We start from the raw sequence: 57,671 nt of genomic DNA, 5'->3' as shown, positions 1-57,671 counted from the left end.
TTCTATAATCCGCCGGTCGTCCATCCGACTTTCGGTATTCGGAGAAGTGCGGTGCTTGAAGTTCGTGACATCGCTGCGCTTTTATATCGAGAAGGGATCCAAACGATTATCTTTGCAAAAAGCCGGGTACGAGTCGAGATGCTCGTTACGTATATGAAAGCGTTAACGAAGAAAAAACTGTTTGATGAAACAGTTATGGGGTATAGAGGAGGCTATCTGCCTTCTGAACGGCGGAAAATTGAAAAGGGGCTTCGAGATGGAGATATTCGTACGGTTGTCAGTACGAATGCACTCGAATTGGGCATTGATATTGGCCAACTGCAAGCGTGCATTATGACGGGTTACCCGGGAAATATTGCAAGTGCATTTCAACAGGCCGGTCGTGCTGGAAGACGACAGGATGAGGCCCTCATCATTTACGTTGCGCAGTCCTTAGCACTCGATCAATACATTATTGAACATCCTGAGTATCTTCTTGGTCAATCGGCTGAAGAAGCGCGGATTCATCCGGATAATATGTTTATCCTGATGGATCATCTCAAATGTGCATCCTTTGAGCTGCCGTTTTCTTCGACGGAAACGTACGGCGAATTCGAAGTGCAAGAGCTGCTCGCCTTCCTTGAAAGTGAAGGTGTTTTGATTAAGACAACAGACAAGTGGCATTGGATGACAGATAGTTTTCCGGCGAGTGAAGTGAGCCTTCGCTCCGCATCACAGGAGAATGTAATCATTATTGATAAAACCTATCCGAAAGAGACAAAGGTAATCGGGGAAATGGACCGCTTCAGCGCGATGACGCTTCTCCATGAAGAAGCGATCTATATTCATCAAGGGACGCAATTCCAAGTCGAAGAACTTGATTGGGATGAAAAGAAGGCTTATGTCAGAGAAGTCGATGTCGATTACTTCACTGATGCCAATCTTGCAGTGGAACTGAAAGTAATGAATGAAGATAACGCAGAATCGTATGGAGATAACAAAGCAGCTTATGGAGATATCGCTGTTCTTGCCATCCCGACGATTTTCAAGAAAATCAGATTCGATACGCATGACAATATCGGTTCTGGTCCGATTTCATTGCCCGCGGAAGAATTACATACTTCTTCTACCTGGTACGCATTTGACATACCGGAAGGATGGACGGGTGCAGGTTTGACCGATGCAATGACGGGAGCTGCGTATGCCATTCAGTCATTCATCCCATTATTCGTTCGCTGTGATAAGACAGATATCCATGTCGTGCCACAAGTCAAAGCCGTCCATACAGGAAAGCCGACTATTTTTATTTATGACAGTTATCCAGGAGGGATAGGTCTGAGTGAAAAAATCTTTGATCGGTGGGGCAACTTGCTGCGGCAAGCCGCTGACCATGTATCTGCCTGCCGCTGCGAGTCGGGTTGTCCGGTCTGCATTGGAGCGCAAGAAGCTGGAATGGGCATGAAGCGTGATGTCGGTTCCCTTCTTCATACACTGGCAGGAGGAGAACGCGATGTCATATGAACAGAAACTGATGCAAATGAAGAAAATGCTCAAGAAGACAGATAATAAAGCGATACCTGAAACTGTGGCAGAAAGTGTGAAGATTGTTGTGAAACCTCCTTTTTACGAACAACAGTGGCTGGATGCCGGTCTGACGAAAGCTGTGAATAAACACGGCATTGTTTACAAACGTATTGTTGAATACGACGCGAACTATCATCACGGAAACATCCCCCTTTCCGGATTGAAGTCAACGATCGATAAATGGAGGAAATCCGGTGAAGTGCATCCGCTTTCGCCGGATTTTTCTAAACAGCTACTGTTCTTCGATACAGAAACGACAGGTTTGAAAGGTGCGGGCACGTTGATATTCCTTATGGGGTTCATTGAACAGACGGCATCCTCTTTTAAAATGACGCAATATGTCCTTCCGGGTCCGGACCATGAAGCCGCCTTCTTATATGCAACGGGATTATGGGAAAAGCCATCGACACTCGTTACATACAATGGCAAAAGTTTTGATATCCCGATGGTAGAAACGCGTTGGACGATGAATCGCAGAGAATTACCGCCGCTGCTTGACCATACGCAAATTGATTTGCTGCATGGCTCCAGACGCATCTGGAAAGGTGAAATGGCAACGTTTAGATTGCCTGCCATTGAAGAAGAACAACTCGGGTTTCATAGGGAGGGAGATATCCCGGGACATATGGCGCCAATCATCTACCAAGATGCTGTGAAAAATGGACGGGCGGAACTTCTTATGAAAGTTCTCGTCCATAATGAATGGGATATCCTTTCACTGGTCGCACTTTATATACGGTCAACTGATCTGCTATTGAAAACAGATAGCCCGGAATCAGCGAGTACCCATACCAATATCGGAAAATGGTTTGCTGATCTAAAGTCGCATGACCGTAGTAAACTAATTTTTGAAAGCGTAATTGCTGAGTATGGAATCGATCATCCTGCCACACATTTTCACTTCGGGTTCATCTTGAAAAAGGAACAGGCTTACGAAGACGCAGTCTCTTCATTCGCAATAGCGGCCGACGGTCTTATCGGACGTGAACGAATTATCGCATTGGAGGAATTAGCGAAGCTTTATGAGCATAAGCTGAAAGAGTTAAACAGGGCATTAAACTCTACCAAAGAGGCGATTAGGCTATTGAAGGCGGATATCTACTTGACGGACAGTTTTCGGAAACGTATGGGGAATGACTTTTTGAAGAGGGAAATAAGAATAAATAGAAAATTATTTCCCAGGCAAGCGCATGAACCGACAGAAAACGGTTGAAAATCCGCTTTAATAAGACAATGTCGGTCAATATATGTTATAATCAACCGTATGTAAACAGAGACGGAAGGGCGATTTTCATGGACACTAAATTAGATACTAAAACGATTCTTGAGAAAGAATTCAAAACCGGCCTTCGCGGCTATAATCAGGAAGAAGTAGACCTTTTTCTTGATGATATTATTCATGACTATGAAGCTTTTAAAAAGACGATTGCGGAATTACGTACTGAAAATGAACGCATGCACAGAGAACTTGACTCTGCACAAAAACGTCCTGCAGCAGGAAGTGCCGGAACGACGAACTTTGATATATTGAAGCGTATTTCTAATCTGGAAAAGCATGTATTTGGAAGTAAGCTCTTTGATCAGGAATAATATATTGTAAATGAAACATAAGTACGGTATACTGAAAATATCATAGTGTGAATTCAGGTAATCGCTGCAACGTCCTATGTTGTAGAGGAAAGTCCATGCTCACACGGTTCTGAGATGACCGTAGTGTTCGTGCTCGGCGAAAGAATAAGCCGTGGCAACGCGCAACGCGCGTTGACGGCGGGAATAAATCCTAAGTCTTCGGATATGGATGAGGTTCCCTGAACAGTGCCACAGTGACGTAGCTGGCTCGGAAACGGGTCAGATGGAACGCGGTAAACCCCACGAGTGAGAAACCCAAACTATGGTAGGGGCACTCTTCCGAAGGAAATGAACTTAGGAAGGGACAGGTGTATACCTGTAGATAGATGATTACCACCCTAAGTACGAGGCGCAAGCCGTTTGAGTACGCGGGAACAAAACATGGCTTATCGAATTACCTATGGTATTATTTTTAAATTGATTGCTCTCCAATAAGATGGGGAGCTTTTCTTTTGGAGAATTAAGAGTTATATGTGGAACCAATGAATATGTATATAAACTGAGCGAAGGCGCCTTAACAGGGGGAGCCGAAGCGAATTCAATGAAATTTTTTATTTCAATATATATAGCTTAGTTAATAGAATGAAAATTCATTGGCAAAGATGGAACTATAATAAGTTGAAGTATTGAATAAGGTGTATATACCGAGTGAAGGCGAGTACACCAAATTGCTATAGTGTATTTGTAGGAAATCTTTACTTCAACGTATATAATGAAAACCGCACAAAATTCATTGAAATGATTGATGGTATAGGATTGGAGTTGGAAGTGCATGACTGAATTTAAACTAGTGGCAACATCGGCAATGGGGCTCGAATCAATCGTAGCAGATGAAGTAAAAGCACTGGGATTTAAAACGACTTCGGAAAATGGGAAGATCTATTTTCAAGGCGACGAATTGGCAATTGCAAAAACGAATCTATGGCTCCGAGTAGCGGACCGTGTTCGTATTGTTGCAGGAGAATTCGAAGCTACGACATTTGATGATTTATTCGAACAGACTAAAGCGATTCCATGGGAACGTTTTTTGCCAGTTGACGCAGCGTTTCCGGTTGCAGGTAAATCTGTGAAATCGACTTTGTACAGTGTGCCTGATTGTCAGGCCATCGTAAAAAAAGCGATTGTTGAACGCTTGAAAATCGCTTATAAAAGAATTGGATTTCTTGACGAATCGGGCCCTTTATTTAAATTAGAAGTTTCGATTTTAAAAGATAAAGTGACATTGACGATCGATTCAAGTGGTACTGGGCTGCATAAACGCGGATACCGGCTTGCGCAAGGGGATGCACCTTTGAAAGAAACACTTGCGGCGGCACTTGTAAAAGTATCACGCTGGAATCCGAATCGTCCTTTCGTTGACCCTTTTTGCGGTTCGGGGACGATTGCAATTGAAGCCGCAATGATTGGGCAAAACATTGCACCTGGATACAACCGTGAATTTCTAAGTGAAGAGTGGCCGTGGATTAACAAAAATATTTGGGATCAAGTCCGCGAAGAAGCGGAAGATCTTGCAAAATACGACCAGCCGCTTGATATTACAGGTTTCGATTATGACCCGAGAATGATAAAAGTAGCACAGGAAAATGCTGCAGGAGCCGGATTCGTGGATTTAATCAAGTTCCAAACAGGTGATGTACGCGACTTAGCTGTCGAAGGCTTGAATGGTGTTATGATCGGGAATCCGCCATACGGCGAACGGCTCGGTGAAATTGAAGAGGCTGAAGAAATTACGCATGAACTTGGAAGGGTAATGAAAGACTATCCTTCATGGTCTGTTTACATGTTATCCTCATTAGAAAATTTCGAAAAATTGTACGGTCACAAAGCGACGAAAAAGAGAAAACTGTTTAACGGATTCATCAGAACAGATTTGTATCAGTTCTGGGGACAACGTCAATAATTGATAGAATGCGGAAGAGGGAAACTCCTCTTCCTTTTGCATGTAAATAGGAAGGGGTAAATGATGAAAAGCAAGATGCCATTCCCATTATCAAAAGAAAAATCGTTCTATGAGTCATTGAACGACTGGATAGGGGATACGTTGTACGATGACTTGACTGAAAAGGGATTTGAATGCCGCGATGAACAGATTTTTATGGCGTTCCAAATCGAACAAGCGCTAAAAGAAAAGAAAGTCCTTTTCGCAGAAGCAGGTGTGGGGACAGGAAAAACAATTGCTTACCTTCTTCCTGCAATTGCCTACGCTCGCTATACTGGCAAACCGGCGCTCATTTCATGTGCAGATGAGACGCTCATTGACCAACTTGTAAAAGAGGATGGCGATATTCGGAAGATTAGTGAAGCGCTTGGACTTAACATCGATGTACGCTTAGCTAAATCACGTGACCAATACCTTTGTCTGAAACGTTTGGAAGAGGCCGGTAATACAATTGATGAAGATTATGTCGATGTAGTAGCAGATGAGCTTCCAGATTTCGTCTATGGCACTGCCTCTTTGCAATCTATAAGCCCTTACGGGGAACGTTCGGACTATCCAGATTTAAGCGACGAAGAGTGGAAGACTGTGAACTTCCATCCAATCCAGCAATGCGCTGCATGTGATCTTCGCAACCGATGCGGGCAGACAATCCACCGCAACCATTACCGGGAATCTGTCGAACTTGTTATTTGTTCGCATGATTTCTATATGGAGCATATTTGGACAAAAGATTCCCGTAAAAGACAAGGGCAATTACCGTTATTACCGGAACCATCGATGATTGTCTTTGACGAAGGCCATCTTCTTGAGTATTCGGCTCAGCGTGCATTGACATATGAAGTACAGAACAGTACCTTGTTGAATCTGCTGGAACGAATCATGGTCGATGGTATAAGAGAAACGACGCTGCAACTTATGGAACGTTTAATTGATTCGCATGAAGCATTTTTCGCACTGCTTGAAGTGCTTGCGGATACAACGGAAAACGACCGGAAAGCGATTGAAAAAACACCTGAACTTCTGGAAGTCGGAAAAGAGGTTGTAAAAATCTCGAATGCGCTTCTTGAAGAATTCGTATTTGAAGGTGAACTATACATCATTCCCGCATATGATCTGAGAATGGTTGAGGAATATCTCGATCAATATATTTATTCAATGGACCTTTTCACATCTCAAAATGATGCAGTAGATTGGCTTGAAAGCCGTGAAGGTGAATCTACACTGGTTATTATGCCGCGACTTGTAACCGATATTTTAAGAGAAAAACTGTTTTCATCCAACACCCCAATCGTTTTCTCATCTGCTACATTATCTGTCGGAGAAACATTTACCTATTTGGCAGATGGTCTTGGCATTCAAGATTACCTGTCATTTTCGGTGGAGTCTCCGTTTGATTATGATGCTGTGATGAAAGTGTTTGCGACGGATGTAAAGGCTGGTGGTAAAGCGGAACGAGCGATTGAACTACTGGAGGACGGTGAGCAAACGCTGATTCTTTTCAAGTCAGAACGGGCAATGAATCATTTCAAAGAACATGTTCCCGCCGTGTGGCAAGATCGAATCGCTTTTGAAGGTGAAAGAGAATTGTCTTCTATTGTGCGTGACTTCCAACAGAAGAAAGTGCCTGTCTTGTGTTCCTATCATTTATGGGAAGGGCTAGATATTCCCCAAGATGCATTGACACGTGTTATTATTTACGACTTGCCATTACCGCCTTCGGATCCATTGTTTGACGCAAGACGAGAGCATGCCAAGGATTCTTTCCGTGAGGTGGATTTACCTTTCATGCTGCTAAGGTTACGTCAAGGCGCAGGCCGTCTTATACGGACATCTGCCGATTCTGGGACAGTTCATCTCTTGCTAGAAGGAGAAGAACAGAGAATGAAGGCTGAAATTGAAGGTATTTTCCCTGTTCAAATGAAGATGAGTGAGTAAAACTATTTCGAAGACCCTTCCAGTGATGGAGGGGTCTTTTCATAGGTTCTTTGTCAAATGACGTTGGCGAAGGATAGTAGCCAACCATAATTTAGTTATTGTAGGGCTATCCAAGAAGTCAGTAAAGCTGATTTTTTAGGATAGTCCTTTTTCATATAGTCCTCCATGTATCCCGTTGTTTTCCGTTCCAGATGGACGCTTTCCGCGGGCACGGCTTCAGCCTCCTCGTCGCGAAAAGCACGCTCCTGTGGGGTCTTCAGCTCGCGCTGTTCCCGCTGGAGTCGCCATCTTGCACTCCAAACAACTAGTATTGCACTTGGAAATTAAATAAAAATAGACAAAAGATTTTCAAGCCTATTAAATCCTCATAAATGTTACGCAGCGTCAAAATGGAATTGTCCTTGTTCCTGCTGTTTAACCGATGGTTTTAACCTGAAGTGTAACAGAATTCGTTTTCTATAGTTCTGGAAGTTTCTATATCCATAGGCGACACGATTCAATACCTTGATCTTATTGTTGTTCCCTTCAATTCTTCCGTTATTGTAGGTGTAAATAAAACTGTTTTCTATAAATGGAAGATGTTTTCTCAACGTTTTCAAGCTTGTTCTCATATAATTTGAAATTGCAGATGGAACAGGATTTGTTAAACAAGACGATAGTGCTCCGAAGTCCTTATTTGATATGGATTCCATTAATTCTTGATAAAGTTCATAGTTCTCTTTTAGTGCAGGATCATATTCTAACATCTCATCTACAATACTTTGCCCTGTACGTTGTCCAAACAATGAATAATACTTATATTCTACGCTGGATAAATCTGAATGTTTTTTTAATAATAGCTTCCAGTAGCGCTTAAGGCGACGATATTTCTTCATATCATCTCCACTAGACGTTTTAAGTTGATTCATAACCTGGATACGACACTTATTCATGGAACGATTAATCAACTGAACCAAATGGAAGCGGTCTATGATAATCTTCGCATTTGGAAATAATTCTTTAATCACACTTACATAACCTGCATTCATATCAATCGTTACGGTTTCCACACGTTTACGATCCGTTAAACTGTAGTTCACAATAAAGTGATTCTTAATCGTGAAATTGTCACGTCGATCTAGGATATCCAATATGTTGCCTGATTCCGCATTTATATATTCGAAGGCAATTGCATCTTTTGCATATTTGAACTCATCAAAAGAAAGGTGCTTGAGTAGCGCCTTGTAGTGCGGGATAAATTGTTTTGCGGCCTCGTTGATTTGACGTTGAACAGTTGTTGGTGATACAGAACAATCCCTTGCGATAGACGTAAGTGACTGTGCTTCAGCGGATTTAAGTGTGACTTGTGCTTTCACATTTTGTGAAATAAAACAATTCATTTGAACAATAGGCGTTTTAGCAGTAAAACTGCTTTGACAGGCTTGGCACATGAAACGTTGTTTCTGTAGTAGTAGGTAGGTCGGATTTACGCCTGTAATGGGCAATGTAAATCTAGATAATTGTGTGCCATTTTTATAGACTGTAAAGTTGGTGTTTTTCACACCACATTGTCCACAATGTGTGGGGGTATATGATAACTTTCCAGAAATATATTTACACCTTTTCCCTTTATAAGTTCCTTCCTTTACACAATCTTCATCAAAAGTAATGTTTGGGTCTTGAATATCAAGTAAAGATTTAATACAATTAGAATGAGACAAGTGAGTTCCCTCTTGGATGATGGTTTTAGTCGACTTCTATTCTATAGGGAATCTCACTTGTTTTCTATTTATATAAAGGGAATTTATCTTACCTAGACTCTCCAGCTGATTGAAGTGGAAAGCGGCGACTCCAGCGGGAACAGCGCGAGCTGAAGACCCTGGACTGAGCGCAGCGAGGGAAGCGGCTGAGGCCGTGCCCGCGGAAAGCGTCCGCTTGGAACGGAAATCAGCGGGTAGTAGGATTACCTTATCCAATATATTTATAAAAAAATGACGTTAGTGAAGATCCTCCTCATCTCCTTTTAAAGGGATGGGGATTTTCTTTCACCAACGTCATTTATTGTACAACCTTTTCATATCTTAATGCTAGAGGCTTCCCTAAGCGCAATAGCAAATTCGATGGAATTCTTTATTTCAACAACTATATATGAGTTGACCGAATTATGTTAATATAAAGGTCTAAGCATTAAGTAAGGGGGAAAAGATTTGTCAACAGAAGAGAAATTTGTGGCTTTGCTTAAAAAAATGAGCGCATACTCGGAAGCCGTTTCGATAATGTATTGGGATATGCGCACGGGGGCACCGAAAAAGGGAATTCCGGCAAGATCGGAAGCGGTCGGTACTTTGTCGACAGAGTTATTTAAAATGAGTGTTTCAGAGGAAATGGGTGGCTACCTCGAAGAATTAGGCAATAGGAGAGACACACTTAACCCGATTTTGTTGAAAACTGTTGAAGAAGTGAAAAAAGAGTACGACCTAAGCAAAAAAATTCCCGCAGAGGAATACCGCGAATTTGTCGTTCTGACTTCTCAATCGGAATCCGCATGGGAAGAAGCAAAAGAACAAGCAGATTTTGACATGTACCTTCCATATCTTGAAAAAATTATTGCTACGACAAAAAAGTTCATTGGCTATTGGGGCGAGAAAGATGGCAACCCATATAATACATTGCTTGACCAGTATGAACCGGGGATGACAACGGATATCATTGATGAGGTATTCGGCCAATTAAAAGAAACAATCGTGCCTCTTGTGAAGAGAATCTCCGAATCAGGCAACCAACCTGATACGTCATTTTTATTCAAACAATTTCCGAAAGAAGCTCAGAAAACATTCAGTCATGCAATATTGAAGCAACTTGGTTATGATTTCGAAGCGGGCCGTTTGGACGAGACTGTGCATCCTTTTGCAACAGGCATCAATATAGGCGATGTCCGAATTACAACGAAATACGATGAAAATGATTTCCGTTCTGCTGTCTTTGGCACCATTCATGAATGTGGACATGCTCTTTACGAGCAAAACATCGATCTAGAACTTGAAGGACTGCCAGTTGCAGATGGAACTTCGATGGGAATCCATGAATCCCAGTCATTGTTCTATGAACAATTCGTCGGGCATAATGAAAACTTCTGGAAGTATAACTTTGATTTATTAAAGAGCCACTCACCTGAACAGTTTGAAGGTGTAACACTGGAGGACTTCCTGCGTGCGATCAATGTCTCAAAACCATCCCTCATACGAATTGAAGCAGACGAACTGACGTATCCACTTCACATCATGATTCGTTATGAAATTGAAAAAGGGATCTTCAACGGCGATTTCGAAGTGAAAGATCTTCCTCAAATCTGGAATGATAAATATGAGGACTATCTGGGTATCCGACCGGAAAATAACGGTGAAGGGATTCTTCAAGACGTCCACTGGGCTGGAGGATCATTCGGTTATTTCCCTTCCTACGCGCTCGGCTATATGTATGCTGCCCAGTTGAAAGTTGCCATGCTGAAAGATTTGCCTAACTTCGATGAACTATGTAAAACCGGTGATTTTAACCCGATTTTAGAGTGGTTAACGGAACATGTCCATAAATTTGGTAAAATGAAACAACCGCTTGAAATTATTAAAGACACGACAGGTGAAGGATTGAATGCCAAATACTTAGCTGATTATTTGTCTGACAAGTATACAAATTTATATAATTTATAAAAATAAAAACAGTTCCTTTAGCCGGGCATAATCCGGGAAAGGGACTGTTTTAGGTTAATTTTCATCAATTGTTAGAAGGATAGTTAACATTCCACCGCCGTCAATTTTGACGGGCAACTTAAATGCCTGCTTAAAGCCGTAAAATTTCGTTGTCCCTGTCATGACAGTCGGAGGGGAGATATCAAGGATAAGCCCATCTTTTTCTAATAGAGTACATAGATTTCCAGCAACCATATTACCGAGTTCACCTGTGAATGATTCAATCATTTCACCTTCAATAGACATGCCGAACATCGCTTGTCCAATCGTGTTGATGTCTTCTATCGATGTATCAATAATAAGTCTTCCTTTTATACCGCCGACTAGTCCTATTAAGACGCTAATCTCTTTTTGTTCATATGGTTGGACGGTAATCGACGGAGCAAGGACGTCCAATTTTACCGGAATAACATTTGTCAGTGAAGAAATTGTACCATTTAAAATCATTTGTATATTTTTAGAAGTGCTCATTTAAGCTTCCGCCTTTCTGAAATGATATCGTGGGTCGATTATACCATGGAGAAAGATATAGTAAAACAAGAATCGACAAATTTTGCGTTAAAAAACTTTGTTAATAATACGAGGTCCGAAAAATGGTATGATGTAAAGAGCAATTGATGAAGGGATCGAAAGATAAATGCCAGAATTAGAGAAGTTATTAGAACAAGCCGCGACCTACAGTTTACTTTTTAAAACAAATGAAGATGAAAACCGCTTTGAGAAGACGGCGCTATTCGCCAAAAAACTAATAGACAAAGAATATACGATTGGATTTGCGGGACATTTTTCTGCCGGTAAATCATCTATGATTAATGCGCTAACTGGTCAAGATTTACTGCCCTCAAGCCCTATACCGACGAGCGCCAATATTGTAAAAGTACGAAAAACCGCGACGGATTTTGCTATTATCCACCACACGGACGGAACAGCAGTAAAATACGGAGGTCATGGATTCCCGGCTGCTGTCAAGTCGTTCAGCAAGGACGGCGTGGCTGTTTCGCTCGTTGAAATTGGGCATACGGAATCGAATTTACCGGAAGGGATTACTGTTATGGATACGCCTGGTGTTGACTCAACAGACGATGCGCACCGGCTTTCAACAGAATCAGCACTTCATCTCGCAGATTTAGTCTTTTATACGATGGATTACAATCATGTGCAATCGGAGTTGAATTTCCGTTTCACAAAAGAATTAATGCGCTACAATGATAACGTCTATTTAATCATTAACCAAATCGATAAACACCGCGATAGTGAATTATCATTTGCCGATTTTAAAAAATCGGTTGAGGATTCATTTAAAATGTGGGGTGTCATACCAAAAGGCATTTTTTATACATCGTTGAAAGATCTTGCACATCCAAACAGTGATTTTAGCAGTGTAAAAGCGATTATTGATGGATCTATGGAAAACTGGCAAGATCGATTCGTCGACAATGCTAAGCAAACGTTATTAAAATTAAAAGATGAGCATGCTCAATTTTTATCTGACGAAATTGAAGAACGCAAAAACACGTTTGCCGAGATTGTTTCAGAAGATGAATGGACTAAGCAAGCTGAGCTTAAAGAAGAGGCAGCAGAATCAAAAAAAATGCTGAAGCTTCTCTCCGGGGATGCATTTTCCTCAACATTTGAAAAGGCAAGAAACAGCTTATTAGAAAGTGCAGCGATAACTCCATATGAAACACGCGAATTATTGAAAGATTACTTGGAATCTTTGTCTTCCCGATTTAAAGTTGGTATTTTGTTCGGTGCGAAAAAGACGATAGAAGAAAAGGAAAGGCGAAAAAATGCGCTTGCCGATAATATGGGAAAACTTGTGCATGCACAGATTGAAGTTCATCTGAAAACACTTATGAAAAAGTCGTTGAAAGAAGCGGGCATATTGACGGATGAAAGATCCCTTGCGATTGACGAAATCAATATGACAATTCCGTTTACTGATATAGAAAAAGAATTCAATGTTTCAGACGTTATTACCGGTGACACTGTCCTCAATTATTCTGAACGTATGAAAACAACGATACTAAACGCTTTCCGGAGGATGACCGAGGAGTGGAAACACAAGATGGCCCAAACAGCGTTAATAGCTGGTAATGACAATGTGGGCATTCTCGAGCAAAAAGTATACCGACTGAGTGAGAAGTTAAATGCGATTCAACAAGTGCGTGACGTAGAAACTCAATTGGATAGTCTTGGAAACGAAATCGTCGGCTCGTCAATAGAGGTCAGAGAACTCCTTCAACAATGGAAAACACAGAAAACGCTCAAAATCGTCGAATTCAATGAGGAAGTGATTAGCCTTGAGACACCACTTGGACGGGAGGAGGAAACCAAGCAACTTGAACCGGAAGCAAATGCTTCTGACTCGGAATATGTGATTCGCCATGCCATCCATATCGCAAATTCGGTTGAAAAAATCCCGGGTTTTCTTGAGACAGCCGATTACCTACGGAAAAAAGCGGACCGACTTGATGGACAAGAGTTTACTGTTGCGTTATTCGGTGCTTTCAGTGCTGGAAAATCATCCTTTTCTAATGCTTTAATTGGTGAAAATGTTTTGCCGGTTTCCCCTAATCCGACAACAGCGGCCATCAATCGAATACGTCCAGTCTCTACAGATAAAGAAAATAGAACAGCTGATATTCTATTAAAAACGGAAGAGCGGATGACAGAGGATGTTTTACGCTCATTCGATGTGCTTGGTGTTGCTGCCACATCATTGGTAGAAGCGTTTAACAAAGCTGATGATGCACTGAATACTGAATTGACGGATGAAAATCTTCATATTCATAAAGCTTTTATAGCCGCATTCAAAAAAGGATATCCGATTTATAGTGAAGTGCTAGGCACAATTATAAAAGTGGAGCAGGAAGAATTCGTTAAGTTTGTGGCGCAAGAAGACCGAAGTTGTTTCGTCGACTCGATTGATTTCTACTATGATTGCGCATTAACCCGCAAAGGAATTACCCTCGTTGATACACCAGGGGCTGATTCCATTAATGCACGGCATACTGACGTTGCATTTGAATATATTAGAAACGCCGACGCGATTCTTTTCATCACGTATTATAATCATGCATTCGCAAGGGCAGATAGAGAGTTCCTTGTCCAGCTTGGACGAGTGAAAGATGCATTTGAACTTGATAAGATGTTTTTTATCGTCAATGCAATTGATCTTGCATCTGATCAGGAAGAAGCGGAAGCTGTCAAAACATTCGTTGGAGACGAACTCCGGAAATTTGGTATCCGCAATCCTAGAGTTCATGGGATTTCAAGTTTACAAGCGCTCGCTGCAAAAATGGATGAACGGATAGATTCATTCATGGCACCTTTCGAAGAGGAATTCCATCATTTCCTCGAGTATGACTTGAAAGGACTGGCGGTTCAGGCACTAGAAGAAGAAGCAGTGAAAACGATAGAACGGCTTTCTTCACTTATTTCCCGGACAGAATTGAATCGGACGCGTAAGGCGGAAAGACTAGAAGAATTGAATAAGCTTGAAGGAGAAGTGCGTCAACATTTCGCACTTAACTTTACGCAAGTACTTACAAAAGCTACTCACAATGAATTAAGTGAACTCGTCTATTATATTTTGCAACGTGTATTTCTGCGTTTCGGCGATTTCTTCAAAGAAGCATATAGTCCTTCTGTTTTCGTCAATAATTCTGCAGACCGTGCATTGAAAGGGGCACTTGCGGAGACTGTGCAGATGATCGGCTTCGATTTGACACAGGAACTTAAAGTAACGAACTTACGGATGCTGAACTTTATGAAAAAGCAGTTGAACAGTCGCCAACGTTTAGAAATTTCAGGGATAAACGAAAAGGATAGTTCTATTGTCCCTTCACCATATGAACCGCAGGATGCTGACATGTTATCATTCGGGTTTCCTTACACCGACCCTAACATCTACGGAAGTGTCAACAGATTGTTTAAAAATCAGAAAGCATTCTTTGAAAAGGGAGAACGCGATGTATTGAAAACCCGACTCGAAGAATTATTGAAGGAAGATGCATCTATCTATCTTGGCCGTGAAAAAGAATTGCTTGAAAAGTGGGCAGATCGCTGGATTGAAAGTGAAGCGGAAGGGCTTAGGCAGCACTTGCTGAACGAAAGCCTCAATCAGATTGCATCTGAGCGAACACTTCTTCAAGGTACAGAACAATTAAGCGAATGGCGTAAAGTGTATGGGAAATTACAAGCTGAGGAGCTGGTTTAATTGGCTAATGTGTTTGTTTCGATAACTGATATTGATTATGCTAAATCTAAATGGGTGGACACACGTTTTTCGTTGCAAGATGGGGATGAAGGCAGACGTAAATATGCGGAAAGTCATGTAACGGGTGCAATCTACTGGGATTTGGAACGTGATTTGTCCAATATGACGGAGTCTGCTGGCAGACACCCTATGCCAGAAAAGACAGCCTTGACAAAACTTTTTAGAACAAGCGGACTTAAAATGGATGACCAAATAATCGTTTATGATGACGGCGGAAATCCTTTTGCTGCACGTGCATGGTGGCTATTGCAATATGCTGGATTTAAAAATTCGTTTATTGCACTTGAAGGATTTGCAGCAATGAAAGAAGCGGGTTTTCCAATAGATAATCGTGTACCGGAGCCGCTGTCTACTTCAGTTTCACCAGATTGGGATGAAACCATCTATGCCCCAAGGCAATTCGTTGAGGAAATAGTAGTGGGGGGAACAGCTAGTATCCTTTTGGATGCTCGCTCCGCGGAGCGATACCGGGGAGAAAAAGAACCAATCGATCCAATTGCCGGCCGGATTCCCGGAGCGCTGAATTTTGACTGGGAACAACTGAAGAAAGAGGGCATCTTCAAGTTGGACGGAATTGTAAAAGAACGACTGTATACTGTCGTGAATCCAGCAGAAGAGGTAACGGTATATTGTGGAAGCGGTGTGACAGCAGCACCACTGTATGCTTCGCTCAAGCACAGCGGTTATGAAAATGTCCGTTTATATGTAGGAAGTTACAGCGACTGGATTTCAATTGAAGACGCAGAAATCGAGATAGGGTAGGGTCTAATTTCAGCAAGATAGGGTATATTCCAGTATTACGATCTTTTAGGAGGGGTACTGGATATGTATCTTGATACATTGCTGAAACTCGTCGTCGGATTGGTTTCACTACTCACCGTCATCCGACTTCTCGGTAAGAAAGAACTTGCACAGTTAACACCTTACGATTTCGTCTATACGCTCGTACTAGGTGGTATTCTTGAAGAAAGTCTATTTGATGAAAAAATAAAAATTACTCACTTTTTGTTTGCGATTGTATTATGGGGAGTGCTTATCTATCTCATTGAAAGGGCTACTAAGCAATGGAATCCAATCCGCATACTTCTAAAGGGTGAACCAGTCAAACTTATCAGCAACGGCAATCTTGACATGAAAAAGTTTAACCAACACCATCTTGAAATGGAACAGCTTCGTTCTGCTCTCCGGAAGCAGGGTGTCTTCTCACTTCGGGAAGTTCGTGATTTATTCCTTGAGCCAGGCGGGGATGTTACACTCAATAAATATGTGAAATACGAAGCCTTAACGAACGGTGATTTAAAAGAAGAAGCGAAAGAAGAGGAGCCTTCCGTTCTGCTCGTCGACGAAGGTAAAGTAAAAGTAGAAGTGCTTACCTTTGCAGGGAAAGATAGCGACTGGCTGATGGACGAACTGGCGAAAAAAGGTTATCTCGATCCGAGCAAAATTGCCTATTGTGAATGGTCGGAGACGGAAGGCTTTTTCATCAAAACGTATTAACGGAATTTGGAGAGTGATAATTTGTATTACGCGCTGCTAGGAGACATACATTCCTCTAAGGAGGATTTGGAAAAAGTACTTGCAGACATATCGGAAAAATCCCCGGAAGCAGTCCGCGTCGGAACTGGCGATCTGTTTGAATGTACAATTAGTAAAAAAGATATCACAGATAAGAAGTATACACAGCTTGAAGATGTAATGATCATTCCCGAAGGCTTCACTGACCTGTTAACTTTTCTATCTGTAAGTGGAAACCAGGAAGATCGGATTTTGATGATTACAGAAACGAATGATCCACTACGCGAAAAACTTTCGACTATGCCGGAAACGTTTGAAATCGCCAATGCGACAATCATCCACGGCCATCAGTGGGAATGGGGCAGTGAACCTTGGGCGCACGAAGTTGTAGAATTGAGTAAATCTCCTGTATTTTATGGGCATAGCCATATATCCAGATTATCACGGAATGGTATTAATGAAGAAATTGAATTCGGAGTGCCATATGATGTAAATGGAAAGAAGGTCCTCGTTAATGTCGGGGCGGTCGTCAATAATTGCGAGTGGGTTCTGTATGACCTGCTAGACAATACGGTGACCTTTATGAGGGCGTAACTTAAAAAGGTATAAATCTGCAAATGTTTTAGGAGATATTGCAGATAACCATAAATCTAATAATGACGTAAGGGGCGCAAAGATAGCCCATCCTTGAATGAGAGGATGGGCTATCTTTATCATTTGAAAAGAAGTGAAACAGAAAAGGTTGAAATTCAGCTGTTTAGTCTTTTTTATGAATAGCTTCTCGTGCCAGGGCATCTGCTGCACGATTCTCCACATCGGGAATCCATTTGATGAAAAAGAAGTCGAACGTTTTTGCGATAGCAAGAATGCTCGTTAAGGTTTGTTTATGTTTTTCATTTTTAACAAATTCTTTTTCAACGGCCATGACGACGATTTGAGAATCCGAACGGGCTGATACCATTCCAGTCGTTAGCTTAGCTGTTTCCTCCAAACCGCGTAATAATGCTTGAAATTCCGCTGTATGATTATCTGTGGGTTCAATTCGTTCAGATAACTTCAACGTATGGCCTTCGCCTTTTATAAAAATACCAATACCGCTTTTTCCAGGATTTCCTGCACTTGCACCATCTACGTATAATTCAATCATTTACTAAACACCTCGATTTACTTGTATTGTTGCACCAATTTACAAATCGTATTAGAATAAATGAATCGTGTCTTTTGGAGGTATATATATGAATAAGACAATCGTTATGAGTGAAATCGATGGGATCCTAGATACTTATTGTGAAGGCTGCTTCCTAAAAACTCAACTGTCTAAAGATAAAGGCAAGGCAGGATCACATAAGTTTTGTATTACGACATGTACAATAGGAGAACAGCTTCAATTTTTAGGTCAAGAAATGAATAAAATTACAAAATAATATCCCGCTGGAACGTGCATCAGCGGGATTTTTGTTTTATCCGGAAAATTATAGCATTTCGTATTATGGGCTAATTACTACTCGGGGATTTAACGTCTAAACTCCAGCGTCTAGAGGCTATGACATAAGCCTCTGGACAAGTGCTTTTGTTTTTTATCATTCATCTCCAAGTTTTAAGACATTCGCTGCCTGAGGACCGCGATTCCCTTCGATGATTTCGAAGGATACGGATTGACCTTCATCGAGCGTTTTAAAGCCTTCAGATAGAATACCGGTAAAGTGGACAAACACATCTTCCCCGTCATCCGCTTCGATGAAACCATAGCCTTTATCATTACTGAACCATTTGACTTTTCCCTGGTACATGTACATTCCTCCTCGGCGATTCGATGTCCCATCCATTAAATACATGGATTTACTAACTATACATGAATCGACATTGTGCGTCAATGATATGCCTAAATATTCAGACGTTCTTTTCTGTGAGATATTAATTAATTATAGGAGTGATTGTATATGGTGGACATGATTGAAAAATGCAAGCAGATTGTCACTGTGATTTACAATAAGTTCGATGCAAGTCACGATTTCGCTCATATTGAACGTGTAATGAAAAATGCAATGGGAATTTTGACTAAAGAACCTTCAGCGAATGAGGAAGTCATCCGACTTGCCGTTCTGTTGCATGACATTGAGGATGCTAAATATAAATCAGATGACAATCCAACTGTGCTAGAAATTTTACAGCTAATTGGGGCTGACGATGAATTATCAAAGAGAGTATTAGCGTGCATCAAAAGCGTGTCGTTTAGTGGGGGTAATGCGAAGGATATCACCTCCATCGATGGAGCCATTGTTCGGGATGCAGACCGGCTTGACGCGATCGGTGCTATTGGGATTGCTCGGACCTTTGCGTTTGGCGGTGCAAAGGGAAGGAAGCTGTACGATACAGAAGAGGTGGTTCGTGATAATATGTCCGAAGTAGACTACCGTAGCAAGGAAACAGCCTCGGTCACTCATTTTCATGAAAAGTTGTTGTTGTTAAAAGATTTGATGCTCACAGTAGAAGGCAAGCGACTCGCAGAGCAACGACATGATTATATGGAAGGTTTTTTAAAACAGTTAGATTATGAAATTGGTTCTTAATGGAGATGATTGGGACTACTCGGTTATCCTGTTTGCGGAGGTATGGAATTTTCAGGACACGACGGTATAAGATATCACCCTGGGGAAGAACGACGTTAAATAGATTGAGGAAGTCCGGCAATATAGCGGATTTATCATTGTATTGCTGTTTACTTACCTTCTTTTAAAATTACGAGATAACATGAATTGAAAAATCTGATAGTCGAAGAGTACGTTCGTATGACTCAAAATTGCTATTAGTGTGTATTGTTGTCTAAACTAAAACAGTTCTTAGCTGTATTACGTATTGTGATTTATCAGAACGCAAAAGGTGTGGCATGAATGGAGGGGGAACGATGGAGAAAAATTTGTTTATCGATACCGGGCGTCTTATCATACGCCCGTTTGAAACAGAAGATTATGATCAATGGAATGAAGGATTTAACAATAGATTACCTTCGCAATACAAGTATGATGATGGTTTCAGCGAGGATTCATCGACTTATACAAAAGAGTGGTTCGCGGACTGGATTCAAGGATTTAACGCGGCGGCAGAAAACGATGAAATGTATATACTTGGGGTTTTTAGAAAAGAAGATGGTGCCAATGTAGGGAAAGTAGAGTTGATAACGATTCGCAGAATGGATTACGATTGGGCGATGATGGGGTACTCCATACATAATCAATATTTCAGGCAAGGCTATGGGAAAGAAAGCGTCCTAGCGGCAAGTGCGTTGTTTTTCGATGAACTGAACTTCAATCGAATCGAACTACATATCAATATGGATAACGAACCATCCAAAAAGTTGGCATTGAGCACGGGTTTCCGTTATGAATGTACAAGGGAAGCATTTTCATATGAAAATGGGAAATGGACTGACTTTCAAATTTATTATAAAAACCGTGTGAATAAATAGGGAGAAACGAAAAATAGCTAAATCTATTCAAATTTTAGTCGTTGGAGATAGTAATCCTACATGGCTGGAAATGACTTCGTCATTTCCGGCCACAGCAAAAAAACTGCCTGACTCCAAAGTACAATCGGTGTCAGGCAGTTTTTTGTTTTGTCTACATCTAATTTCAGCAGCTCAGATTAAAATTCAAGGTGTTTTGCAATATAATCTTTCACTTCTGAAATAGGCATACGCGTTTGTTCCATAGAGTCACGGTGGCGAACTGTCACTTGACGATCTTCTTCGGAATCAAAGTCATACGTTATACAGAATGGTGTTCCAATTTCATCTTGACGACGGTAGCGTCTGCCGATCGATTGTGCATCATCGTATTGGACATTGAAATGCTTACGCAGTTCCGCATAGACTTCATCCGCACCGTCCGCAAGTTTCTTCGATAGCGGCAGAACAGCAGCCTTTACCGGAGCAAGCGCTGGGTGGAAACGAAGAACGGTACGTTTGTCGTCGCCATCTAGTTCTTCTTCAGCGAATGCATCGCAAAGGAATGCAAGTGTTACACGGTCCGCGCCAAGTGAAGGCTCGATACAATAAGGTACAAATTTCTCGTTTGTCACAGGATCTAGGTAGTGGAAATCTTCACCTGAATGTTCCATATGGCGTTTCAAGTCAAAATCAGTTCGGTTCGCAATGCCCCATAGTTCACCCCAGCCGAATGGGAATTTGTATTCGATGTCGACAGTCCCTTTTGAGTAATGGGAAAGTTCGTCTTCATCATGTTCACGTAAGCGCATATTATCCTCAGTCAAACCTAGGTTTAGTAACCATTGTTTTGAATACTCGCGCCAGAACGCGTACCATTCCATGTCTTCGCCGGGCTTACAAAAGAATTCCAATTCCATTTGTTCGAACTCGCGGGTACGGAATGTGAAGTTTCCAGGTGTAATTTCATTACGGAAGCTTTTCCCGATTTGGCCGATACCAAAAGGCATTTTCTTTCTCATTGAACGCTGGACATTTTTGAAATTCACAAAAATTCCCTGTGCAGTTTCAGGACGAAGGAAAATTTCATTCGCTGATGAATCCGTAACGCCTTGAGATGTTTTAAACATCAAGTTAAACTGGCGAATTTCAGTGTAGTCCATAGCGCCACAAGTCGGGCAGACCACTTTATGTTCATTAATGAGTTCTGCCATTTTGTCGAAAGACAGGCCATCCACAACCATTTCGATCCCTTTTGCATCTAGTGCATCTTCAATAAGTTTGTCAGCTCGATGGCGTGTGTTACATTTTTTGCAGTCAATCATCGGATCATTGAAGTTGCCAATATGACCTGAAGCTTCCCACACTTTTGGATTCATTAGGATCGCTGCGTCGAGTCCGACGTTATACGGCGATTCCTGAATGAACTTTTGCCACCAAGCTTTTTTGATGTTATTTTTCAATTCGATACCGAGAGGACCATAATCCCACGTGTTTGCAAGGCCTCCGTATATATCAGAGCCCGGGAAAACAAAACCTCTTTGCTTTGCTAAGTTAACGACTTGTTCCATTGACATAGTAAATCCCTCCAATTATTATTCAAATACGCCTTGGCGGATTTGTGTCCGGATTTTGAATTGAGCTTGTGCCCGCAGGATGCGGCGAACTTAGGTTGCCTTTCCATTCCCCTCAAAATCTGTGACATCCGCCGGAGGCTTTAATTTGGTTCAGCGGGGGCTTATGCTGAATCAAATTAAAAAGCACCCATCCCTGGACAAAAAGTCCAGGGACGAGTGCATGATTACCCGCGGTTCCACCCTAATTGGCTGCATAAACAGCCCTCTTTACTAGTGCGATGGCTCAAGGTTGCCGTTTCATATCTTTACGGGCTTTCACTATCCCCGTTCGCTTTAAATGACATTACTTATTAACCCATCTTCGCCTATTCAATTCTAATTCAGTTTAGCATGGTTCCGCTTTCTTCGCAATAGCACGCGTCTTCGTATATAATAATCAAGGATAAACAATTGAACGCTTAGGGCGGTGACATAGATGGAACTGAATAAGCGTCAGGGCGAGATTTTTGAAATCGTTAAAGCGGATGGCCCGATTACCGGCGAACAAATCGCGGAACGGCTTAAGCTGGCGAGGGCAACAATCCGTCCTGACTTAGCTATTTTAACGATGGCTGGTTTTCTGGATGCGAGACCTCGAGTGGGCTACTTTTATTCAGGCAAAAGACCTGCCCAATCTGTTTCTGACAGTATGACCGATATGAAAGTACGTGACTTCCAGTCAATTCCCGTCGTCGTAGATGAGAATATATCGGTTTATGACGCAATTTGTCAAATGTTCCTAGAAGATGTCGGAACATTGTTTGTTGTTGATGGGTTTTCATTTCTTACAGGGGTCCTTTCAAGGAAAGATTTGCTAAGGACAAGTCTGGGAAACAATGAGCTGGAAAAGATTCCGGTCCACGTGATTATGACTAGAATGCCAAATATTACGTATTGTGAAAAGCAGGATACGCTTCTTCATGCGGCGAAGAAAATGATTGACCAGCAAATCGATTCACTACCTGTTATAAATAATAACGGGAATGGACTTGAAGTTGTTGGACGAATTACAAAAACAAACATTACCGCAGCTTTCCTTTCGCTTGCGGATGAACACGAATTATGAGGAGGATACTATGAGGAAGTTAACTTTGTTCATCGTTTCCGACTCAGTCGGAGAAACGGCCGACCTTGTTGCAAAAGCGGCGGCAAGTCAATTCAGACAAGGGCTTGAAACAGTTTTGATAAAAAGGTTTTCCCATATAGAGGAAGAATCGCAACTTGATGAAATTGTTTATTTAGCGAAACAGCAAAATGCAATCATTGTCTATACACTTGTGAAAAGCGCCATGTGCCAAAAACTAAAAGTACAATGTCAGTCAAAAGAAATTCAGTGCATCGATCTTCTCGGACCTATCATTGAACGGATTGGTATGGAACTAGGTGAAAAGCCGCTAGAAGAACCGGGACTTGTGCGGCAACTGGATGAAGATTATTTTAAAAAAATAGAAGCAATTGAATTCGCCGTTAAGTATGATGATGGAAGGGACCCGCGGGGTGTTATGAGAGCGGATATCGTTCTCGTAGGTATTTCAAGAACCTCGAAAACGCCATTGTCGCAATACCTTGCACATAAAGGCTACAAAGTGGCGAATATTCCACTAGTGCCCGAAGTGGATCCGCCGGAAGAGCTGTATATGATCGATCCTGCTAAATGTTTCGGGCTTGTGATTTCTCCGGAAAAATTAAATTCTATTCGTAGAGAACGACTTATCACGCTTGGTTTGAAGGATGATGCGAATTATGCGCGAGTCGATCGGATTGAAGCCGAGATTACACATTTTAATAATGTAGTTTCAAAAATCGGCTGCACGGTTATCGACGTAACGAACCGGGCTGTTGAAGAAACCGCCAACGTTATATTTAGCGAAATTACGAGTCGCAATCGTTAAATAAAAATTGAGAAATACTGTTGTGCACATGAATGAGTGGCTGTTTAAAACATGGACACAGTGATATTGAAGGACCGGCCGTTACTACGGGTTGGTTCTTCTTTTGCGGATGATAAAAAAGTTTTTATAAAATGCGAGGTTTATATAGAGATAAACCCTCTATATTAGTGTAATATGAAAGATTCCGAGTATAATCGAAAATAATTTGTCGAATATGAAGGATTTTTGAATACTATCTCGAATTCAATCTAGATAGAGTGGTTGGTGATAGGATGACGAGAATACCAGAAGAGACCATAGAAGCCGTCCGATCAAAGACTGATATTGTCGATCTAATCGGGGAGTATGTACAACTTACAAAAAGAGGGAAAAATTGGTTTGGGCTTTGTCCATTTCATGGCGAAAGTACACCCTCTTTCTCTGTTTCAGAAGATAAACAACTTTTCCATTGTTTTGGATGCGGCGCTAGTGGTAATGCAATTACGTTCGTCATGGATATTGAAAATAGCCCATTTACAGAAGCGGTTGTAAAACTTGCTGACCGGACAGGTATTGAAGTCGATTCTGCCATAAGTGAAGGTTCCGGAGCGAAGCCGCACAACGAATTTAAATCCATGATTGAGGCACATGCTCTTGCAGCAAACTTTTATAGTCATCTACTCCTAAACACTGTAGAAGGTGAAGAAGCACTAGAATATCTTGAAAAAAGAGGGTTTACGAGGGAGAGTATCGAAAAATATGGAATCGGGTGGTCGCTAAACGATAATGAAGCGCTGTCGAATCTACTAAAGCGCAAGAGTTTCGATATGAAGGAAATGGAACGAGCCGGGCTTTGTATCATGAAAGACGATGGGACAGGCTATTTTGACAGATTTCGAGCACGTATCATGTTTCCGCTTCATGACGATAATGGAAATGTTGTTGCATTTTCCGGGAGGACTCTTTCTGGATCGAAACAGGAAGCCAAATACTTGAATAGTCCTGAAACTCCGATATTCGAAAAAAGTCATATTCTGTACAATTTTCACAATGCACGTCTTAACGTCCGGAAAACGGGTAAAGTAATACTGTTTGAAGGATTTATGGACACCATATCGGCTGATCGTGCAGGTGTGACGAATAGTGTTGCTGTAATGGGCACATCTTTATCGGACACACATCTTTTGAAATTAAAAAGAATTGCTAAAGATCTTATCATCTGCTGTGACGGAGATGATGCAGGATGGGAAGCGGCAAAGCGATTTGCAGATATGGCTACTCAAAAAGGGCTGGATGTTAAAATTGCGTTATTGCCGGGAAAGATGGATCCTGACGATTACATTACAGAGCATGGTGGTGATGCCTTTCGTGAAAAGGTCATCGGTAATCCCCATTCATTCATGTCATTTATAATGGCATATGCAAAGCGATCTAAAAACTTATCTTATGAAAACGATGTACTGCAATATATCCATGAAGTTTTGGAAGAATTGGCAAAGCGTTCATCGCCAGTAGAGCGGGATCTTTACTTCCGGCAGCTTTCAACAGTAACGGGTGTGTCAATCGAAGCCATTAATCAGCAATTTATAAAAATGGCCGGACATCAGGCAAAGAAAGCGAAAATGGAACCGAAATATGAGGAGGCACTGCGTCCTCAGCATGCTGTTCCAATGAGGAAGAAAACAGGTACCGAACGTGCGGAGCGATTGTTGCTCTATCATTTGTTAAGTGACGGGGAACTGTTTGATCGTATACGTGAGGATAAGCAAAACCTGTTCGTCCGGGAAGATTATGTAACAATTTTCATTAGGCTTGCCGGGTTTTACGAACAACATGGATCACCTGATTTCCACAGGTTTGCAGAATCATTGGAAGACCGGGAACTTAGAAAAATCGTTCTGGAGTCTGCAATGGTTGAAAGAGATCCCGAACACTCAGAAGAAGAAATTGCTGATTGCATTAATCATTTGGAAAGATATAAAGTCAGCTTGACAATTCAGGCAAAAATCCATGAATCAAAAGAAGCAGAAAAAACAAATGATCATACCCGGGCGCTGGAGCTGGCCAGGGAAATTATACAGCTCCGGAAATCATTGACGACATTATAGTCGTTTTCCGGTGTACTAAGGAGGAACGGGTAAGATGAGTAAAAAAGAACAATCTGAAGATATGGAAATTGAAATGACTGTTGAAGAAGTGAAAGCAAATCTGTTGGAGGCCGGAAAGAAAACAGGTGAACTTACGCTTGATGAGGTAACTGAAAAATTATCTGTATTTGAAATGGAGCCTGAACAGTTCGAGGAATTCCTTGACTTGCTTGAAGTGCAAGGAATTGAGATGGACCGTAAAGCTGATGAAGAAGCCGGAGAAGACGGCAAAATAGTTGCGGAAGAAAAATTTGATTTGAATGACCTTAGTGTACCGCCCGGCGTTAAAATCAATGATCCAGTGAGAATGTATTTAAAAGAAATTGGACGTGTCGATTTACTGACAGGTGCAGAAGAAGTTGAGCTTGCTATCCGTATTTTAGATGGCGATGAAGAGGCAAAGAAGCGACTTGCGGAAGCAAACCTGCGTTTAGTCGTTAGTATTGCGAAAAGGTATGTTGGACGGGGCATGCTGTTCCTTGACTTAATTCAGGAAGGGAATATGGGACTTATAAAAGCAGTAGAGAAATTCGACCATACAAAAGGATTCAAGTTCAGTACTTACGCAACATGGTGGATACGTCAGGCTATCACTCGTGCAATCGCGGACCAAGCCCGTACGATTCGGATTCCCGTTCATATGGTTGAAACCATTAATAAATTAATTCGAGTGCAGCGTCAATTGCTACAAGACCTTGGACGTGAACCATCGCCAGAAGAAATTGGAGAAGAAATGGATTTAACCGCTGAAAAAGTACGTGAAATCCTAAAAATTGCACAAGAGCCTGTATCGCTTGAAACGCCAATTGGTGAAGAGGATGATTCTCATCTTGGTGACTTCATAGAAGACTCTGAGGCACAATCACCGTCTGATCATGCAGCGTATGAGTTATTGAAAGAACAATTGGAAGACGTCCTTGATACGTTGACAGACAGAGAAGAAAACGTACTGCGCCTTCGTTTCGGTTTAGATGATGGCCGTACTAGAACGCTTGAAGAAGTAGGGAAAGTGTTCGGTGTTACCCGTGAACGAATTCGTCAAATTGAGGCGAAAGCATTACGCAAACTGCGGCACCCATCTAGAAGTAAGCGATTAAAAGATTTTCTTGAATAAAAAAAGGCATCGGCATAATTTGTGCCGATGCTTTTTTCACTGCCAAGAAACTGAGCGGCTCAATGGTGTACCAAGGCTTTTCCTATATTTCTCAAGGAGCGATCTACGTTATGAATCCACAGCGAAAACGAATAATTATATCGGAAATAAAGTATTGGAAACAGAATAAGTTATTGCCTGAGCATTACTGTGATTTTCTCATCACTCTCTACGCGCAAGGGGAGGATGAGAAGGAAGCAAAAGTGACGGATGCGATTCTTGTGAAGGAAAAAAAGAAATCGAAAAGGACAATTAATATGCTAGCAATCCTAGCGATAATTGTGAGTGGTTGCATGTTTGTATTTGTCCATTATCCGGTTCTGACAATTACGCTGGCAGCTGTTGTTTCGTTAGCGTTTTTACTGTTGACATTGCGCAAATCAACTGTCCAATCGGGTATCGGGCCTTTTCTATACATAGTAGCCTCCTTTATGTTGCTTTTAATGTCACTGAAGTTATGGGGTGTCTTTTTTGAAGGGCATACAATGTTACTAATTGGATTGCTCATATTGAACTGCCTCCTCTGGTTATTTGCAGGTCGTATGCTTAAATTGCTATATTTCACAATTTCGGGCGCAGCAGGATTGCTTCTGATTATCGGTTTTTTGCTTATTTCTTTTTGAATTCTCGTATTCTTTTGATAGGGATTCAATATTAGTTGTGAAAACGTAGGACAATTCGTTATAATTGAATTTGTAAGCGTTCACAACAAAGGGGATGAAGACGTTGAATTTCGATTTGACAGAAGAACAGCAGATGATCAAAAAAATGATTCGGGAATTCGCGGATGAAGTTGTCGCACCAGGTGCAATCGATCGCGACCGGACAAAAGAGTTTCCAGTTGAGGTGTTTAAACGACTCTCAGATATGGGAATGATGGGTTTACCTTTTTCAGAGGAGTATGGAGGCGGGGGAGCCGATACCATAAGTTTCGCAATTGTTACGGAAGAACTAAGCCGTGCATGTGCTTCAACAGGAATTACATATTCGGCGCATATTTCATTGGGGGGAGCACCACTCAACCTATTTGGCACCGAAGAACAGAAACATAAGTATTTGACGCCAATTTGTACAGGGGAATCGTTTGGCGCTTTTGGATTGACGGAATCAAATGCTGGGTCGGATGCGGGTGGGACGCAAACAACAGCAAAAGAAGATGGGGATGATTATGTCATCAACGGCTCCAAAGTATTCATCACGAATGCGAGCTATGCCAAGCATCTTGCAATTACCGCTATCACGGGGAATGAAGGCGGGAATAAAGAAATCAGCGCAATTATCGTACCGACCGATGCAGAAGGCTTCACGGTTATCGATAACTATGAAAAAATGGGGCTTAATGCTTCTAATACGACAGAGCTTGTGCTTGATAACGTCCGTGTACCGAAAGAAAACCTTCTAGGGACACGAGGGAACGGTTTCCGCCAGTTCCTCGTTACATTAGACGGTGGACGTATTGGAATCGGTGCTATGGCGGTAGGGATTGCCCAGGCGGCGTTTGATCGTGCACTTCGATACTCCAAAGAACGTAAGCAATTCGGCAAAACACTTTCTGAATTCCAAATCACGCAATTTAAGCTGGCTGATATGGCGATGAAAATTGAACTGGCGCGTACTATGGTCCATAAAGCAGCTTGGCTTAAAGATCAGGGACGTCCATTTTCAAAAGAAGCTTCAATGTGTAAACTGTATGCATCAGAAATAGCTATGGAAGTGGCAAGCGAAGCGATCCAGATTCATGGCGGTTATGGTTATATGAAAGAATATGAAGTCGAACGCTATATGCGGGATGCAAAGCTTCTTGAAATAGGAGAAGGTACTTCGGAAGTACAAAGAATGGTCATCGCGCGATTAATCGGCTGTTAACAAAAAAGCAAAAGATGCCAGTAACTCTATCTTTATTGAACAAATGATTGCCTATATAATTACTGAACGGAGGCGCCTTACAAGGACGTGAGGCATCCCTAGCACCGAAGCGAATTCAATGAATTTTTAAATTCGACATATATTGTATAGATAACACTTAAATATTTGTCGAATTTGTCACAAACAACGAAAAGATCATCGATAACTCTTTCAGTTTTCTTGCGGATACAGTACAATAATAGTTGTGAACTGTATTCATTACAGAATAGATCCTGATAAGGGAGGGTAATTCAATGAGTAGAAATCCAATTGTGCCTTATATCTTAATTTTTGCGCTTGGAATCGGTCTTATTTTCTTCATGTCCCTCTATGGACTTGATCAGAAAAAAGAAATCGCTGGACAAGGTGAAGATGCAGTAACTGAAGAAGCTGAAAGTTCAGCAGAATTTGATGCTGAAGCAGTTGCTCAAGGTAAATGTATCGGCTGTCACGGCGGAGATCTTTCAGGTGGAATGGGGCCAGGTTTGGTTGGAACTAGCCTATCTAAGGAAGAAATTAAAGACACCATTAAAAATGGTAAAAACGCAATGCCACCTCAAGGCATTACAGATGATGCCGAGCTAGATGCAATGGCAGATTATATTTTATCACTTAAATAATCCTTAATGAGGAAGAGCTGTCAGTTAGCAGAGCGTTTCTGTCGACTGATGGCTTTTTCTATTTATGTAATGTGCAAAATAAGACAAAATCTAATACAATTAAAGCATTGAAAGGCGGCGATTATTTGAATTCCGAACGATTATCTAACAGATTAAAGGCGGTCGCTTCTTACGTCAAGGAAGGGGCAGTGGTTGCAGATATTGGCAGTGATCATGCTTATTTGCCTTGTTTTCTAGTTCATACAAAGAAAGTGAAGACAGCAATTGCAGGAGAAGTAGCGAAAGGGCCGTATGAATCCGCAGTTAAAAATGTAAGACGAGAAGGTTTTTCAGAAGCCATTACGGTTAGACTGGCAGATGGTCTGTTTGCTATTGAAGAAGGGGATGCTGTCGATACGGTGACAATCGCAGGAATGGGAGGCCCGCTAATCGCTACAATCTTAGAAAGCGGCAAAGAGCGACTTTCCCAAGTGAACCGAATCATTGCACAGCCGAATATCTATTCAAGGGCAATCCGCGAATGGGCCGTTTCTAATAAGTGGACAATTATTGATGAGCATATTTTGAAAGAAGACGGCAAAATATATGAAATTATCGTGCTGGAAAAAGGACAGGCAATGTATGGGGAACTAGAATTGATGGCAGGACCTTTCTTGCTTGCTTCCAAAACCGATGTATTCCTTGAAAAATGGGAAGGTGAATTGGCGGAATGGAATCGAGTACTTGCTTCCCTCAAAAAAACAGCTGAAACAGATGCAATCAAAAAGAAAAAAGAACAAATGTCAGGTTATATTGAATTAGTTGGGAAGGTGTTGACAACGTGAAAAAAGTAAATGGGCATGAAGTTATTGCGCTTTTTGAAAAGTGGTCACCAAAACGTTTTGCAATGGATGGTGATCCGGTAGGGCTTCACATCGGACAATTGAACCGCAGTGTAGAAAGCGTGCTAGTCACCTTAGATGTCAACGAAGAAGTCATTGATGAGGCAATCCGAAAAGGTGCTAACCTCATTATCGCGCACCATCCGCCAATTTACAGACCATTGAAAGGCCTTTTGACGGAAACACCGCAAGGCAGCATGATTGAAAAGTGTATTAAAAATGATATTGCTGTCTATGCAGCTCATACGAATTTAGATGTCGCACCCGGCGGCGTGAATGATATGTTAGCTAGAGAACTTGGTTTAGTTGACACGGAGATCGTGGAGCCGACCTATTCTGAACTGCTTTATAAGTTAATTATCTTTAGTCCTGTCACCCATGCAGAAGAAATTAGACAAGCGTTGGAAAAGGCGGGAGCAGGAGCGATTGGCGACTATACTGGATGCAGTTTCAGTTCAACAGGCATTGGGCGTTTTACACCAACCACAGGAGCCGAGCCATTCATTGGGGAAGTCGGTAAAGGTGAAGAGGTCAATGAAGAGAGAATCGAAGTAATACTGCCGGGACCGCTCCGCAGTAAAGTGCTGAAGGCGATGCTGGCATCCCATCCGTACGAAGAGCCAGCATATGATCTTATTGCTCTTGATCAAGAGGCGAATCAATATGGCCTAGGGCGTGTTGGAAAACTTGAGGAAAAGACCACTCTTGCACAATTTGCGGAACTTGTAAAAATTGCATTCGATGTCCCGGCACTCCGATTTGTAGGTGATCCAAATAAAGAAATCCTAAAGGTTGCGGTACTAGGTGGAGACGGCAATAAATATATAGGAGCCGCTAAACGAAGCGGAGCGGACGTTCTCGTAACTGGCGATTTGTATTATCATGTCGCTCATGATGCACAGGCGATGGGGCTTGCCGTTATCGACCCTGGACATAATATTGAAAAAGTGATGATTCAAGGAGTAGCGAATCATATGAAGGCGGCTTGTATAGAAGCCCGTTATAATGTCTCGTTCATCGAATCGGAAATCATTACAGAACCATTTACTTTTATTTGATGGATTGAGAAAAAACCAGCCATCCTGAATAGGAGGCTGGTTCATTCAAAACATCCGAAAAGTTTTTAGACACGGAGTAGTGTCTAGGCTTCTAGCGTCTAGCGCTTTACTTAAGTTGTAGCGTAAGGCTCGATTCGCGTTACAGGCGACGGATTTTTAATTTTCGGCAAGATTTTTTCTAATTGGAATTTCCGCTCTGGAAGATGTGTAGAAGGATCTTCTGGATTGAATTTTTCAAGGAAAGCAATCACTTCGCGAACAATCAATGTCGGTGTTGAAGCACCGGCTGTAACACCGACAGTTTCGATGCCTTCCAACCACTTCACGTCCAGTTCAGAAACATCCGAAATTCGGTACGATGGTGTGCCAGCAATTTCGACAGAGACTTGTGTCAGACGGTTCGAGTTATTACTCATCGGATCGCCTACAACGATGAGAAGGTCTGATTCACCTGCCTGTTGAGCGACGGCCTCTTGTCTCACTTGAGTCGCAAGACAGATTTCCTTATGGACTTCGATATGTGGATATTTTACTTTAAGTGCGTCCATAATGTGAACAACATCCCATTGGCTCATTGTCGTTTGGTTCGTTACGAGCAGTTTGGAGTTCTGCACATTCAGGTTATCGACATCTTCAGTCGTTTCAATCAAATGTACTGCGTGCGGTGCCACTCCAATTGCTCCTTCTGGCTCGGGATGATGTTTTTTTCCAACGTAAATGATATCGTAACCTTCGGCAGTCTTTTCTTCGATCAGGTCGTGGGTTACAGTTACATCCGGACAAGTTGCATCAATCGAAACGAGACCTTTTCTTTTTGCAAGTTCACGTACTTCCGGTGAAACACCATGTGCAGTGAAGATGACTGTTCCTGATTCAACTTTTTCAAGAATTTCTAACCGGTTTTCACCATCTAGTGTGATGATGCCATCATCTTCAAACGCATCTGTCACATGCTTGTTATGGACAATCATTCCCAATATATAAATGGGTCTCGGCAATGTTTTGTCGAGTGCCGCATTTCTCGCGATGATCATTGCGTCGACGACCCCATAACAATAACCCCTCGGGGTAATCTTTAAAACTTTCATGCAGTCTCACTCCTCTAATAGGATCTACTATCCATTATAGCTGAGTTGAGCGGCGGATTCAAAAATTATCGGATGGGCGGCTGAAAGATGCGGGGAACTGATGGACCTGGCGTTGGATTTGCAACAGTTGACCGCGCGGCTGCGGCCACTCCACTTGCGGGTGATCCGACGCTGCCGGCTGCAGGTGGCAATGATTGAAAACCTTTATATAATCGCCACATCGCAGGCAAGTTTTGAACCATGGGGGCAAACTGCTGGACCATAGGCGCGAATTGCTGTGCCGTATTCAAAAATCGGTTAGCTGTTTGCATATACCCATCTATTCTGGATGGAGCTTGCTGCATCCCTTGACCGGGATTCGGACCACCGGCTGGATTGCCCATGGGACCACCAGGTGGATTACCCATCGGCCCATTCATGAATGGTTGTCTGGGAGGTTGAGCCTGACCAGTTTGAGGAGGCAGTCCGAAGCCCATTAGTCCCCTGGAAGGTGGGGGCGATTGTTGTCGTGCGAACGGATAAAAGGATTCATACCTCATAATTATCTCCTTTCGATAAATTAGAATGAACTTTCACATAGTATACTATGCGAAAATCGCATACGGCGGAACGAAATCGTGTTACAATAGGTGTACATTAGGAGGGTTACGAATGTCTAAATTCACAGACTATCAATTTAAACCGTTTATACGGGAAGCAATCGGGAGGCTCGGCTTTGAGAATCCGACACCGATACAAAAGGAAATTATACCGCTCATCCTGAAAGGGACGAATGCAATCGGACAAGCACATACAGGAACGGGTAAATCTCATAGTTTCCTTATTCCAGTATTAGAACGTACAGATGCAACTGTTGATGAACTGCAAGCAGTTATCACAGCTCCGACAAGAGAGTTGGCGACGCAACTGTACAATGAACTTGCTAAGATGACAGAAGGTACCGACGTGCGCAGTTCGCTGCTTATAGGAGGTACGGACAAACAACGATCTATCGGGAAATTAAAGTCGAATCCGCATATTATTGTGGGGACACCGGGACGAATTAGCGATATGTCTGAAAATGGCGCTCTTTCTATTCATACAGCAAAAATTTTAGTTATAGATGAAGCTGATCTCGCATTCGATATGGGCTTTATTGAGGATATCGATAAGTTCGCATCCAAAATGCCTGCCAAACTGGAAATGTATGTATTTTCGGCGACGATTCCTGAGAAACTAAAACCATTTTTAACTAAATATATGGAATCGCCTGTTCATGTGAAAATTGGTGAACGGAGACCATTGACAGAGGGCATGCATTATTCACTTGTTCCTGTTCGCAGCATGAGTAAAAAGAAAAAGTTGTTGCAAGTAATGGAAGGCATCAACCCCTATTTGGCGATCATCTTTATGAATACGAGGCAAAATGCTGAAGGGCTTGCAACTTTCCTAGGGGAAAATGGCATTAAGGTTGGAAGAATTCATGGGGATCTAACACCGCGTGAACGTACGCGGATGATGAAACAAGTCCGTGATCTTGAATTCCAGTATATTGTAGCGACAGATCTTGCGGCACGCGGAATTGATATTCCAGGTGTCAGTCATGTTATTAACTTCGAGTTGCCGGATGATCTTGAGTTTTTCATTCACCGTGTCGGGCGTACTGCGCGTGCTGGGCTTAAGGGAACAGCAATTACACTATATGAGCCATCTGAAGACGATAAAGTAGTCAGAATTGAAAAGATGGGCATTCCGTTTGTTCACGAAGAAGTGAAAAATGGTGAATGGGTCGAAGTAAAAGAACGCCATGCAAGACGCAATCGAGTAAAAGAAGAAGATGACATCGACCGTAAAGCGATTTCATTCGTTCAAAAGCCTGCAAAAGTGAAACCTGGTTATAAAAAGAAAATGGCTCAGGAAGTAGAACGATTTAAAAAACGGGAAAGGAGATTGAAACGTAAAAAATGACAAATGACAAACCATTATTGCTTGGCTCTCACGTTTCTATGAGCGGCAGCAAAATGCTGTTAGGCTCAAGTGTGGAAGCGGCAAGCTACGGAGCAACTACTTTCATGATCTATACTGGGGCTCCACAAAACACGCGGAGAAAGCGCCTCGAGGAATTGAATATTGCAGCAGGGCATCTGAGTATGGAGGAAAATGGACAGTCTAATATTGTCGTCCATGCACCCTATATTATTAACATTGCAAATACGTTAAAGCCTGAGACATTCAGACTTGGAGTCGACTTCCTTCAAAGTGAAATTGAGCGGACAGCTGCACTCGGTGTAAATCAGATTGTTCTTCATCCCGGTGCGCATGTCGGTGCGGGGGTCGATCTTGGCGTCGCAAAAATCATTGAAGGGCTGAACGAAGTACTTTCTCAAGACTATCCAGTCCGTATTGCACTCGAAACAATGGCGGGAAAAGGAACCGAAATTGGCCGAAATTTTAATGAGATTGCAGCGATTATTGACGGTGTCACACACAATGACCGTTTATCGGTTTGTTTTGATACTTGTCACGTTCATGATGCGGGGTACGATATTGTTGGTGATTTTGATGGGGTATTAAATGAATTCGATAAAATTGTTGGAGTGGACAGAATATCTGTTATTCACGTCAATGATAGTAAAAACGAACGTGGTGCAATGAAGGACCGCCATGAAAATATTGGTTTCGGTCATATCGGTTTCGAGCCGCTTTCTTATATTGTCCATCATGAGGAATTCCAATCGATTCCTAAAATACTTGAAACACCATTTGTAGGTGCAGATCCGAAAAAGAAATCGGCGCCTTACAAGTTTGAGATAGAAATGTTCAAGGCAAAATCATTTCAACCTGAGAAAATTGATCAGTTAAGAATTTAAAGAACAAAATCCGCTTGCAGAGTATATGCGAGCGGTTTTTGTTCTTTTCAACAAGTCCATCAGTATTCGTTATTTGGTGGAGTCTAAATACTTCTTGAATAAAATTTCAGTTTTTTTATCACCAATGGCTACCCGTACTTTATTGATAAACATTTCGGGTATGCCCGTGAAGAGCCAATGGAATGAAATTTCATCAAGCAATGGTCGAAGTGCCCTTATTTCAGATTTGGAAAAGTCAAGCCCGTATTGCTTTGCAATGATTTTGACTTCATCGTCACTTCTCATTTTAACTTCATTTAGCAGCTGTGCATAATCCACTTCTTATACCTTCTTTCTTAAATGGTTGTATCCCTTGGGAACATAGTTTATAATTTGACGAGTGAATCGGAATGATTCCTGTTTTAAGGAAGGGATAGTAAAATGAAAAATAACATTATTCAATTGGACGATGTCAGTTTCAGTTATGAACAGTCAATCGCCCTTGATCATATTTCTCTTGAGGTAGGGGAGGGGGAATTTTGGGCACTGATTGGACCGAATGGTTCCGGTAAATCAACGCTCCTAAATATTATTCTTGGTCTCTTACAGCCCTCCAGCGGTTCTGTAAAGCTTTTTGGTTCGGAGATAGGATCCTTTAAGCAGCGAGAACGGATTGGTTATGTTTCACAGAAATCCAATTCTTTTAACTCAGGTTTCCCTGCGACTGTCCTTGAAGTTGTGCGCAGCGGATTGACACGCAAAGTTGGAATGTTTAAAAGTTTTTCGAAAAAAGATGAACTGCGAACATTAGAAGCGCTAAGTATCGTTGGCATGGACGGTTTTTCAAAGCGGAATATGGGTGAATTATCCGGTGGTCAGCAACAACGTGTGTTTATAGCAAGAGCGCTGGCGGGCAAACCGGACCTACTCATTATGGATGAACCGACTGTTGGAATTGACCAACAAAATGTCGCATCGTTTTATTCTATGCTGAACAAATTAAATCGTGAGCACGGAATTGCAATTTTGCTGGTGACACATGAAATCGACCTTGTGACTGATCTTGCAACACATGTGGCCTGCTTAAACCGTACGATTCATTTTCACGGTAAACAATCTGATTATAAAAGAATGGAAGACGATGATATTTCAAGATGGTATGGTCATCCTGTTCGGCGCGTCCACCAGCATACAGATGAGGTGGAAAAATGATTAATGCTATTCTTTCGTATGAATTTCTGCAAAACGCATTTCTATCAGGCTTAATCATCGGCGTCATAGCCCCGTTACTTGGTTTGTTTATCGTTGTAAGACGTCTTTCGCTTATCGCAGATGCGCTCAGCCATGTCGCGTTGGCAGGAATCGCAGGAAGTCTATATTTGAGCCAACAAGTGCTCTTCTTTGCTGCATTGAATCCAGTTTACCTTGGGATTGCATCTGCTGTCGGCGGGTCATTGCTGATTGAGAAATTGAGAGGCGCATACCGCCATTATGAAGAACTTGCCATTCCGGTTATATTGTCTACAGGGATTGGCCTAGGTGCTATTTTTATTTCATTATCGAAAGGGTTCGGCTCAGATTTAATAGGTTATCTATTCGGATCTGTGTCAGCTGTCAGTAGTCAGGATCTTATCGTCGTTATCGTTATTGCAATCATCGTTATTGCGTATATCCGCTTTCTTTATAAAGAACTGTTTGTCTTATCATTCGATGCGGAATATGCCAAGGTATCCGGGATAAATTCGCGGTATATCCAGATGGTATTTATGATTATTACAGCGCTTGTCATTGGAGCTTCGATGCGAATTGTTGGTATTTTACTAGTTTCGTCACTCATGACAATTCCAGTAGCAGCGGCTATTCAGTTAGCAAAAAGCTTTAAGGGTGCAATGATCTATTCCATCATTTTTGGCGAATTATCCGTTATCATTGGACTTGTCGCGGCCTATTATCTTGATATTGCACCAGGAGGAACAATCGTCATCACCTCGATACTTATTTTGTTAGTAGTGCTCGCTTGGAAGAAGATTCAGGGTGGACACAATGCCCGTACAGTGAAGGGGGAGTTGATATGACACTCGATGAAGCATGGCGTATCCTGCAGGAAAACCAATTTAAGCGGACAAAAAATAGAGATATAATTCTCCAGTTATTGTCAAAAAAAGACCGCTACTTAACAGCTTTGGAAGTGAAAAACTTCATGGAGGCTACTAATCCGGGAATTAGTTTTGATACGATTTATCGGAACTTGACGACATTTTCGGAACTTGGCATTCTAGAGGAAACTGATTTAAACGGTGAACGAAACTTCCGAATGCAATGTGATCCCGGTGTCCATCATCATCATTTCATCTGTACAGCATGTGGCAAGACGCGCAGTATTCCACACTGTCCAATGGAAATGATTACTGTCAATTTACCGGATTATGAAGTGGAAGGGCATAAGTTTGAAATTTACGGGAAGTGTCCGTTATGTGTGAAGAAATGAAAAATGGTGTGGAACTCTATATTAAGAGTTCCACACCATTTTTTTAATTTACTAAAGGTTCTTCTATAGGAAATAGTTTCTTGATCCAATTATTCGCTTCTTGCCAATTATAGACACGAATGACTCCCTCAGGAATAGGTTGCCGGTTATAGGGTGTGTCGAATAGAATGACAGGAATGTCCAATTCTTCATGGATCTCAACAGCATTGTCATGCTTATCTTCAAAAAATGCATGGACACCAAACTTTTTAGCAGTTTCAATTTTATAGTGACTTCCAACAAGTTCGATATGATCATACGGAATTGCCTGTTGGTTAAACCAGTCGAGTGTCGAGTCATACACTTGGCGATCTCGTGCAGAAATATAATATAGCTCGAACTTCGCTTGCCAGCCAGTTAAAACTTCTTTTGCATATTCTTGTGCAAGAGAAGTTTTGTAAATGTTTTCCTCAGCGCCTTTAAACCACTCGGAGAAAATTTTCTCATCCACTGTAAATGCTTTTGTTAAGTCGTACTCTTTTATGTCATCCAGTACAAGATTGCATCCGAATTGCTCGTTGATATGCGGCAATAAAGAAGTGGGGCATGTCACCGTACCGTCGATGTCGATACCAAAGCGGAGAGTTTTCATTCCGCTTTTCCACCTTGCAGGAGAAGTTCTTCCTGTCTTTTCTTTTCAAAATATTCTTCCGCAAGTTTATCGATTTCGACTTTTAATTCTTCGACCATTGTCGCTTCTGGTACTTTGCGGACCGTTTTGCCTTTCATGAAGAGAAGACCTTCACCACGCGCACCTGCAATACCGATATCGGCTTCACGCGCTTCGCCTGGTCCATTGACAGCACAGCCAAGCACCGCAACTTTTAGTGGGGCTTTAATATGTGAAATATATTCTTCGACCTCATTTGCGATTTTTATGAGGTCGATTTCGATCCGTCCACATGTGGGACATGAAATAAGTGTCGCTGCGTTTGACGAAAGGCCGAAGATTTTCAGCAATTCGCGTGCGACTTTAATTTCTTGGACAGGATCCGCACTCAGCGATACACGCATTGTGTTACCGATGCCCGCCGACAGCAGGGTGCCTAGACCCGCTGCGCTCTTGATAGAGCCTGAGAATAGCGTTCCAGACTCCGTAATGCCGAGATGCAATGGATAGTCGAATGCTGCCGCTGCTTTCTGATATGCTTCGACTGCTAAATTTACATCGGAAGCTTTCAATGACACGATGATGTCGTGGAAATCGAGGTCTTCCAATATTTTAATGTGATGAAGTGCACTTTCTACCATTCCATCGGCAGTCGGGTATCCGTATTTTTCAAGAATTTTTTTCTCCAGTGAACCAGCATTGACGCCGATTCGAATTGGAATGCCTTTCGCTTTTGCCGCATTGACAACAGCTTCGACTTTTGCTTGTCTTCCTATATTCCCAGGGTTGATACGAATTTTATCCGCGCCCTGTTCAATAGCAATTAACGCTAATTTATAATCGAAATGGATATCGACAACAAGTGGGATATTGATGCGTTTTTTTATTTCACCAATTGAATACGCTGCACGCTCATCTGGACACGCAACACGGACAATCTGACATCCCGCTTCTTCCAATCGCAAAATTTCTGCGACTGTCGCTTCGACGTCGTGTGTTTTGGTCGTTGTCATACTTTGAATGAAAAGCTCGTCACTTCCGCCGATTGTCAGATTACCGACTCGTACAGGACGTGTATTTTTTCTGTTTATCATAGCAGTCATTTATTTCTCTCCTTAGTTGGCCTTAGCCTTATAACTATAACTATTTTAGCAATCTTCATAGCAAAAAGACAAGGGACAGCCCTTATCGCTCGGAGTCTATGCATTTTTCTGTGAGCGGACGGGAAAGTGGAAGCATAATTTTCTCGCCTCCGATGATCTTTTGGTTTTGAAGATGGGGATTCAAGGAATAGAAAGAAGACAATCTATCAATGAAGCCTAATTCAGGATCGGGATACAATGCGAACAGTGTTTCAATCGTATCTCCATCGACTGTTGTAACGGGAATTGCATCGGCTTCCTCTTCTTCGCATAGTTGCTGTTCTTTGGCAAAAGAAGCAAGCGGGATGGTGCCTTCCACTAAATCGAGGCGGATAAAATGAAATGTTACGAATAATAATGCTGCGAGTAGTAGTATTCTCATGGAAATTCCCCCTTTCGCTACTATATGCATGAAAAGGGGAAGTATTCATTGAGGGATTTTTGGATAGTACTTGGCTGCAGCTGCAATATAAACAAAGTGAATAATGGATGTGATACCAGTATTAACATTTTTCATTCCTGGAAGGAAATCAAGTCCGATTGTCAGAAGAATAGGGATGGTAATTGCAATAGCGGAAGTTCTCCACATATGGCGGTATTCTCCACGCCTTTTCATCAGTTTCAGCAAAAGTATGCCCACATAACCAAAAATGCTGACTCGGATGAAGATATAAGACGTACTGATGACAAGTTGCAGAAGAAATGCAATTGGATATATAAGTCCGCCAATTGTTTCCCCATGTTCGAGCAGTTCGGGCGATGAATCGAATAAGACTGCATCCCCTGCTATATAGCGGATGAATGATAGCAATGTGAACAAAGCAACGAATACGAAAACATATCGGAATACTTTACCGATTGGTAATAGGCGAAACGCTGCCAGTTTTTTCGGTTCATGGATTGCCGCTTTGACTAGTTGATGAAACTTCACTTTAAATCCACCTCCACTTTCAATAGTCTATCATTTAACAGTGTCGTTGTGCGTACCTCTATTTCCGACAGAATGATGACATTTCACAAACCGATTGTAAAGGGAATGTAAAGATTCGGCTGCTACTATTTACAATTGGGATAGCTATCCTCATAATAAGGTGCGATACATAAAGCATGATGGAGGTTGACTGCATAATGGAAGTAAACTGGCAGGAAATGCTATTCCAGTTTCTCGGGGGACTCGGAATTTTCTTGTTCGCGATAAAGTATATGGGAGATGGCCTTCAAAAAGCGGCGGGCGACAGACTCCGCGCCATCCTTGACCGATTTACGACGAATCCGTTTATGGGAGTACTTGTCGGAATTATCGTTACAGTCTTGATCCAATCAAGTTCTGGGACAACTGTTATTACGGTAGGACTTGTAAGTGCTGGTTTCATGACACTTCGTCAAGCTATTGGTGTCATTATGGGAGCGAATATCGGAACGACTGTTACGGCTTTTATTATCGGATTAGATGTAGGTGCCTATGCGCTTCCCATTATGGCGATTGGAGCGTTCCTAATCTTTTTCATTAAAAAGAGTTCAATTAGAAATATAGGTGAAGTTATTTTTGGATTCGGTGGCCTATTTCTAGGACTTGAATTGATGAGTGGCGGTATGAAACCGCTTAGAGAATTGGATACGTTTACTGATCTTATGGTATCGATGAGCGACCAGCCTATGCTTGGTGTTGTTGTCGGAACAATATTTACATTGATTGTTCAGAGTTCAAGCGCGACAGTCGGTATCATGCAGGGGCTTTATGCTGAAAATCTTATCGATCTCAATGGAGCACTGCCAATTCTTTTCGGTGATAATATCGGTACAACAATTACAGCCGTTCTTGCTTCAATCGGTGCATCGGTAGCGGCGAAGCGTGCTGCTGCAACGCATGTTTTATTTAATATTGTTGGAACGGTTATCTTCATGCTGCTTCTTATACCATTCACTGCGTATGTCGAGTGGATATCAGGGGTGTTGGCTCTTGAAAATAAAATGCAAATTGCGTTTGCACACGGTTCGTTCAACATTGCAAATACAATTATCCAGTTCCCGCTAATTGGGACATGGGCTTGGTTGGTTACAAAAATGATCCCAGGTGAAGATGTATTAATTGAATATAAGCCGAAGCATCTAGATAGGCACTTTATAGAACAATCACCTGCGGTTGCGATCGGACAAGCCAAAGAAGAAATTATCCGCATGGGTGAATTCGGTGTCCGCGGTTTACAGGAATCATTTGAATACTTGAAAACAGGCAATAAAAAACATGCAGAAACGGCATACCAGATTGAAGATGCCATTAATAATTTGGATCGTAAAATCACAGACTATCTAGTTGAAATCACTTCGGTAAGTATCTCGCCGATTGAGTCTGGCCGTCACTTCATGCTTATGGATACGGTACGTGATATTGAACGTATCGGTGATCACTTTGAAAACATCGTCGAACTCATTGACTACCGTGATGTTAACCGTGTAAAACTGACGGAAGATGCGATGAATGATTTGACAGAAATGTTCACCCTGACAATTGAAACAGTCCAGAAAGCTGTTGACTCACTTAACCTGAATGATATTGGAATGGCAAGAACGGTTGCTGAAAAAGAGGTTCTCATTGACAAAATGGAACGGAAATTCAGGAAGAATCATATTTTGCGATTAAATGAAGGAAGATGTACCGCGCAATCAGGAATGGTATTTGTCGATATTGTTTCTAACTTGGAACGCGTCGGTGACCATGCCGTGAATATCGCTGAAGCAATTCTTGGAAATAGAGCATAATTGTTCGTATAGGAGGATGGTTTTATGGAGTTTATAGGTTGGATTATTGCGATTGCCATGTTCATTATTGCTTTTGCTGGACTCGTATATCCGATCATTCCATCGGCGCTCTTCATAGTAGGTGGCTTCCTTCTATATGGACTTGTCGATACATTTGATGGGATGACTATTTGGTTTTGGACCATTCAGGTATTATTCGTCATCTTGCTGTTTGGCGCAGACACACTGTCGAATCTCGTCGGTGTGAAAAAATTTGGAGGCTCCAAGGCGGGGATGTGGGGAAGTACAATTGGACTTCTTATCGGTCCTTTCGTCATTCCAGTTGCTGGTATTTTAGTTGGTCCATTTCTGGGCGCTGTCCTTGCGGAACTTGCCGTATCCCGTTCTGGAGTGAGACAGGCTATAAAGACAGGTATTGGTTCGCTCGTCGGTTTTTTCACTTCAGTTGTGACGAAAGGGCTTGTCATGGTTGTGATGATTATTGTATTTATACTATTCATCAGATAAGTCATATCAAAATAGTCCATTTTATTTGAACGTTATTCGCAATTTTGATAATGTTGAAAGCGTAGCATAATTATGAAACTCTCTAGGAGGAATGGACAATGGCTTACAAATTACCAGAACTACCTTACGCATACGACGCACTTGAACCACACATCGACAAAGAAACGATGAACATTCACCATACTAAACACCATAATGCATATGTAACGAACTTGAACAACGCTCTTGAAGGAAACGAAGAACTTTTAAACAAATCTATTGAAGATCTTATTGCGAATCTTGATGCAGTACCTGAAGACAAGCGTACTGCTGTCCGTAACAATGGCGGCGGTCATGCGAACCACTCACTATTCTGGGAACTTCTATCAGCAGATGGTGGCGGTAACCCATCAGGCGCACTTGCTGAAGCAATCGATAAAAAGTTTGGAAGCTTTGACGCGTTCAAAGAAGAATTTGCAAAAGCGGGTGCAACTCGTTTCGGTTCAGGATGGGCTTGGCTTGTACTGAATGGTGGCGAACTTGAAATTATGTCAACTCCTAATCAAGATTCACCAATCATGGAAGGCAAAACGCCTCTTCTAGGCCTTGACGTTTGGGAGCATGCTTACTACCTAAACTATCAAAACCGTCGTCCTGACTATATTTCAGCATTCTGGAATGTTGTCAATTGGGACGAGGTTGCAAAACGTTTCGGTAAATAAAATTTTAACTTCATCTAGAAGGAACCAAGCACACATCTTGTTCGTCAAGATGTGTGCTTTTTCTATTTTGGATGATATAATTCAAAATGGTTAACAAAGAAGGGGGACATTATGAAAAAGCAGGTGCGTAAGGCGGACCAAGCTAAAATACGCCAACGAAAACATATCGCATTCCGGATGAACTTCCTATTCTTTTCAATCTTTGTCCTATTTTCCTTGCTCATTTTTCGTCTTGGCTATTTACAAATCGTCAAAGGTGAAGATTATTCCAGAGCGCTGGAAAGAACGGAAGAAGTAGCTGTCAATACAAGCGTACCAAGAGGCAGATTATTTGACCGTATGGGGCGAGTCCTTGTTGATAATGATCCGAAAAACGCCATTACATATACGAAAATGACGTCCACGAGTTCCAGAGATATGCTTGAAATTGCTGAGAAACTTGCAGTCTTGATTGAACAAGATACGAAAAGGATTACCATGGGGGATAAAAGAGATTTTTGGATTTTGAAAAATTCGGAGGAAGCACTTAAAAAGGTTTCCAAAAAGGAACAACTCGCAATTGAAAAGGATAGTTCATTATCAAGAACGCAAATGCAGCGTAAAATCAATACGTTGACACGAGAGCGTGTGACAGAAGAGGAAATCAATTCATTCACAGATGAGGAGATGGAAGTACTTGCAATTTACAGAGAAATGATGGCTGGCTACGCATACTCCCCGCAAATTGTGAAAAGTGGAAATGTCACCAAAGAGGAATTCGCGATAGTGTCTGAGCGTCTTGGGGAATTGCCAGGCGTGGATACAACAACGGATTGGGAACGTGTAAGGAGATCGGAGAACACTATTTTAGGTAAAACCACTAGTCCGATTGAAGGACTTCCGAAATCTAGCATGAACTATTTCTTGGCAAGGGACTATTCGAGAAATGACCGTGTCGGAAAAAGTTATGTCGAGCAGTATTATGAAGAATTGTTAAAAGGACAGAAAACAATCGTTAAGAATATTAAGGATCGTAGCGGCAGTGTCGTTGAGACGAAAACAATCCGAGAAGGCGAACCTGGCAAGGATCTTATTCTAACGATTGACAGCGAATTGGAACAGGCACTTGAAAAAATTGTTTCGGATAAGCTGTTAGAATTGAAAAGAGGGCCAAATGCCGGCGAATTAGATAGGGCATTTTTAGTCATGATGAACCCGAATAACGGTGAGGTTCTTTCACTGGTAGGCAAGCAGGTCGTAACGAATAAAGAAACAGGTAAGCTCGAAATATGGGACTACGCATTTGGTACGTTCACTGCGCTCCACGAGGCTGGTTCAACCGTCAAGATGGCGACACTTCTTACGGGATATCAGGAAAATGCCGTGCGTATTGGTGAAGTAAAAATAGATGAACCAATCAGAATCGGTGGGATTACAAAAAGATCACTGTTCAATCAAAACTCTAGGGTTGCTGTAAGTGATATTGAAGCAATTGGTAGATCTTCGAACGTATATATGTTCCGTATAGCATTGGCCATGGCGAATGCTAACTATAGCTCTGCAAATTCTGAACTCATTAGAAGAAATGCATTTGATAAGTTCCGACAATCTTTTGCATCTTTCGGATTGGGGACTAAAACGGGTATTGATTTACCAGGGGAATCGGGCGGTCTGATTGGCGATAGTAATTCAATAGGGATTTTGTTGGATTTATCTATCGGTCAGTACGATACCTATACAACACTTCAACTTGCCCAATATGTCTCGACAATCGCAAATGGCGGTTACCGTATAGCTCCTAAAGTATTAAAAGAAATCCGTGAACCATCTGAGGATGGTGAAATTCTTGGTCCTCTCATTCAAGAAACGGGGGTCAATATTCTGAACAGGATTCAGAATACGGATGCAGAGATTAATCAAGTGAAGCGTGGGATGCACTACGTTTATTACGGCGCTCGTGGGACTGCTCCAAATCTCTTTGCTGGAAAAGACTATGATGCAGCCGGGAAGACGGGAACCGCACAGGCATTCAGTTCTGGGAAGCCGACAATCAATTTATCACATGTAGGTTTTGCACCTTACGAAAACCCGGAAATTGCATATGCAATTATCATCCCGAATATATCTACAAATCAGAAAAAGTATCCATATGCACAAAATGATATTGTGAAGCTAGCCGTGGACGAATATTTTAAACTAAAAGCAAAACGGGCTAAAGAAGAAGTATCTACAGCTGCTAAGCAACCAATCATACAGGCACAAGAAATAGAATCTGAATAAAAAAGTAGGAAAACCATTGGTTTTCCTACTTTTTTACTGTCGTAATTTCTTTGGCGATTGCTTTGAAATCCATTGAAGTATCCATGTTATGTTCGCCAATCTGTATCTTTCCGGTCAGATTATTATCTTCTAGATATGCATCAAATAGGGCTGCATTTTCGATAATACCCAATCTTTCCAAATTAGCTGAGACGACTGTCGAATTCGAACCGGATTCAATCGTTAAAATGGTTTTAAGAATGGTATCGGAAGAAGTGGGGTTACTTGTGGTCGCGTCACTTTCTTCCGATTTCTCCTCTTCTGAGGCACTCTCCTTAACGGTAGAGGTGGTCTGAGCATTTGCCAATAGCTCTTTTGTTTTAGCGAGCTCACTTTGGAGATTCTCAACGTCTAGTTGTAATTGTTGGGCATCCGCATTAGAAGTGATTTTACTATCACTAGTGAAAAAAAGGATTCCACCTGCAAGGAGACAGCCGATCCCGACTGCTCGTAAAATGTCTCGGATCACGCTATCACGCCTTTCGACTGTAGCACCGCGATTACTTTATCGTTCGATAATGAGGAACGCATGGCAATGTCACTGATAGAATAACCTTGGGAGTGCAACGAAAGAATTTGATTGATAATGATTACGTGGACAGTTTTTTCTTTTGCCTTAGCTCTGCCGCCTGAAGATAGCGGTCCAACACCGATCATTAATTCTTCTTCAACTGCTTTTAATCTTTTTTTTAATCCGTTTGTTTCCTGATGAAGACTGATTGAAATTTTCTCCAATTCATCGGCGCTTTTGGATGAAGAATTGCCGAGGAAAAATGACGCTATACTACATACAAGTCCAATAATAAGAAGAATTATTGCAATGTCCATTTCACCACTCCTCTAGTAAATCATTGTGCGTCCATTTTACCACACGAGGACCGTTATGGAAATTTCAATCTTTCTATTGGACATACGCTGTTGATGTGGTACACTTGATAAGTCGTATAAATCATGCTCATATTAAATTTTACATTCCTGATGAGTGGGAGGGACCAACAATGCGCGTAAATATTACACTTGCTTGCACAGAATGCGGTGAGCGCAACTATATTTCAAAGAAAAACAAGCGTAACAATCCAGAACGTATTGAAATGAAAAAATACTGCTCACGTGATAAGAAACAAACTTTGCACCGTGAAACGAAATAATCGCTCAGACCAAAACCTTCACCGGTTTTGGTTTTTTCATTTCAGAACGGGGGTATAATTAAATGAGTAAAAAGAGTTTAAGGAATCAAGTGCTAGGCACATTGAATAGTATAAATCGAATTGAGCACCTGGAAAAATCCTCAGTGATTACAAAGAGGGTGCTCATATCAGAAGAATTTCAAAGTGCGGATACAATCGGGATAACGATTTCTCGTTATCCCGAAGTGGACACACGTTTGCTTATTGAAGCGGCTTGGACAGCTGGGAAACGAATTGCTGTGCCTAAATGCATCCATGGAACCCGCGAGATGGATTTTCGTCTCATTACATCGTACGATAGTTTGGAAACGGTCTATATGGGTCTCCTGGAGCCGATAATTACTGAAACAATCTCGGTCGAAAAAAAGGATATTGATTTGCAAATCGTGCCAGGCGTAGTCTTTTCGGATGAAGGGTATAGAATTGGTTTCGGCGGAGGATATTATGATCGTTATATGTCGGATTACAATGGTGATACTTTGTCGTTGGCGTTTGCAGAACAAACGGGTCATGTAGTTCCGAGTGAACATCATGACATTCCTGTCAGTAAAATAGTTACAGAAGAAAAAGTTATAAACTGTCAGAAAAAGGACTTCTGCAAATGAGAGACTTTCTTGCTGTCCTGCAACTCTTGAAGCGTTTTGGAATTCATGTCTACACGGGAAATAGGAAAGATGATATCGATATGGTGCAATCAGAAGTAAAAGATCTTTATGACAACGGCCTGATACTGAAGGAAGACTATTTGAAAGCGGTGCTAATCCTGCGTAGTGAAGCAGCGAAAATGTGAGGATAGACCTAATAGTATCCTTCTTTTGAACTTTTCTTAGTGATTTGTGAAACTTATCTTCGGCTACTCCGTCTATTATGTAGTAAGATTTAGTTTGAGCAGTTTTTATGTTAGTCTATATTCGAAAGGAAGAGATGGAATGAAAAAAATAGTATGGCCAAAACATTCCGTACTCATAGTCGCAATAGTCGCAACGTGGTTAACAACGTATTTCGGTTATATTACAAGCTTCAATATGAAAATCGATAATATAATGCAGGAATTCATTCTCTTTTTGAATCCTCTTAGTTTTCTTTTATTCGTTTACGGCGTTGCACTATTCATCAAGAGTACGAAAAGACGTAATATTTATATACTGACAGTAAGTGTGATGACTTCAATTGTTATGTTTAGTAATGCAGTGTTCTATAGATTTTTCAATGACTTTATTACCTTGCCAGTCTTGTTCCAAACGAGTAACTTCGGAGATCTTTCATCTTCAGTTACTGCTAATCTAATGGTAACAGACATATTCTTTTTCACAGATGTACTCATAATCTATTTGGCGATCCGGTTTATTCCTAAGGATAACCGAATGGGACAACGCAATAAAATTGGACGCAAACTTTACTTTGTCATGACAGCTGCGGTTATGATGATAAACCTTGGTCTCGCGGAAATGGAAAGACCACAGTTATTAACACGCAGTTTCGATAGAGAACTTCTTGTGAAAAATATCGGAACATATAATTACCATATCTATGACCTGTTCATTCAATCCAAATCCCATGCTCAGCGTGCATTGGCAGATGGCAGTGAGCTAGTAGAAGTAGGTAACTATATTAATGCGAACTACGCTGCTCCTGACCCTGAAATGTATGGAATTGCGAAAGGACGTAATATCATTGCGATCTCGCTTGAATCCTTGCAGTCGTTTGTTATTAACGAGGAAATGGATGGACATGTCATTACTCCGTTTTTAAATGAACTGTCGAAAGATCCAGATACATTCTATTTCTCTGATTTCTATCACAACACTGGTCTTGGTAAAACATCGGATTCAGAATTTATTCTTGAAAACTCGCTGTATCCGAGAAATGGAAGTGCTGTATTTTTCACGCATAGTGGAAACACTTACCAATCAATGGCTTCGCAGTTAGGCGAGAATGGTTATTTTACGAATGTAATGCACGCCAATAACCGTAGTTTCTGGAACCGTGATATCATGTATGGCGCACTCGGTATCGATAAGTTTTACGATATTGAAAGTTATACGGTCGGCGAAGGGCAAGCGGTTAACTGGGGTATGAAAGATATTCCATTCTTTGACCAATCGGTAGATTTGATGAAAGAGATGCCTCAGCCTTTTTATTCAAGACTGATCACATTGACAAATCATCATCCATTTGATTTGGATGAAGAAGATAAGCTTATTCCTGAATATACATCAAATTCCAATACGTTAAACAAATATTTCCAAACAGTACGCTATATGGATGAGGCAATCAAAGTTCTTTTTGAAGATTTGAAAGCAAGTGGATTGTACGATAACTCAATCATCGTTATGTACGGAGACCATTATGGTATTTCCGAGAATCACAACAAGGCGATGGGCATGTATTTAGATAAAGAAATCACTCCTTTTGATAATGCGAAATTGCAAAAGGTTCCATTGTACATTCATATTCCCGGTTATGGCGAAGGGAAGACTATTGATGAAGTGTCAGGACAAATCGACTTGAAACCTACTCTTCTACATCTAATGGGTCTTGATACAAAAGATGATATGTATCTTGGGTCGGACATTTTCTCTCCAGATCATGAACCGTTTACTATCTTCCGTGATGGACGCTTTGTAACTGATAAAAATGTTTTTGCACAAGAGGTCTGTTATGATAGTGAGACTGGCGAAGAAACTGATATGGCCGAATGTGAGCCATTTATCGAACGTGCAGTTACTGAGCTGAATTATTCAGATATGATTATTAATGGAGATTTGCTCAGGTTCAAGGAAGAGCAAGAACAATCACCCGAAAAAAACAGTAAAGATTAAGAATGATAAGGTTCTGCACGGGACTTTCCGTGCAGCCTTTTTTTTAGCTTAAATACGGAAGGGGGAGGCGCGGTGAGAAAAAAAATGTTCATCTTTTTTGCAGCAGTCCTGTTATTAACGGGCTGTACAGAGAAGACGAATGAAGTTATCGAAGGCTCGACAGCCATTGAACAACCTGAGGATAATAATTCGATTAAAAAGGAAATTATTAAATCTTTAATCACTGATCCTGCAAAGTTCCATTTTGTGGTAGACTGGCTAACCGATTCGAAAGTCATCTACGTTAAAAAGGAAAATGGACTTTATCAAGTGAATAGCTTTGATTTAGAATCAGGTCAAACGGACACGTTGTACGAAGATGACTCTATGATCATCGATGTCCTCGTTCATCCTTCCAAAAAATATCTATTACTACATACAAGCGACAACGCTACATCTGCAACAGTTAAAATCGTGACCATGGATGGTGCAGTACAAGATGAAGTTATCGTAGCTTCAACTGAATTAGCAATTGAATGGAATGATCTCGATCCTTCCCTTATCCTTCTTACCGCTTTCCATCAAGATTGGACGTTCGATTTATTTCTTTATAACGGTAAAGTTGAAAGCTTTGATTTGCTGGCAATTGAAGATCCTTTTCCCAAATGGTTAGGCGAGGATAAAATTGCTGTAGGATTCGTTGAGGGCCATATACTTGATGGTGGGGAAATCCATACATATGAACCTGAGACTGCTAAGTGGGACCAGTTAGATTTAAACGGTGTCGTTTATTTTGATACATATGAAGATACTCTACTCGCAGTAAGAATAAATGAAGAAGAGGATGCTCTTTACACCATTATGGAAAAGGGGGGAGTAATTCGCTCTGAATGGACGATGCCTGTCAATAGTAATTATTCTGAGTGGGTTATTCCTGAAATTGAATGGAATACAAGTGATATCCTATTCCTGCCGGCTTCAGAGAAGGGTGGACAGATTGATGAACTCACAATGCCATTCCGGCTTATCAGGGTCACAGAAGGGCGGCAAGACGTTATTGCCGACGAAATTGTAGCTGGGGTACTTCGTTGTTCCCCTTCTGGCGGCAAGTGTTTAACGGGCTACTCGTTGGAAAACCTGATAGATGTAGAATCGAAATTGAAGACAACTTGGTTAACGTTCCCTGAGTGAGAATGAAATTGTGAGATGCCTACTTATATGTGACAAGCATATGATAATCGACATGATTAATCTCGTTAAAAGCTGCTCGCAGTACGATGATTTATTATTAATACTGAGACAACAAAAAACATCCAATGTGTATGAATGCACATTGGATGTTTTTTGTTTTTCTAAGTTTAAACCTGCATTTTCTCTATTATAGAGTTGGCGGGAATCCTTGGAAAACAAGTGTAGCAATTGTGAAGCCTCCAAAAACAACTGCAGCTCCAAGATTGAACAGAATACTTAAAGCGTTGCGTTCTTTGAATGCTTGGACTGTACCTATCACCGCTAAAATTGCGATGAGTCCAAAAATGACCATCAATAAGTTCATAGGGAAGACACTCCTTTCAATAGGAACTTCTGTTAAAATCGCTCACGACCTGTGAGCCATGCAGAAGTCAGCACATCATGTGCAAGTCCGATTAAGCTATATTCCTCTTCTATTGTACTGTTTGCGATCAATTTTGTCGAGGGCTATTAGTGGCGATTGTTTGAAATCGTATTTTGTATTGCGTAATATGAATTGAAGGAGGTGCCGACTATGTTGAAAATCAATACATATCCGCTGGGGCCAATCCAGACAAATTGTTATATTATTAGTGACGATGCGGGCAACTGTCTAATTGTGGACCCGGGCGAAGAGAGCGGACGAATTATTAACAAAATTAAAAGCAAAGAAATGACTCCGGTTGCAATATTGCTGACACATGCACATTTTGATCATATTGGAGCTGTCGACAGTATAAGGGATAGATATAACATTCCGGTTTATATCCATGAAGATGAACAGGAATGGTTGTCAGATTCGAAATTAAATGGGTCTGCCAAGTATCCTGGATTGAATAATGTGAACGTTAGAAGAGCGGATGAGCTTATCAGCGATGAGGGAATGATGACAGTAGGCCCTTTCGAGTTTGAAGTGAGGCATACGCCGGGACATTCTCCAGGAAGTGTTTCATATATCTTCGCATCTTCTCGTTTTGCTATTGTAGGAGATACGCTTTTCCAGCAGGGGGTAGGAAGAACTGACCTGCCTGGAGGAAATACGGGCGTTCTATTGGCATCCATCCATGATAAGTTGCTTTCTCTTGAAGATGATTTTATTATCTACCCAGGCCATGGTCCCTCGACAACGCCGGAAGACGAAAAAGATTCGAATCCATTTTTGAATGGATTTTGAGCAATCGACTATAAGAATAGCGCAAGGCATCGTTTAGCCCCGATTAGCAGGAAGAAGGCTTGAGGATGAAGGTGACTTTTACCTTTTTATCAAGACGGGAGCGATTGAAACCTAGAATATGACCTAAGTTAAATAGAGGCCACTGAAAAAGTTCTTTTTTTAGTAAGAACTAGTTGATTGTAGTGGAGAGCGGCGACTCCGGTGGGAACAGAAGGCAAAGATAGGAAGAGAAAGTTCACTCTTCCTTAGCTGAAGACCCCGGAGGTAAAGCGTTAGCGTTGGGAGCACGAGGGAATGATGCCTTAATTTCTGCCAAAAACGCAGAAATACGGCAAATCGAACCCTTCGCTGTTCGATTGGCTAAAGCCGTGCCCGCGGAAACATACTAACATTAGTAGCACAAACCATGGCCATGGTTTGTGCTACTATTTTTTATGGTAGAAGTGAAGCGAAGTCGTGCGGACGCTGGAATCTTTGAATTCGTATAAGGAAACCGATTCACTTCACATCCTTATTTGAATCAGTTTAGTATGTTGGATCTTCGAGATCGTGTATAAGAAAGTGGAATCGATAAGGGCTTCTGTGAAACATAAGAGGAGGACGTAAGATGAATGATGTAGTTGCATTTGACGTGAGTATGGGAAAAAGTCAACCTATAGCACAGAAGACCTTTCGAAAAAACAGATAATCGTTAGGTCTATTTGTGATACTTAACTTTTCTAGCCGAGAGCCCTCGTATTCCTAACCTTTCTTGATTCCTTTATCTTGTTGCTTGTAGTGGAAGCGTTCGACTCCTGCGGGAATAGCATGAGCCTTGAGACCCCGCAGGGAGCGAAGCGGACGAGGAGGCTCAAGCCATGCCCGCGGAAAGCGAGCGCTGGAACGAAAAGCGATTGCCTTGTGCTATTCCTTATCCCCCACCAATTTCTTTAGAAATTACTTGACTAGAGGTAAGGAAAGCGTCCGCTCGGAAAGGAAATCGACGGGATTGAAGGAAATCGTACTTTTTCAGCACCCTGGTTAAATAGTAATGCTTTTTTACACTGTAGGAAAAACAAAAAAACAGCCGATAAAAGGCTGTTTTTTCGTATGTACTTTTAGTGGCCAGCGCCTGGTACGTGTATGAACGTTGTGTAGTAGCTGAATCCGACCATAAATATCATCAGATATGCTCCGAATAAGTACATGTACATCCGCTCTGTCAGGTTCAAATATCCAAGTAGCAGGAAGAACCCAGTGTTCGCAACAAAAAGAAGTGCGGCTGGCAGCATGTCTCCTATATAAAACATAACCGCAAATATGCCTGTCCAGAAGCCCATCAACTTGAACATGTTATCCATGTGTGCGTCCCTCCTTAATAAAACATTACAATAAGCTCCCATTCATTATAAAGGATAACGACTGTAGATGTAAACTCCAATCGTTCTTTCATTGTGACAAACACGTGTATAAGGGAGATTTTCTTGAAATATGATATTTATTGTCGAAAAAGGGGTTGAATTTTAAATATCCGCTCTTTCTGCCGATACACAATTCGGTTTTGAAGGAAAGTATTCCAATCTATGTTTGCAAATCGTATACTGTGCTCAAGGGGAGAGTAAATTCCATCTGTCCTAAAAAGAAAGAGGGGTGTTGAACGATTAAGAATGATAATGTCATTGAACAGAAAAGTTTTCAACTTCTTGAAAAAGCGATTAAATACGAAGCAACCGATATTCACCTTGTCCCTATGAAGGAAGGATATGATGTATCATTTAAAAAAGATGCAAGACTGGACCGGTCCGGAACTCTCCCCCCACAGTTGGCGGGCCGTATGATTTCATTTTACAAATTCTTATCCTCACTCGATATCAGCGATAAACGCAAACCCCAGAGCGGTTCTTTTCATAAACAGATGCAAGGAGAAAACTTTTCTTTCCGTGTGTCTACAATCCCATCTATCCAAATGAAAGAAAGCGTTGTTATTAGACTGCAAAGGCATGACCAAATCGTATCAATCGATGATTTGTGTATCGAAAAGGAATGGGCGGATAAGTTACGCAAGGCCGTGTCAGAACCACAAGGACTGGTAATCATGACGGGACCGACCGGATGCGGTAAAACGACCTCAATCTACTCCTTAACAGCGCATTGCGTCAATCAACTTGAGCGGCATGTGATTACATTGGAAGACCCTGTCGAAAACAATCATTCGCATCTGCTTCAGATTCAAGTGAACGAACGGTCAGGGATGACATACTCGGCAGGTCTGAAAGCAATATTGCGCCATTCACCAGATGTCATTATGATTGGAGAAATCAGAGATAGCGAAACCGCAAAAATTGCAGTTCAAGCGGCACTAACTGGACATTTAGTATTAACTTCAGTGCATTCGAAGGATCCTGAGGGTTGTTTTTACAGAATGATGGACTTTGGTATTTCTGCCGAAGAATTAAGGCAAACAGTTGTCTGTATTTCAACGCAACGGCTTATTAGACGAGCTACAGGGAAAAGAGGCGCTGTATTTGAAATCATCCAAGGAGACATGCTTACTCGAATGACGGACTCCATAATGAAGGGAGAAAGGGTAGTCTTCCCTGACGAACTAAAAGTGGAGTCACTTATACGTAAATATAATAGGTCAAGTGTGAAGCGAGATGAATAAGCGCATAAGGAAATTGCCATTTAGCAAAAAAGAAGTCCTGCAAAGTCGACCGGTGTTTCTTGAAAGGCTTTCAGTTTTATTAATGGAAGGCTATACATTTCATGATGCTGTTACTTTATTATTGCCGCATCATATAAAGAATTACAATCCTATGCTAGAAGAGATGGATAATGATTTTAAGAATGGTCTCAGTGTCACCCATATTCTGGCGCGTTTTGGGTTCTCTTCTGGAACGCTTCTACCGATTGCGATTGCGGAAATGGATGGACGAGTTGCGCAGGCTTTGAGCGGCATGGCCTCTCGCATGAGAAAAACAGAAGAAAATAGGAAGAAATTAAAAAACCTCCTTATCTATCCTATTATTCTTTTTATTATAATCGCAGCATTGCTAATTGCTTTTAGAAGATTCTTTTTACCTAATATGGAGGCATTAGCGATTTCTAGAAAAGGCGAAGGAAATGGTTTTGTTTCAATATTACCTTCTTTGGTGACGAAAATACCCGATTTCATTATTAGTGCAGTGTTAGTTTCCGCATTCCTATCAATAATCTGTATTACTATTTACAAAAAACTTGCTCCTGAAACTAAAATTCGTGTAATGATGGCTATCCCTCTCGCGGGAACGCTCTTTTCGCTTATAAAGACCCGAGATTTTTCCAGTGAAATAGGGGGCTTACTACAGTCGGGACTTTCTCTGCAAAATGCTCTTGATGTATTAATTAATCAAGATCTGGATGTGATTTTAAGTGAAATTGCGAAAAAAGTGCGAGAGCAGGTCGTATATGGAGATTCATTTCATACCGCAGTCGGCAGAACAGAAGGTTTGATGATCCAATTATCCGCATTTGCCAAGCATGGTTCGGACAGCGGTTATCTGCCGAAAGAACTTCAAATCTACAGCGAGCATCTTAGTGAAACAATCAATGAGAAATTAACGAAAGCGTTGTCAATGCTGCAACCGGCATTGTTTAGTATCATTGCAATCTGTATTTTAGCTGCTTATCTTGCTTTACTTTTACCTGTTTATGGAATGATGGATAAAATATAAGGGGGAGAAATTAAATGAAATTCATTAACAATGCAAGGGGATTTACGTTAATAGAAATGATGATCATTCCAAATATATAACAACCGAAAGGGCACAACCGCAGTGTTTTCAAGCGTTCAAAGGCGGTTGCGTTAAACGAAAAATCACATTAAAACCACATTTATTTTCATTTTAGATAAATTGGCGGAAATACTCATTAATTTTATCGTCACTTTTTTTCTGCATCTTTTTAGTCACGTGCGCGTAAATTTCTAACGTGATGTTTATGTCGGAGTGGCCAACTCTCTCCATAATAACAGGTAAATCAACTTCAGCCTCAACTAACATCGTGATGTGAGTGTGTCTTAAAATATGAGTGCCTCTAGCATCTTTAACGCCATATGCTTTGTAATTCTTATTAAATACAGCTCCAATCGTGGAAGCACGAACGGGTTGAGTACGTATTCCTGTAAAGACTAAGTCACACCATTGTGATTTAACGTCTCTTGCCCCGATTAATTTCTCTTTATTGTATTGCGCCTTCATTTTCTTTAGCGTTGTGGCCAGATCGTCGTTAAAAGAAACAACTCTATCCGAGTCTTCTGTTTTTGGCGGAGTAAATTCAAATCCACCTTCATCAGCATCTTTTTCAAACAACGTCTTGTCGACCTTCAGCACCTGCTTTTTTAGGTCGATGTCTTCCCAAGTGAGTGCTAACACCTCGCCGATGCGCAAACCCGTAGAAAGCATTGTGAGGGCGATTGAATAGGCGTTTCTTCGTCCGGATGATTTCAAACCTTTCAGAAATTCTTGAATTTCTTCTTTTTCCAAATACTTCTTTTTAGATTTAGCAAAGCTTTGCGACTCTTTAGTGGCTTTTGGCGTTACAGTATCCTTGACGATATTTTTCTCAATGTAGTCATTTCTTTTCGCAAAATCAAACATTAAATTTAAAGCGGTACGAGTTCCGGCGATGTGATGTTTTGATATTCCAGTATCACGTCTTTCTATCAAAAATACTTGAATATCGTTGATTTGCAGTTTTCCGATGAAGTGCTTCCCGTGCGTGTCGATAAATGGTTTCATCGCTACAACTCTAGTTTTTACCGACGATGCTTTAACTGTTTCTTTATAGACGTTCAGCCACTCGTCATAGACTTCCTGTACGACTCTTTTCGTCGTTTGGCGCTCTTTCGATAATTCGTCAGCCGCAAGTTGCGCCCTGCGCACGGCTTCCTTTTTTGTATCTCCGCGACGTGTTATTTGCCGGCGTTGTCCAGTTAGTGGGTCCGGCGTAGCATCTGTAGTACATGACCACTTACCATTTTTCAATGTTCGACAATACATAAAAATGACCTCCTCGAATGTACGTTCCATTGTTGGTTAAAAGAAAAGCCCTGCATAGGGCAGAATAAAAGGTAAATAGACACCTGATAACATATGTTCTATACTATTTGTAGTGAAAGGAGCGATAAGAATGATTGTGTCGAATAGTAATGTCACTGTCGTTTGTTTGTCTCGCGATGAAATTAGCAAGATTGCGGACAGCTTAGAAATTGCTTTTCATGAATGTAGAGACTTCGAAGCTATGGCCTTATATAGTCAGTTCAATGATTTAAGAGAAGTGTTAGAGAGTGAAGGGAATTAAATCTTTGATGAGTAAATAAATCGCTTCCACAGTCTCTTTTCTAGCTGGATCTTCATTCGTGTGCGCATTGCTATTACGAACAGCCTCGAATCTAGATGCTTCTCCTAGGAGTCTACCGGGTACAATGTTTTTGCCTTGCAACGCTTTCACGGAAATCCAGATATACGTCCTTTCATCTAATTTGTAACCCTTCAACTTCTTAGAAATAATAATACGCA

60 protein-coding genes and 1 other RNA gene (2 of these 61 running past the window's edge) are annotated in these 57,671 nt (G+C 41.5%); 43 read left to right on the top strand and 18 right to left on the bottom strand.

Features of this window, described 5'->3' with window-relative positions; all coding sequences use genetic code 11:
* From MKZ11_RS18975 to MKZ11_RS18950, 6 genes are all read left to right on the top strand, one after another.
* Nucleotides 1–1,500, top strand: partial view of a DEAD/DEAH box helicase gene (locus MKZ11_RS18975; RefSeq protein WP_340795915.1) — the 3' portion only. Its footprint begins 783 nt before the window's first position; only the last 1,500 of its 2,283 coding nucleotides appear in the window; its start codon lies beyond the left edge, outside the window; the stop codon is at nucleotides 1,498–1,500.
* On the top strand, nucleotides 1,490–2,776 hold the full coding sequence (locus MKZ11_RS18970; protein WP_340795914.1) for a ribonuclease H-like domain-containing protein: 1,287 nt from the start codon (nucleotides 1,490–1,492) through the stop codon (nucleotides 2,774–2,776). Before MKZ11_RS18975 ends, MKZ11_RS18970 begins: the two co-directional genes overlap by 11 nt.
* A gap of 80 nt (nucleotides 2,777–2,856) precedes the next feature.
* The gene (gene gpsB / locus MKZ11_RS18965; protein ID WP_340795913.1) at nucleotides 2,857–3,153 is read left to right on the top strand and encodes a cell division regulator GpsB; all 297 of its coding nucleotides are present in this window, start codon (nucleotides 2,857–2,859) and stop codon (nucleotides 3,151–3,153) included.
* Nucleotides 3,154–3,202: 49 nt separating this feature from the next.
* Nucleotides 3,203–3,586, top strand: an RNA gene (gene rnpB / locus MKZ11_RS18960) — RNase P RNA component class B.
* A gap of 378 nt (nucleotides 3,587–3,964) precedes the next feature.
* A complete protein-coding gene (locus MKZ11_RS18955) occupies nucleotides 3,965–5,092 on the top strand; it encodes a THUMP domain-containing class I SAM-dependent RNA methyltransferase (RefSeq protein ID WP_340795912.1) in 1,128 nt (375 codons plus the stop codon).
* A gap of 63 nt (nucleotides 5,093–5,155) precedes the next feature.
* Nucleotides 5,156–7,066: an ATP-dependent DNA helicase gene (locus MKZ11_RS18950; RefSeq protein ID WP_340797056.1), complete on the top strand. Its 1,911-nt coding sequence runs from the start codon at nucleotides 5,156–5,158 to the stop codon at nucleotides 7,064–7,066.
* Between the two features lie 374 nt (nucleotides 7,067–7,440).
* Here the strand turns inward: MKZ11_RS18950 and MKZ11_RS18945 are convergent, their stop codons facing one another.
* Complete coding sequence (locus MKZ11_RS18945; protein WP_340795911.1) at nucleotides 7,441–8,766, bottom strand: ISL3 family transposase; 1,326 nt, start codon at nucleotides 8,764–8,766, stop codon at nucleotides 7,441–7,443.
* Nucleotides 8,767–8,875: 109 nt separating this feature from the next.
* Here MKZ11_RS18945 and MKZ11_RS18940 point away from each other — a divergent pair, with 109 nt between their 5' ends.
* Nucleotides 8,876–9,040, top strand: a complete 165-nt coding sequence (locus MKZ11_RS18940) for a hypothetical protein (RefSeq protein WP_340795910.1) — start codon at nucleotides 8,876–8,878, stop codon at nucleotides 9,038–9,040.
* Nucleotides 9,041–9,252: 212 nt separating this feature from the next.
* Nucleotides 9,253–10,752, top strand: a complete 1,500-nt coding sequence (locus tag MKZ11_RS18935) for a carboxypeptidase M32 (RefSeq protein ID WP_340795909.1) — start codon at nucleotides 9,253–9,255, stop codon at nucleotides 10,750–10,752.
* A gap of 54 nt (nucleotides 10,753–10,806) precedes the next feature.
* Here the strand turns inward: MKZ11_RS18935 and MKZ11_RS18930 are convergent, their stop codons facing one another.
* A complete protein-coding gene (locus tag MKZ11_RS18930; protein WP_340795908.1) occupies nucleotides 10,807–11,262 on the bottom strand; it encodes a chemotaxis protein CheX in 456 nt (151 codons plus the stop codon).
* 166 nt (nucleotides 11,263–11,428) lie between these two features.
* Here MKZ11_RS18930 and MKZ11_RS18925 point away from each other — a divergent pair, with 166 nt between their 5' ends.
* The 4 genes from MKZ11_RS18925 (at nucleotide 11,429) to MKZ11_RS18910 (ending at nucleotide 17,182) form a co-directional block, all read left to right on the top strand.
* Nucleotides 11,429–15,013: a dynamin family protein gene (locus tag MKZ11_RS18925; protein WP_340795907.1), complete on the top strand. Its 3,585-nt coding sequence runs from the start codon at nucleotides 11,429–11,431 to the stop codon at nucleotides 15,011–15,013.
* 9 nt (nucleotides 15,014–15,022) lie between these two features.
* Nucleotides 15,023–15,835: a sulfurtransferase gene (locus MKZ11_RS18920; RefSeq protein ID WP_340797055.1), complete on the top strand. Its 813-nt coding sequence runs from the start codon at nucleotides 15,023–15,025 to the stop codon at nucleotides 15,833–15,835.
* 63 nt (nucleotides 15,836–15,898) lie between these two features.
* Nucleotides 15,899–16,570: a DUF421 domain-containing protein gene (locus MKZ11_RS18915; RefSeq protein WP_340795906.1), complete on the top strand. Its 672-nt coding sequence runs from the start codon at nucleotides 15,899–15,901 to the stop codon at nucleotides 16,568–16,570.
* Nucleotides 16,571–16,576: 6 nt separating this feature from the next.
* On the top strand, nucleotides 16,577–17,182 hold the full coding sequence (locus MKZ11_RS18910; RefSeq protein ID WP_340795905.1) for a metallophosphoesterase family protein: 606 nt from the start codon (nucleotides 16,577–16,579) through the stop codon (nucleotides 17,180–17,182).
* 163 nt (nucleotides 17,183–17,345) lie between these two features.
* Here MKZ11_RS18910 and MKZ11_RS18905 read toward each other — a convergent pair whose 3' ends face one another.
* The gene (locus MKZ11_RS18905) at nucleotides 17,346–17,735 is read right to left on the bottom strand and encodes a ribonuclease HI family protein (RefSeq protein WP_340795904.1); all 390 of its coding nucleotides are present in this window, start codon (nucleotides 17,733–17,735) and stop codon (nucleotides 17,346–17,348) included.
* Between the two features lie 88 nt (nucleotides 17,736–17,823).
* On the opposite strand from MKZ11_RS18905, the gene MKZ11_RS18900 reads away from it, so the two are divergent.
* Nucleotides 17,824–18,012, top strand: a complete 189-nt coding sequence (locus MKZ11_RS18900) for a zinc-finger domain-containing protein (RefSeq protein WP_340795903.1) — start codon at nucleotides 17,824–17,826, stop codon at nucleotides 18,010–18,012.
* Nucleotides 18,013–18,168: 156 nt separating this feature from the next.
* On the opposite strand, the gene MKZ11_RS18895 is transcribed toward MKZ11_RS18900, so the two are convergent.
* Nucleotides 18,169–18,378 (bottom strand): cold-shock protein, encoded by a 210-nt coding sequence (locus tag MKZ11_RS18895; protein ID WP_067210265.1) that lies wholly within the window; start codon nucleotides 18,376–18,378, stop codon nucleotides 18,169–18,171.
* A 150-nt stretch (nucleotides 18,379–18,528) separates the two neighbouring features.
* Here MKZ11_RS18895 and MKZ11_RS18890 point away from each other — a divergent pair, with 150 nt between their 5' ends.
* Together MKZ11_RS18890 and MKZ11_RS18885 are read left to right on the top strand one after the other, a co-directional pair.
* The gene (locus tag MKZ11_RS18890) at nucleotides 18,529–19,158 is read left to right on the top strand and encodes an HD domain-containing protein (protein WP_340795902.1); all 630 of its coding nucleotides are present in this window, start codon (nucleotides 18,529–18,531) and stop codon (nucleotides 19,156–19,158) included.
* Between the two features lie 335 nt (nucleotides 19,159–19,493).
* A complete protein-coding gene (locus tag MKZ11_RS18885) occupies nucleotides 19,494–20,054 on the top strand; it encodes a GNAT family N-acetyltransferase (protein ID WP_340795901.1) in 561 nt (186 codons plus the stop codon).
* 176 nt (nucleotides 20,055–20,230) lie between these two features.
* Here the strand turns inward: MKZ11_RS18885 and MKZ11_RS18880 are convergent, their stop codons facing one another.
* Entirely contained in the window at nucleotides 20,231–21,607 is a 1,377-nt protein-coding gene (locus MKZ11_RS18880) for a glycine--tRNA ligase (RefSeq protein WP_340795900.1), read from the bottom strand.
* 475 nt (nucleotides 21,608–22,082) lie between these two features.
* On the opposite strand from MKZ11_RS18880, the gene MKZ11_RS18875 reads away from it, so the two are divergent.
* From MKZ11_RS18875 to MKZ11_RS18835, 9 genes are all read left to right on the top strand, one after another.
* Nucleotides 22,083–22,712, top strand: coding sequence for a helix-turn-helix transcriptional regulator (locus MKZ11_RS18875; RefSeq protein ID WP_340795899.1), 630 nt, complete (start codon nucleotides 22,083–22,085; stop codon nucleotides 22,710–22,712).
* Nucleotides 22,713–22,722: 10 nt separating this feature from the next.
* Nucleotides 22,723–23,538, top strand: coding sequence for a pyruvate, water dikinase regulatory protein (locus MKZ11_RS18870; RefSeq protein WP_340795898.1), 816 nt, complete (start codon nucleotides 22,723–22,725; stop codon nucleotides 23,536–23,538).
* 272 nt (nucleotides 23,539–23,810) lie between these two features.
* On the top strand, nucleotides 23,811–25,625 hold the full coding sequence (gene dnaG / locus MKZ11_RS18865) for a DNA primase (RefSeq protein ID WP_340795897.1): 1,815 nt from the start codon (nucleotides 23,811–23,813) through the stop codon (nucleotides 25,623–25,625).
* A gap of 34 nt (nucleotides 25,626–25,659) precedes the next feature.
* Nucleotides 25,660–26,778: an RNA polymerase sigma factor RpoD gene (rpoD, locus tag MKZ11_RS18860; RefSeq protein WP_340795896.1), complete on the top strand. Its 1,119-nt coding sequence runs from the start codon at nucleotides 25,660–25,662 to the stop codon at nucleotides 26,776–26,778.
* Between the two features lie 110 nt (nucleotides 26,779–26,888).
* Nucleotides 26,889–27,440 (top strand): hypothetical protein, encoded by a 552-nt coding sequence (locus tag MKZ11_RS18855; RefSeq protein ID WP_340795895.1) that lies wholly within the window; start codon nucleotides 26,889–26,891, stop codon nucleotides 27,438–27,440.
* A 103-nt stretch (nucleotides 27,441–27,543) separates the two neighbouring features.
* Nucleotides 27,544–28,683, top strand: coding sequence for an acyl-CoA dehydrogenase family protein (locus MKZ11_RS18850; protein ID WP_340795894.1), 1,140 nt, complete (start codon nucleotides 27,544–27,546; stop codon nucleotides 28,681–28,683).
* A 293-nt stretch (nucleotides 28,684–28,976) separates the two neighbouring features.
* Nucleotides 28,977–29,342: a cytochrome c550 gene (gene cccA, locus MKZ11_RS18845; protein WP_340795893.1), complete on the top strand. Its 366-nt coding sequence runs from the start codon at nucleotides 28,977–28,979 to the stop codon at nucleotides 29,340–29,342.
* Between the two features lie 125 nt (nucleotides 29,343–29,467).
* Nucleotides 29,468–30,166: a tRNA (adenine(22)-N(1))-methyltransferase gene (locus MKZ11_RS18840; protein ID WP_340797054.1), complete on the top strand. Its 699-nt coding sequence runs from the start codon at nucleotides 29,468–29,470 to the stop codon at nucleotides 30,164–30,166.
* Nucleotides 30,163–31,281, top strand: a complete 1,119-nt coding sequence (locus MKZ11_RS18835) for a Nif3-like dinuclear metal center hexameric protein (RefSeq protein WP_340795892.1) — start codon at nucleotides 30,163–30,165, stop codon at nucleotides 31,279–31,281. Before MKZ11_RS18840 ends, MKZ11_RS18835 begins: the two co-directional genes overlap by 4 nt.
* A 110-nt stretch (nucleotides 31,282–31,391) precedes the next feature.
* On the opposite strand, the gene MKZ11_RS18830 is transcribed toward MKZ11_RS18835, so the two are convergent.
* Both MKZ11_RS18830 and vrrA read right to left on the bottom strand, forming a co-directional pair.
* Nucleotides 31,392–32,369: a 4-hydroxy-3-methylbut-2-enyl diphosphate reductase gene (locus MKZ11_RS18830; protein WP_340795891.1), complete on the bottom strand. Its 978-nt coding sequence runs from the start codon at nucleotides 32,367–32,369 to the stop codon at nucleotides 31,392–31,394.
* A gap of 65 nt (nucleotides 32,370–32,434) precedes the next feature.
* A complete protein-coding gene (gene vrrA / locus MKZ11_RS18825; protein ID WP_340795890.1) occupies nucleotides 32,435–32,788 on the bottom strand; it encodes a VrrA/YqfQ family protein in 354 nt (117 codons plus the stop codon).
* Between the two features lie 232 nt (nucleotides 32,789–33,020).
* Here vrrA and MKZ11_RS18820 point away from each other — a divergent pair, with 232 nt between their 5' ends.
* The gene (locus tag MKZ11_RS18820) at nucleotides 33,021–34,316 is read left to right on the top strand and encodes a DEAD/DEAH box helicase (protein WP_340795889.1); all 1,296 of its coding nucleotides are present in this window, start codon (nucleotides 33,021–33,023) and stop codon (nucleotides 34,314–34,316) included.
* Entirely contained in the window at nucleotides 34,313–35,218 is a 906-nt protein-coding gene (locus MKZ11_RS18815; RefSeq protein WP_340795888.1) for a deoxyribonuclease IV, read from the top strand. The genes MKZ11_RS18820 and MKZ11_RS18815 overlap by 4 nt, the downstream gene beginning before the upstream one ends.
* A gap of 69 nt (nucleotides 35,219–35,287) precedes the next feature.
* Here MKZ11_RS18815 and MKZ11_RS18810 read toward each other — a convergent pair whose 3' ends face one another.
* Complete coding sequence (locus tag MKZ11_RS18810) at nucleotides 35,288–35,536, bottom strand: hypothetical protein (protein WP_340795887.1); 249 nt, start codon at nucleotides 35,534–35,536, stop codon at nucleotides 35,288–35,290.
* Between the two features lie 102 nt (nucleotides 35,537–35,638).
* Here MKZ11_RS18810 and MKZ11_RS18805 point away from each other — a divergent pair, with 102 nt between their 5' ends.
* From MKZ11_RS18805 to MKZ11_RS18795, 3 genes are read left to right on the top strand one after another with little or no spacing between them, the layout of a single operon-like run.
* On the top strand, nucleotides 35,639–36,409 hold the full coding sequence (locus MKZ11_RS18805; protein WP_340795886.1) for a metal ABC transporter ATP-binding protein: 771 nt from the start codon (nucleotides 35,639–35,641) through the stop codon (nucleotides 36,407–36,409).
* Nucleotides 36,406–37,272, top strand: coding sequence for a metal ABC transporter permease (locus tag MKZ11_RS18800; protein ID WP_340795885.1), 867 nt, complete (start codon nucleotides 36,406–36,408; stop codon nucleotides 37,270–37,272). Before MKZ11_RS18805 ends, MKZ11_RS18800 begins: the two co-directional genes overlap by 4 nt.
* Nucleotides 37,269–37,685, top strand: coding sequence for a Fur family transcriptional regulator (locus MKZ11_RS18795; protein ID WP_340795884.1), 417 nt, complete (start codon nucleotides 37,269–37,271; stop codon nucleotides 37,683–37,685). The genes MKZ11_RS18800 and MKZ11_RS18795 overlap by 4 nt, the downstream gene beginning before the upstream one ends.
* A gap of 43 nt (nucleotides 37,686–37,728) precedes the next feature.
* Here MKZ11_RS18795 and MKZ11_RS18790 read toward each other — a convergent pair whose 3' ends face one another.
* The 4 genes from MKZ11_RS18790 to MKZ11_RS18775 all read right to left on the bottom strand — a co-directional run bounded on the left by MKZ11_RS18790 (nucleotide 37,729) and on the right by MKZ11_RS18775 (nucleotide 40,407).
* Nucleotides 37,729–38,316, bottom strand: a complete 588-nt coding sequence (locus MKZ11_RS18790) for a 5' nucleotidase, NT5C type (protein ID WP_340795883.1) — start codon at nucleotides 38,314–38,316, stop codon at nucleotides 37,729–37,731.
* Entirely contained in the window at nucleotides 38,313–39,437 is a 1,125-nt protein-coding gene (gene ispG, locus MKZ11_RS18785) for a flavodoxin-dependent (E)-4-hydroxy-3-methylbut-2-enyl-diphosphate synthase (RefSeq protein ID WP_340795882.1), read from the bottom strand. Before ispG ends, MKZ11_RS18790 begins: the two co-directional genes overlap by 4 nt.
* 82 nt (nucleotides 39,438–39,519) lie before the next feature.
* Nucleotides 39,520–39,858, bottom strand: coding sequence for a hypothetical protein (locus tag MKZ11_RS18780; RefSeq protein WP_340795881.1), 339 nt, complete (start codon nucleotides 39,856–39,858; stop codon nucleotides 39,520–39,522).
* Between the two features lie 45 nt (nucleotides 39,859–39,903).
* The gene (locus MKZ11_RS18775) at nucleotides 39,904–40,407 is read right to left on the bottom strand and encodes a DUF1189 family protein (RefSeq protein WP_340795880.1); all 504 of its coding nucleotides are present in this window, start codon (nucleotides 40,405–40,407) and stop codon (nucleotides 39,904–39,906) included.
* A 197-nt stretch (nucleotides 40,408–40,604) separates the two neighbouring features.
* On the opposite strand from MKZ11_RS18775, the gene MKZ11_RS18770 reads away from it, so the two are divergent.
* From MKZ11_RS18770 to MKZ11_RS18755, 4 genes are all read left to right on the top strand, one after another.
* The gene (locus MKZ11_RS18770; protein WP_340795879.1) at nucleotides 40,605–42,236 is read left to right on the top strand and encodes a Na/Pi cotransporter family protein; all 1,632 of its coding nucleotides are present in this window, start codon (nucleotides 40,605–40,607) and stop codon (nucleotides 42,234–42,236) included.
* A gap of 24 nt (nucleotides 42,237–42,260) precedes the next feature.
* Nucleotides 42,261–42,743, top strand: a complete 483-nt coding sequence (locus MKZ11_RS18765; RefSeq protein WP_340795878.1) for a DUF456 domain-containing protein — start codon at nucleotides 42,261–42,263, stop codon at nucleotides 42,741–42,743.
* Between the two features lie 98 nt (nucleotides 42,744–42,841).
* Nucleotides 42,842–43,444, top strand: coding sequence for a superoxide dismutase (locus tag MKZ11_RS18760; protein WP_340795877.1), 603 nt, complete (start codon nucleotides 42,842–42,844; stop codon nucleotides 43,442–43,444).
* 111 nt (nucleotides 43,445–43,555) lie between these two features.
* On the top strand, nucleotides 43,556–45,703 hold the full coding sequence (locus MKZ11_RS18755) for a peptidoglycan D,D-transpeptidase FtsI family protein (RefSeq protein WP_340795876.1): 2,148 nt from the start codon (nucleotides 43,556–43,558) through the stop codon (nucleotides 45,701–45,703).
* A 25-nt stretch (nucleotides 45,704–45,728) separates the two neighbouring features.
* Here the strand turns inward: MKZ11_RS18755 and MKZ11_RS18750 are convergent, their stop codons facing one another.
* Together MKZ11_RS18750 and MKZ11_RS18745 are read right to left on the bottom strand one after the other, a co-directional pair.
* A complete protein-coding gene (locus MKZ11_RS18750; protein ID WP_340795875.1) occupies nucleotides 45,729–46,211 on the bottom strand; it encodes a hypothetical protein in 483 nt (160 codons plus the stop codon).
* Nucleotides 46,208–46,570 carry a hypothetical protein gene (locus MKZ11_RS18745; RefSeq protein WP_340795874.1) on the bottom strand — a complete coding sequence of 121 codons (363 nt, stop codon included), beginning with the start codon at nucleotides 46,568–46,570 and terminating at the stop codon, nucleotides 46,208–46,210. Before MKZ11_RS18745 ends, MKZ11_RS18750 begins: the two co-directional genes overlap by 4 nt.
* Nucleotides 46,571–46,740: 170 nt before the next feature.
* Here MKZ11_RS18745 and rpmG point away from each other — a divergent pair, with 170 nt between their 5' ends.
* The 5 genes from rpmG (at nucleotide 46,741) to MKZ11_RS18720 (ending at nucleotide 50,921) form a co-directional block, all read left to right on the top strand.
* Entirely contained in the window at nucleotides 46,741–46,890 is a 150-nt protein-coding gene (gene rpmG, locus MKZ11_RS18740; protein WP_340795873.1) for a 50S ribosomal protein L33, read from the top strand.
* Nucleotides 46,891–46,952: 62 nt separating this feature from the next.
* Nucleotides 46,953–47,534, top strand: a complete 582-nt coding sequence (locus MKZ11_RS18735; protein WP_340795872.1) for a 5-formyltetrahydrofolate cyclo-ligase — start codon at nucleotides 46,953–46,955, stop codon at nucleotides 47,532–47,534.
* Nucleotides 47,531–47,719, top strand: coding sequence for a YqgQ family protein (locus tag MKZ11_RS18730; RefSeq protein ID WP_340795871.1), 189 nt, complete (start codon nucleotides 47,531–47,533; stop codon nucleotides 47,717–47,719). Before MKZ11_RS18735 ends, MKZ11_RS18730 begins: the two co-directional genes overlap by 4 nt.
* A 139-nt stretch (nucleotides 47,720–47,858) precedes the next feature.
* A complete protein-coding gene (locus tag MKZ11_RS18725; RefSeq protein ID WP_340795870.1) occupies nucleotides 47,859–49,751 on the top strand; it encodes an LTA synthase family protein in 1,893 nt (630 codons plus the stop codon).
* Nucleotides 49,752–49,823: 72 nt separating this feature from the next.
* Nucleotides 49,824–50,921 carry a YqgU-like beta propeller domain-containing protein gene (locus tag MKZ11_RS18720; RefSeq protein ID WP_340795869.1) on the top strand — a complete coding sequence of 366 codons (1,098 nt, stop codon included), beginning with the start codon at nucleotides 49,824–49,826 and terminating at the stop codon, nucleotides 50,919–50,921.
* Between the two features lie 187 nt (nucleotides 50,922–51,108).
* Here the strand turns inward: MKZ11_RS18720 and MKZ11_RS18715 are convergent, their stop codons facing one another.
* Nucleotides 51,109–51,285 (bottom strand): DUF2759 family protein, encoded by a 177-nt coding sequence (locus tag MKZ11_RS18715; protein WP_340795868.1) that lies wholly within the window; start codon nucleotides 51,283–51,285, stop codon nucleotides 51,109–51,111.
* A 210-nt stretch (nucleotides 51,286–51,495) separates the two neighbouring features.
* Here MKZ11_RS18715 and MKZ11_RS18710 point away from each other — a divergent pair, with 210 nt between their 5' ends.
* Nucleotides 51,496–52,134, top strand: a complete 639-nt coding sequence (locus tag MKZ11_RS18710) for an MBL fold metallo-hydrolase (RefSeq protein WP_340795867.1) — start codon at nucleotides 51,496–51,498, stop codon at nucleotides 52,132–52,134.
* 1,097 nt (nucleotides 52,135–53,231) lie between these two features.
* On the opposite strand, the gene MKZ11_RS18705 is transcribed toward MKZ11_RS18710, so the two are convergent.
* The gene (locus MKZ11_RS18705; protein ID WP_340795866.1) at nucleotides 53,232–53,474 is read right to left on the bottom strand and encodes a DUF2626 domain-containing protein; all 243 of its coding nucleotides are present in this window, start codon (nucleotides 53,472–53,474) and stop codon (nucleotides 53,232–53,234) included.
* A gap of 299 nt (nucleotides 53,475–53,773) precedes the next feature.
* On the opposite strand from MKZ11_RS18705, the gene comGA reads away from it, so the two are divergent.
* The 3 genes from comGA to MKZ11_RS25115 are packed head-to-tail and all read left to right on the top strand — an operon-like array spanning nucleotide 53,774 to nucleotide 55,906.
* Nucleotides 53,774–54,778 carry a competence type IV pilus ATPase ComGA gene (gene comGA / locus MKZ11_RS18700; RefSeq protein WP_340797053.1) on the top strand — a complete coding sequence of 335 codons (1,005 nt, stop codon included), beginning with the start codon at nucleotides 53,774–53,776 and terminating at the stop codon, nucleotides 54,776–54,778.
* A gap of 13 nt (nucleotides 54,779–54,791) precedes the next feature.
* Nucleotides 54,792–55,826 (top strand): competence type IV pilus assembly protein ComGB, encoded by a 1,035-nt coding sequence (gene comGB / locus MKZ11_RS18695; RefSeq protein WP_340795865.1) that lies wholly within the window; start codon nucleotides 54,792–54,794, stop codon nucleotides 55,824–55,826.
* A 14-nt stretch (nucleotides 55,827–55,840) separates the two neighbouring features.
* Nucleotides 55,841–55,906 (top strand): prepilin-type N-terminal cleavage/methylation domain-containing protein, encoded by a 66-nt coding sequence (locus MKZ11_RS25115; protein WP_445327056.1) that lies wholly within the window; start codon nucleotides 55,841–55,843, stop codon nucleotides 55,904–55,906.
* Nucleotides 55,907–55,997: 91 nt separating this feature from the next.
* Here the strand turns inward: MKZ11_RS25115 and MKZ11_RS18690 are convergent, their stop codons facing one another.
* Entirely contained in the window at nucleotides 55,998–57,152 is a 1,155-nt protein-coding gene (locus MKZ11_RS18690; protein ID WP_340795864.1) for a tyrosine-type recombinase/integrase, read from the bottom strand.
* Between the two features lie 130 nt (nucleotides 57,153–57,282).
* Here MKZ11_RS18690 and MKZ11_RS18685 point away from each other — a divergent pair, with 130 nt between their 5' ends.
* Complete coding sequence (locus tag MKZ11_RS18685; RefSeq protein ID WP_340795863.1) at nucleotides 57,283–57,453, top strand: hypothetical protein; 171 nt, start codon at nucleotides 57,283–57,285, stop codon at nucleotides 57,451–57,453.
* Here the strand turns inward: MKZ11_RS18685 and MKZ11_RS18680 are convergent.
* Nucleotides 57,433–57,671: the 3' end of a hypothetical protein gene (locus MKZ11_RS18680; protein ID WP_340795862.1), read on the bottom strand. It continues 664 nt past the right edge of the window; only the last 239 of its 903 coding nucleotides appear in the window; its start codon lies off the right edge, out of view; it ends in the stop codon at nucleotides 57,433–57,435. The genes MKZ11_RS18685 and MKZ11_RS18680 overlap by 21 nt on opposite strands.

The sequence above is a fragment of the Sporosarcina sp. FSL K6-1508 genome (genome assembly GCF_038007465.1).
Taxonomy (GTDB): Bacteria; Bacillota; Bacilli; order Bacillales_A; family Planococcaceae; genus Sporosarcina; species Sporosarcina psychrophila_B.
The sequence above is the reverse complement of the archived record's forward strand: the minus strand, read 5'-3'. Positions and strand labels throughout refer to the sequence as shown.

Coding starts and splice junctions, on each gene's coding strand:
- MKZ11_RS18765 (WP_340795878.1), top strand. CDS start 42,261: ATGGAGTTTATAGGTTGGATTATTGCGATTGCCATGTTCATTATTGCT.
- MKZ11_RS18875 (WP_340795899.1), top strand. CDS start 22,083: ATGGAACTGAATAAGCGTCAGGGCGAGATTTTTGAAATCGTTAAAGCG.
- MKZ11_RS18690 (WP_340795864.1), bottom strand. CDS start 57,152: ATGTATTGTCGAACATTGAAAAATGGTAAGTGGTCATGTACTACAGAT.
- MKZ11_RS18830 (WP_340795891.1), bottom strand. CDS start 32,369: ATGAAAGTTTTAAAGATTACCCCGAGGGGTTATTGTTATGGGGTCGTC.
- MKZ11_RS18950 (WP_340797056.1), top strand. CDS start 5,156: ATGAAAAGCAAGATGCCATTCCCATTATCAAAAGAAAAATCGTTCTAT.
- MKZ11_RS18705 (WP_340795866.1), bottom strand. CDS start 53,474: ATGGATAACATGTTCAAGTTGATGGGCTTCTGGACAGGCATATTTGCG.
- MKZ11_RS18915 (WP_340795906.1), top strand. CDS start 15,899: ATGTATCTTGATACATTGCTGAAACTCGTCGTCGGATTGGTTTCACTA.
- MKZ11_RS18820 (WP_340795889.1), top strand. CDS start 33,021: ATGTCTAAATTCACAGACTATCAATTTAAACCGTTTATACGGGAAGCA.
- MKZ11_RS18805 (WP_340795886.1), top strand. CDS start 35,639: ATGAAAAATAACATTATTCAATTGGACGATGTCAGTTTCAGTTATGAA.
- rpmG (WP_340795873.1), top strand. CDS start 46,741: ATGCGCGTAAATATTACACTTGCTTGCACAGAATGCGGTGAGCGCAAC.
- gpsB (WP_340795913.1), top strand. CDS start 2,857: ATGGACACTAAATTAGATACTAAAACGATTCTTGAGAAAGAATTCAAA.
- MKZ11_RS18755 (WP_340795876.1), top strand. CDS start 43,556: ATGAAAAAGCAGGTGCGTAAGGCGGACCAAGCTAAAATACGCCAACGA.
- cccA (WP_340795893.1), top strand. CDS start 28,977: ATGAGTAGAAATCCAATTGTGCCTTATATCTTAATTTTTGCGCTTGGA.
- MKZ11_RS18900 (WP_340795903.1), top strand. CDS start 17,824: ATGAATAAGACAATCGTTATGAGTGAAATCGATGGGATCCTAGATACT.
- vrrA (WP_340795890.1), bottom strand. CDS start 32,788: ATGAATGGGCCGATGGGTAATCCACCTGGTGGTCCCATGGGCAATCCA.
- MKZ11_RS18955 (WP_340795912.1), top strand. CDS start 3,965: ATGACTGAATTTAAACTAGTGGCAACATCGGCAATGGGGCTCGAATCA.
- MKZ11_RS18760 (WP_340795877.1), top strand. CDS start 42,842: ATGGCTTACAAATTACCAGAACTACCTTACGCATACGACGCACTTGAA.
- MKZ11_RS18970 (WP_340795914.1), top strand. CDS start 1,490: ATGTCATATGAACAGAAACTGATGCAAATGAAGAAAATGCTCAAGAAG.
- MKZ11_RS18685 (WP_340795863.1), top strand. CDS start 57,283: ATGATTGTGTCGAATAGTAATGTCACTGTCGTTTGTTTGTCTCGCGAT.
- MKZ11_RS18905 (WP_340795904.1), bottom strand. CDS start 17,735: ATGATTGAATTATACGTAGATGGTGCAAGTGCAGGAAATCCTGGAAAA.
- MKZ11_RS18795 (WP_340795884.1), top strand. CDS start 37,269: ATGACACTCGATGAAGCATGGCGTATCCTGCAGGAAAACCAATTTAAG.
- MKZ11_RS18790 (WP_340795883.1), bottom strand. CDS start 38,316: ATGAAAACTCTCCGCTTTGGTATCGACATCGACGGTACGGTGACATGC.
- MKZ11_RS18815 (WP_340795888.1), top strand. CDS start 34,313: ATGACAAATGACAAACCATTATTGCTTGGCTCTCACGTTTCTATGAGC.
- MKZ11_RS18925 (WP_340795907.1), top strand. CDS start 11,429: ATGCCAGAATTAGAGAAGTTATTAGAACAAGCCGCGACCTACAGTTTA.
- MKZ11_RS18885 (WP_340795901.1), top strand. CDS start 19,494: ATGGAGAAAAATTTGTTTATCGATACCGGGCGTCTTATCATACGCCCG.
- ispG (WP_340795882.1), bottom strand. CDS start 39,437: ATGACTGCTATGATAAACAGAAAAAATACACGTCCTGTACGAGTCGGT.
- MKZ11_RS18870 (WP_340795898.1), top strand. CDS start 22,723: ATGAGGAAGTTAACTTTGTTCATCGTTTCCGACTCAGTCGGAGAAACG.
- MKZ11_RS18895 (WP_067210265.1), bottom strand. CDS start 18,378: ATGTACCAGGGAAAAGTCAAATGGTTCAGTAATGATAAAGGCTATGGT.
- MKZ11_RS18725 (WP_340795870.1), top strand. CDS start 47,859: ATGAAAAAAATAGTATGGCCAAAACATTCCGTACTCATAGTCGCAATA.
- MKZ11_RS18930 (WP_340795908.1), bottom strand. CDS start 11,262: ATGAGCACTTCTAAAAATATACAAATGATTTTAAATGGTACAATTTCT.
- MKZ11_RS18890 (WP_340795902.1), top strand. CDS start 18,529: ATGGTGGACATGATTGAAAAATGCAAGCAGATTGTCACTGTGATTTAC.
- MKZ11_RS18730 (WP_340795871.1), top strand. CDS start 47,531: ATGAGAGACTTTCTTGCTGTCCTGCAACTCTTGAAGCGTTTTGGAATT.
- rpoD (WP_340795896.1), top strand. CDS start 25,660: ATGAGTAAAAAAGAACAATCTGAAGATATGGAAATTGAAATGACTGTT.
- MKZ11_RS18710 (WP_340795867.1), top strand. CDS start 51,496: ATGTTGAAAATCAATACATATCCGCTGGGGCCAATCCAGACAAATTGT.
- MKZ11_RS18770 (WP_340795879.1), top strand. CDS start 40,605: ATGGAAGTAAACTGGCAGGAAATGCTATTCCAGTTTCTCGGGGGACTC.
- MKZ11_RS18880 (WP_340795900.1), bottom strand. CDS start 21,607: ATGTCAATGGAACAAGTCGTTAACTTAGCAAAGCAAAGAGGTTTTGTT.
- MKZ11_RS18855 (WP_340795895.1), top strand. CDS start 26,889: ATGAATCCACAGCGAAAACGAATAATTATATCGGAAATAAAGTATTGG.
- MKZ11_RS18715 (WP_340795868.1), bottom strand. CDS start 51,285: ATGAACTTATTGATGGTCATTTTTGGACTCATCGCAATTTTAGCGGTG.
- MKZ11_RS18735 (WP_340795872.1), top strand. CDS start 46,953: ATGAGTAAAAAGAGTTTAAGGAATCAAGTGCTAGGCACATTGAATAGT.
- MKZ11_RS18780 (WP_340795881.1), bottom strand. CDS start 39,858: ATGAGAATACTACTACTCGCAGCATTATTATTCGTAACATTTCATTTT.
- MKZ11_RS18745 (WP_340795874.1), bottom strand. CDS start 46,570: ATGGACATTGCAATAATTCTTCTTATTATTGGACTTGTATGTAGTATA.
- dnaG (WP_340795897.1), top strand. CDS start 23,811: ATGACGAGAATACCAGAAGAGACCATAGAAGCCGTCCGATCAAAGACT.
- MKZ11_RS18800 (WP_340795885.1), top strand. CDS start 36,406: ATGATTAATGCTATTCTTTCGTATGAATTTCTGCAAAACGCATTTCTA.